This is a genomic window from Streptomyces galbus, assembly GCF_005280195.1.
Classification (GTDB): domain Bacteria; phylum Actinomycetota; class Actinomycetes; order Streptomycetales; family Streptomycetaceae; genus Streptomyces; species Streptomyces galbus.
Genome location: NZ_SZPR01000015.1, coordinates 1 through 54,382, shown reverse-complemented (window position 1 = coordinate 54,382; position 54,382 = coordinate 1). Strand labels below are relative to the sequence as shown.

Here is a 54,382-nt window from a genome sequence, read left to right as displayed (position 1 = left end):
TGGAACGGGAGTCTCGGCGGGCTAGAGCGTGAACAGACCCGCCGGCTGCAAGGCCGCCGTCGACGCCACGCCGATATGTCAGTACGAGGACGGGCTCACCGCTCGCAGTGCACGGTGGCGAGCGTTGGGCGTTCCGGCAACCGGACGGTCGCAGCCTTCACCGAGAAACGCCGACGCCGGTCGGGCTGAAGACGATCTTTCCGCTGCGGCCCGGCCGCCGTGCATGCCGGACCGCCTCCTCGTACTCCTCCAGGGGGTAGGCTGCCTCGATCGTCGTGGACAGCGTGCCGTCCGCGATCAGTTCGTCGATCTGCTTGTAGACGGTCTCGATTTCCTCGCGGGTCGCTGAGTCGAGCCAGTTGTTCAGCCAGAAGCCGTGTACGTGAAGGTTCTTGAAGATGTGGGGTACCGGCGGAACGGCGACCGGACTACCGCTCAGGAACGCGTAACTGACGACGTTGGCTTCCTTGGCCATGAACGGGACGAGATCGTTCACGGCCTGGCCGCCGACGCCGTCGAGGACGAGCGGGAGCTTGCTGTCGCCAAGTGCTTCGGCCACGTTGGCCGCGTAGTCCTCGTCACTGACGACGACGGCGTCGGACCCTGTCTCGCGCAGTGCCGCGGCGGCGTCGGCTCGGCGTACCACGTCGAGGACACGTAGCCCCTGCTTGTGGGCAAGAGCTCTGATGAAGTCAGCGAGGCCCGAGTTTGCCGCGGTCTGGGCGATCCAGGTGCCTTCCGGCAGATCGCGGCCGTAACGGAGCACGAGGACGGCGGTGGCCGCATTGATACCCACGGTGGCGAGTTGGTGAGGATCGCTGTCCAGGGAGACGCGCACCACGAGGCGCTCGTCGGCGACGACCTGCTCCTGCCAGGTTCCCGGCTGCTCGGCGGGAAGCACGAGGACACGTTCGCCCAGCGCGACGGAGGTCACCTCGGAGCCCACTTCAACGACCCGTCCCACACCCTCCGAGCCTGCCGGCGAAGGGAGTGCGGGGCGGAAGGGGTAGTGCCCCTCTATCAGTAGGAAGTCCGACGGGTTGAGGGGTGCCGCCTCGATGGCGACTCGGACTTGATTCGGGCCGAGGCTCTGCGGAGGGGTCTCGGCCAGATACAGCCCTGCCGGGCTGCCGTACTCGCTGAACTGTATCGAGATCAATGTCGTCTCCTTGCTGGTAAGCGGCAACACATCGCTCCGCGGCGTTCCGGGTGGTCCGTATGGGCTGGAGTTCGGTTTCGAGCAGCGCCAGGAGTGGTGAGTGGCGTGCGGCTGCGTGGAGACCCGGTGACTGCCCAGCCTCTTCCACCGATGTGGGCGCGTCTCGACTCATGCCTTGTTGAAGCGTCTCCCATGGGCAAACATACGTCAATGGCTTTGAGGTATGTCATTGAAGGTTACTTCCGTCAGGCTGCGGCGGCGCCGGCCCTTCGGCTGGCGGCCCACACAGCAACCGTCGATGCCTTCCGGGCGGTGCGGCGGAAGCCGACCGCACCGTCCCCAGGCGCTAGATGGCCGCCGTGACCGTCTTGAAGCGGGCGACGGTCTCGGTGATGGCCTTCTCCGCGGGAAGGCGTTCCATGCTGGAAGCCCCGAGGAAGCCGTCGATGCCGTCGACGCGGCTCAGGACGTACTGCCAATCCTGCGGAGTGGCGATGGGGCCGCCGTGTGCCAGCACGATGAGGTGACGGCTGCCTGCCGCCCGGCGGGCGGCGTCCGCGATCTCCTGAATCCGGAACACGGCATCATCGAGAGGGAGAACAGCAGAGGCACCGACCGTACCCGAGCTGGTGAGACCCATGTGGGCGACGAGGATGTCGACTTCGGCATCTTTGACCATAGCTTCGGCCTCAGGAACTGTGAAGGCGTAGGGGGCGGTGACCAGGCCGAGGGCGTTGGCGTCGCGCATCATGGCCACCTCCTTGTCGTAACCCATACCGGTGCTTTCGAGATTTTCTCGGATGATGCCATCGAAAGCACCGACGGTGGGAAAGTTCTGCACACCAACGTAGCCTGCGGCCTGTACCTGCTTGAGGAAGGTGGGCATGCCGCGGAACGGGTCGGTACCATTGACCCCGGCGAACACCGGGATGCGGGAGACAACGGGGATCACTTCGCCGGCCATTTCCAGCACGATCGCGTTGGCGTCACCGTAGGCGAGCAGCCCCGCGAGCGAGCCACGGCCTGCCATGCGGTAGCGACCGGAGTTGTAGACGACGAGGAAATCAGCGCCGCCGTTCTCCGCAGTCTTGGCGGACAGGCCGGTTCCGGCTCCGGCACCGATGAGTGGGCGCCCCGCCTTGGTCTCCGCCTTGAACTGCTGGAGTATTTGATTCTTCGACATGACTGCTCCTTGAGTACGCGGGTGGGCTGTTACGCCGCCAACATGGCGATCAGTCGGTCAGCCATAGCCGTGCCGAACTTCTCGTCATTGATGTCGGTGTCGATCTCGACAATCGGGACGTCCGAGTTCAGGTTTTGCTTGAGTGCGGCGAAGAGGGCCGCGTCCGCCTCCGCGTCGTGGAACGGGCCGCCGGGGACCGCCATCGCCGAGATGCCCCGCAGGGGGAGGAAAACTTCCACCGGCCCTGTGGAGGTGTTGAGGCGCTCGGCGATGCGCTTGCCGAGTTCAGCGGATTCCTCGACCGTGGTGCGCATCAGCGTCATGGTCGTCGCGTGCGAGTAGAGCCGGCGGTCACGGAATTCAGGGGCGATGGTGTTCGGGCTTCCGAGGTTGACCATGTCCAGGGCACCGACGGAAACCACCTGCGGTATACCAGCAGCCGCGGCGGCTGTGAGGCGGCCGGGGCCCGCGGACATCACACCGCCGACGAGATCGTCGGCCAGTTCCGTGGTCGTAAGGTCCAGTACTCCCTTCAGGTAGCCGGTCCGCAACAACGTTTCGAGGGATTCGCCTCCGGACCCTGTGGCGTGGAAGACGAGGACCTCATAGCCGTTCTCCTCCAGTCGCCTGCGCGCGGCTTGGACTCCCTGGGTGGTCACTCCGAACATCGTCGCGCCCACGAGCGGTCGGTCGGCGGTATCGGGTTCCGCGTCGACGCCTGCCATGCCGACGATCGCGCCGGCCGCGTTACGCAGGATCCTTCGGGTGATGGGGTTGAGGCCGGCGATGTCCAGTACCGCATACATGGTGGTGAGATCGGTGCCACGCACATGGGGGCGCATGTCACCCGCGGCAATGGTGGACACCACGAGCTTGGGCACGCCGACAGGCAGTTCATTCATGGCGATGCCGGCAAGAGTCGTTCCACTGCCTCCGCCGAGCGTGATCACGGCGTCGAGCCTGCCTTCAGCGTGGAGGTCCTGGAGCACCGCGCCGGCCCCCTGCCCCATGGCGGCCACCGCATGTGAGCGGTTGCCCGCCGCGGCAAGGGCTTCGGGTGAGGTTCCTGCCCTGGCGGCAACCTCGTGACGAGAGATCTCGACCCCCTCGGGAGGCTCGCCGACGATACCCGCGTCGACGACGATGACGTCGCCTCCGCGTCGCCGTATCTCCTCGGCGAGGAAGAAGTGTTCCTCCGTCTTGGTGTCCAGGGTCCCCAGCACGACGACTGCAGCCATCAATTCCTCCTTGGCCCAGGCGAGCCACATCGAGCAGCGCCACCCTCTACATTCTCAGTGCGACAGAGGCAAACATAGCACACCTCTGTCTAATAGAATCAGTCAGCGATGGGCAGTCATGGTTGGCCGGCTTGCCCCGTCACGTGCAGCCGACCTGGCTCATCCGGTCGACGGCGGCACCCCCACCGAAGAGGGTGTGCGCGCACTCGGCTGCCGCCCCGTGGAGAAGCCGAGCGAGGGAGCACTCGCCCCAGTGGACCTCTGATCGCCTGGAAGTAGAGGGTGAATCCCAGGCCGAGCGCTCGCCGTCGGACGAGACCCGTGAGACGACGGCCCTGTCCTTCACCAATGTCACGTCATCGGGGGCACAGGCCCCGGTCGTACGCCCAGGCACTGAGGACATTCAGGCCGCGCCACACGGAGCATGACCACGCATGCCTGGGCCACCGCCCCGACTGGCACACTCCACGGAAGCGCCCGTCAGATACAGACATGCCGCCTGGCTGCGACGAGAGGGCCTACTCACCGGCGCACTCTGGCGCGCCGCATCCAGCCCAGAGGACCGGGCAGCACGGATGCTCGCGCTCGTCCTCGACGGACTGCGCACCCAACCGCGGTGCTAGGCAGCGTCTTGTCGCTCACGCCTGGAGCCAGATGAGTGTGCTGGCCAGGGTGATGGCGGCGAGGTAGCGGTCGGGCTGTTTGTCGTAGCGGGTGGCGATGCCACGCCACTGCCTGCGGCGGTTAAAGCAGCGCTCGACGACGTTGCGGCGGGGGTAGACGGCCCGGTCGAAGCCGCACGTTCACGGCGCCGGCGTCGGCCCGCGAGCTGGTCGACGCGTTCGGGAATGATCGCCTTGATGCCGCGTCTGCCCAGGCAGGCGCAGAAGGAACGGGCCGAGTAGCCCCTGTCGGCCACCACCCGCTCCGGCCGAACACGGGGCCGTTCCGGCCCGGCACCCGCCACCCGCCACCCGCCACCCGCCACCCGCCACCCGCCACCCGGATCTTGACGATGACCGTCTCGGCCTGGATGCAGTCGATACGGGTGCCGGCCGTGACCGTGAAGGACAGCGGCCGATCCCGCCCGTCACCGGCCAGGTGCATCTTGCCCTTCAGCCCGCCGCGGGAGCGTCCGAACCCGCGTTCCTCGAGCCCCCTTTGGCGGCGGCGCGTTGCTGGGCCCGCACGATCAGATCGGCGCGTCGCCGGTCAGCGAAGGCACCGCGCACGAACGCAGGACCATGAGCGAGTCTTCCATGGCCGCCACCACGGCAAACGAAAACCGGTCGAGCTCAAGACAGAGTGCGACGTCATCAGGATGAACTCCTTGACGCACCCCCTCCGCCAACTCGGCGGCGGCGCGCGACTCGGCGGCGCGGCGGAGGAACTCATCTGCATCCGTCCTCGCCTCGGTGGCTCTCCGAGCGATGTATTGAGCGCACGCCAGATCTTCATCGGCTTGCCCACCCTCGCCAGTGACCACGAACGTGACACTGTCGCACTCACGTAGCCGCAAGAGCCGGGCCGTTGCCTCCGCCACCACGAAGCTGGCGCACAGCACCAGCGACGCCTCCTTGACCGCAAGGGCGCCGACCGTCCCCGCCGTGGTCTTCTGCACAACGGTCCGTCCACCGAGGTCAACAGTCTGCAGCAGGCCCGGCGAATTGAGGGCGTCGAACCCGGACGCGGGCGGACCATCTTTGAGCGCCACCCAATCCGGGTGGCGATCCTTGAGCGCCAGGGCTTCGTCCAGCGACTCAGCAAGAACGATCTTTTGCGCCCCCTGGGCAAAGGCCCAGGCAGCCACGGTGAAAGCACGCATGACGTCGACTACGACCGCCACGGATGGGGCTTCGACCAGCTCTTCGATGCTAAAGAAACGAGCTTTCATTCCGATCATGATTGCTCACGCCCTACCCGAAGCAACCAAAAGGTGACCTGCATCACATCGGCGGTGCTGGACTGCAACGCCTCCGGCGGATCCACCGGCCTGCAACGGGCGGGGCCGACCGCCGCCCTTCACACTCACGCCCGGCACCCGCAACGACTGCACCCAGGCCGAAGCAGTCATCGACAAGATCCGCGTCATCCGGCCCGGACCGGGACGCCCCCGCGTCCGGCCGGAGCGGGTGGTGACCGACAAGGGCTACTCGGCCCGCACCTTCCGCGCCTACCTGCGCAGACGCGGCATCAAGGCCACCATCCCCGAACGCATCGACTAACTCGCAGGCCGACGCAGAGGCCGCGAACGGCCCTGCGGCTCGACCGGACCGCCTACCGCCGCCGCAACGTCGTCGAACGCTGCTTTCACCGCCTCAAGCAATGGCGCGACATCGCCATCCGCTATGACAAACAGCCCGACCGCTACCTCGCCGCCATCACCCTGGCCAGCACATCCATCTGGCTACAGACATGCCCGACAAGACGCTGCCCAGGGGCCGAGGGAGTCGTACACGGCATACGCTGCACGGCCCAGGAAGCCGGTGCGGTGGCTTCGGGCGGGCTCCTGCTCCGCCTTCATGCCCTGCGATCACTCCACAGAGTGACCGCATGACCATGTCAACCGCTAGAGGTCAGGCTCAGGTGATCCAGCTATTGCCGGCGCAGGCGGAAGCTGTCACCCACTGGCTGGCCATGATGTTTCTGTCCATGCTTGCACCGTTGGTGAAGGTATTGTCGCCCAGGTAGTCCGCGTACAGCTCGCCGGGTGCGAGGCAGCCGTAGGAGCCGTCGCCGCCGGGAAGGAAGTAGAAGGCGACGACGTCCCTGCCGCCGAAGAAGCCCGCGTTCATGACGGACCTGGCCCGGTTGCTCGCGTTGGTGAACGCGCCGACGCCGTCGCCCCAGTTGAGGTCGTTTCCGGTGGTTCCGCCGAGGTAGGTGCCGGTGCAGTCGGTCCAGTCCCAGGCGTGCATGCTTCCGTTGCGTCCGGGCCATTTGGCGTTGCAGTTGTCGCCTTGCGTGGAGGCGTGTGCGGGAGAAGGCGAGGTGAGCAGGCTGCACAGAACGAGACCGGCGGTCGCGATGAGTGCGCGTATTCGAGGCATGTTGTACTCCTTGCTGGTGACTACGGTTCAGGTTCGAGGGGATGCGAGTGCGGCAGCGCGTTGCAGCGCCCGGTGCTGGAATGCACGGCTGAGGTTCAGGGCCCGCCGGTAGGCGGAGGGCAGTTCTTTGATGTAGTGGTTCTCGCGTTCCTTGCCGATCGCTCTGAGCGAGGTATTTCGTGCGCAGGTGGCGTCGGCCACCGCGAGGTCGCGTTCCGCCCGGAACGCCCGGGCTGCGCCCATCTGCAATGACTGCTGTGCAGCGGCCTGTCGGGCAGCCCCTGGATTCGTGAAGGGATGGCCAGCCCGGTCCATGCACTGCGACCAGGCACTCAGCGCTGTGGTGAACTTTGTGTCGGCCATGATCTTGGGGACGTAGAGGGCCTGGAGGCTGCCTGCCACCTTGTCGGCGCGGAACCAGCCGCGTACATCCCCATACAGTTGCTTTTCCGACTCGGCCACACACCCCCCTTCCCGCTTCTTGACCGTCCCACCGCGGGGAAGCTCAGCCGTGATGACAGGGGCGTCGAGGCCGCCATCCATAGCCGCGTCGTACTTTCTGCGCTGGGCCGCGGAAAGGCTCGCGTGGTAGGCGATGTTGGGGTTGTGACGCCGCTGACGATCGTCCTTCGCGGTGATCTGACTGCCATATCCGTGTTTACGCGCCCAATCGACGTCGTCCGACACGTATCCCGCCGTGCGGCTCTCCTCAAGACTCTCGCGCTGCGCTTGCCAGTACGCGAAGCCGTTACGGTTCATGCACCTACGCAACAGAACCTGCTGAGCGTCCGAGATCTGCAGCAACTGTGCATCACTCAAAGGGCGCTCGTTGCGGGTGGCCACAAACGGTGCTGCCGACGACGGTGGCTGGTTGCCGCTGCAGCCAGCCAAAAGGACAGCCGCCGCAGCCGCCGCGGTTGTTGCGGCCGGTATCTGCCGCGTTCGTGCCTGCCTGTGGTTCACGTCAGCGTCGCCTTCGTCTCGCCACCGGCTCTCACTCGTAGCAGTTGCGCAGATAGGACCAGGTGATAAAGCCGCTCACGCCGGTACGGGCGTCCGTGCCGTGGGCGTAGGTACTGGTGCTGCCGGCGAGCTCGACCCAGTTGTCACCGGAATAGGCGAGCCCCAGCACCGTGGAGGAGGTGTTCGGCTGAGAGTGGATGCGAACACCATCGCCGCTGACGAAGCAGACCAAAGCCGCAGAGGACGGTGCGGACACCGCAGCCGTGGCGCTTGCCGGGAGCGCCAGGGCGGCTGTGAACACAGCGACGGCGACCGCCGTCATGCGGGCACGCCCGGGCCTCTCGCGGGCCGGACCAATCATGTGTGTCCCCCTTGTGTCGGCTTGTTCTGCAGGCCACAGCCTGAAACTCCTCGACTGGGGCTGGTCGACACGAATGATGACCGTCGGGGAGCGCGCGATACCAGCGTTTCAAACATGCTCGAAACGTGTTTGAACGCCGGTACTGCCGCGCCCGGGCTGCCGGGACTGCGAGTTCCAGCAGCCGATATCGGCCAGTGGTCAGGGCTCCGAGACCTGGGCGCCGACTGCGAGTATTCCGCTCAGGGCGGTGCCCGGATACTTGGTCGCTAGTGCGCGTAGTTCGGGCACGGATCCCGGCTCCCGGCGAGTCCGACGGCCTTACCGTCTCCGAGCTGGTCACGAACGCGATAGTGCACGCGCAAGGGGCTGACGTCACACTGACGATGCGGCTCAAGGACGACTGCACGGCCCCCTCCCCGCCCGCCACGGCGCCCGCCGGCCCTTCACCGACCTCATCACCGACATGGAGAACGCCCTCGACCTGACCCAGCACACACCCGGCACCCTCCCCCGCCACGCCACCTACCTCCACCAGCGCACCGCCGGCCGCATCGGAAGCCTCGCCCGCCTCATCCGCCAAGCCGCCATCACCACCATCTGCGACGGCACCGAACGCATCACCAAAAAATCACTCGAAGAATCATCCAGCTCGACCAGCTCGCCGAAGAAGCAAGGCGCCCCCCAACTCGCCAACCGGCCAGAACGGCATGATGCCGACATGAAGACGACCACCCAGACGCCGGGCGACGAGTTCGCCGCCCTCTGCCGGCAGGCCTGGGACACCCTGATCCCCGCCCGCGCCGGCTACCTCGCCGACGTCTCACCCCACTACGACGACGTCCTCCACGACGTCGCGCAGCGCACCGAGCACACCGGCAGTCTCGGCAAGGCGGACATCGCAGCCCTCGTCGTCCGGAAACGGCTTTCCGCACAAACCCGCTGGGTGACAGCCCTCATGTCTCTGCCCGACACCCACGTACGAGTGGTCACCGAGCGGGCCGTCACCGCCGTCCGCGACACCACCCTCACCCGCAGCGAAGCCGCCCGCACCGGACGCGGCATCATCGCCGAACTGCCCGGCTTCCGCACCGGCGACGCCCTCGCCTCAGCCATCCTGACCGCAGCAGCACCCAAGTGCATGGCCGTCTACGACCGCCGCGTCCAACACGCCCTCGACACCCTCCGCCTCCCCCTCACCCCCACACTGGGACGCTACGGCCGCTACCTCCAACTCCTCGACGACCTCCTCCACCTACGGCCCAGCGCACGCTGATGACTGGACCGCACGCGACATCGACACTGCCCTGTACTGGACCGGCAGACCAGACCCGGCACCAAGTCGCTGACCAGTACAACTCGCACCGATCCTTTAGATGCCGGAAGCTCTCGGCACGGCAGGGGCCGCTCTGCTGGGTGGGTCGGTTCAGTACGGGCCGGGCTGGTCATCGGTGTCCGTGAGCAGGGGTGCTTATTGGTAGTGCCCGCGATAGGTGGCTCGGTTGATGATGTCGCGGGCCAGTTCATGGTGTTTAAGTAGGCAACTGCTCGGCGTTGCGGGAGGCGATGGACGGTGGGTAGGTGACCGCGGCCCGTCGCCAGGTGGCCTGAGTCGGATCTTCCACAGCCTGCGGAACGGCTTCAGAGTTCGATGACGACCTTGCCCAGATGGGCACCCGAGCCGAAGTACTCCAGCGCGTCGTTGAGGTCGTCGAGCCTGAAGGTCCGGTCGATGACCGGGCGCAGGGTCGCCTCATCAAGCGCTCGGACCATGTCACGCTGCTGGCGCTGTCCGCCCACGACCAAGCCGTGGACACGCACCTGCTTCATGTTCAGTTCGCCTGTCGGGATCTCCCCCAAGGTGCCGGTCAGCACACCGATGAGAGAGACCAGGCCACCGATCCGAGCTGCGCGGATGGACTGGGGAAGCGTCGCGGGCCCGCCGACTTCGAGAACGAGGTCGACACCGCCGTTCGTCAACCGCTGCACATGATCGCCCCACTGCGGCTCAGTCCGGTAGTTGACCAGATGGTCGGCTCCCAGTTGCCGGACGCGCTCCAGCTTCGCGTCCGACGACGATGTCACGATGGTGGTGGCTCCTGCCAGTTTGGCGAACTGCAAGGCGAAGACAGCGACTCCGCCCGTACCGAGAATGAGCACTTTGTCACCGGGCTTGATACCGCCGTCTGAGAAGAGCGCGCGCCAAGCGGTCAGGCCGGCAACGGTCAGTGTGGCGGCTTCGGCGTGCGTGTAACCCTTGGGCGCGCGCTCGAACTGGGTGGCGGGGGCGACCGCGATCTCCCGGGCATAGCCGGGCAGCCCCATGCCGGGGGTGGCGTGGAAGTTGTCGGTCGTCGGCCCCCCTTCCAGCCACTGAGGGAAGAAGCGCCCGAACACGGTGTCTCCTACGGCAAGATCGGTGACTCCCTCTCCCACCTCTTCCACGACACCGGCGCCGTCCGCAAGAGGGATGTGACCCGCAAGCGTGTTGGGGTTGCGGATGACCAGGACGTCGTTGTAGTTGATCGTGGTGGCGTGTATGCGCACGCGTACCTCCCCCGGCCCCGGCTTTCCGGGGTCCGGCAGCTCGACGATGCTGAAGGGGGCCGGGGTTCCCGGCTTGTTGATGGCAACAGCCTTCACTTAAGAGCTCCTATCGGAACGGAACATCAGAGATGTCTCGGCGTGGGGTGAATGGAGTCCGGCGATCCGGACGTATACAGCCACAACGACGCTCTGACGTGCGCCGGAGGCACTTGAATCACACCGTCCTCGCGGGACAATGATTCCGGCGTTCGCCGTCGCTGCGGGTGGATGGCATGGACCTTGCGGACCAGTAGGTAGTCAGCCGGCGAGGATGCGCCGAACTCCGTCCGCCAACGCCTCGGTCGGGTGGCCGATAAGGCGACTCAGCGAGCCGTCGGTGTGCGCCAGCGCTCCCTGGGAGATGTTCTCCTCGATGCCCGAGATCGCCTCGATCTCGCCTTGTCCGGCGCCTGCCGCAGCCAGACGTCCTCGACGTTCCGCGGGTTCGATGTCCCGGTACGTCACGGCGTAACCCGTGACGTCGGCGACGGTGGACGCGAGCTGGGCGTACGTCCATGAGACATCGCCGGCGAGTTCATACGTCTTGTTGCGGTGTCCGTCCTGTACCAGGGCAACCGCGGCGGCCTCGGCGTAGTCCTGGCGCGCGGCGGAGGCCAGTGCCCCGTCACCTGCATTGCCAACAATGAGACCCGTGCGTACGGCTTCGCGGATCGCGGGCGCGTAGTTCTCGTGGTACCAGTTGTTGCGCAGAAAGGTGTAATCGACACCGGACTGCTGGATGACCTGCTCGCTGCCGATGTGCTCGGGGGCGAAGACGAGGTCGCTGGTGTCCACTCGAGGGGCGCTCGTGTAGACGATATGGCTGACACCCGCGCCGACGGCGGCTTCGACAGCGGCTGTGTGCTGCGTGATCCTCCGTCCGAACTCGGTACCGGACACCAGCAGGAGTTGGTCCGCCCCGGCGAAGGCGCTGTCGAGGGAACCGGGATCGTTGTAGTCGGCGTATCGGACCTCGACGTCAAGGTCGGTGGCGGCTTCAGGTCGGCGAACCGCAGCAATGACGCGCTCCCTGGGAGCTATCTTCCGCACATGGGTGATGGCCTGCCTGGCCAGATGGCCGTTTCCGCCGGTGATGACGATCATGTTCTTCTCCTCGGACGAGCAGGAATCAAGAAGGTTGCGGGCTCCCCGGGTCAGGCCCCGGCTACTACCCTGAGCCACAGGTCGACATAAGTCAAACGCGTAAGCCTATGTTGGTTAACGTACACCCACCCTGAGAGACGACTGCGGCTCTGACGCGCCTCAGTGCCAACTGGACGCAACCAGTGAGATAGACAACCTACTTACGGCTATGTTTCCACCGGCTCATGACCTAGCGTGAGTTCATGACAATGGACGCAAATGCTCGACAAGGCGTGCGCCCTGCACCTGGCGGCTTGAGCTTCGTCCAGGCCTTCCTGAACACCGAAGGCGGCGGACGTTCGGACCTCCTTGCAGACGCGGCAACAGCCAACACCTGGTACGCCTTCGCATACGCGGCAGTCATCGGCGAACAGTCGGTCGTGGGTGCCGACACACCGACACCCGCGGTACTGTCCCATCACGACGCTCGTCGACTGTCGGTCTTGCGTTCCCGGATCAAGTCGGCCCGAAAGCACCCCAGCGGCGACCGCGGACCGCAATGCACCGAGGCCACCATCCCCGCAGCAACAGTGACGCTGCGACAGTCCGGCGAACTGGCCGTATCCGTAACGCCTTGCGGCACCGGATGCAGCCAGGTTGAGTCACTTCTGGCATTCGAGTGTCTCGTTGCCCAGCTCTCCGACGAGTGGCGCCGCTTGAAGGTTTGCCGTGACGCCGGATGCAGAGTGGCCTTCTACGACCGCTCTCGCAACAGCAGCCGCGTCTGGCATGACGTCCGCACCTGCGGCAACGCAGCCAATCTGCGAGCCTCTCGCGCCCGGCACCGTAAGGACACTGGCACGGCCCACTGCCAGTCGACCTGACTCGAGACGCCGGACGATCCGGCCACACCCCCACAGGGCAGGGCATACTGCGTAACCAGCTTGCGACAGACCCTAAAGCGTGTAGGCTCTTTCCCATACTCGCATCCGACTGGCCCACGTACCGTCCTGGGCACGACCAAGAGGAAGCCATCATGAAGCTCGAAGAGCGTTTCACCATCCAGATCAAGGTCGGCGAGGTAGCCGATGTCGGCGTGGGCCCCGCTGGTCTGCGTCGATTCGTCCAAGCCGCCTCCGGAACGATCAAGGGGGCAGGTCTGGACGCGGCGCTGCTGTCGGGCGGCGGCGACTGGCTCGTCGCCGGCCCCGACGGGCACGCCCGGGCAGACATCCGCTACACCGCTGTCACAGCAGACGGTGCGCACCTGTACATCCAGGGTAGCGGCTTGATCGAACTCAACGAGGCCACACAGGCGGCGATCGGCGCAGGCCAGCCGTCCGACTTCGGAGATCATTACTTGCGGATCGTCTTCTCCATCGAGACAGGTGACTCCCGGTACGCATGGCTGAACACCACGGTTTTCGTCAGCGAGGGCCGCTTCCGAGAGGGCGGCGCCATCGAGTACGTGGTCTCATCCGTCAACTAGTGCGAACTAACTTGAGGCAGTCTCCTACCACGATCGGGCATGTTCCGGTCACCAAGAGTGAAAGCGAGATGATCGTGAGCCGTTCCGATGTACTGGTGTCGGCCGACTGGGCCCAGGGGCACCTGTCAGCGGAAGGGGTGGTCCTCGTGGAAGTGGACGAGGACACTTCGGCCTACGAGGTAGGCCACATCCAGGGCGCAGTGAAGCTCAACTGGAAGACGGAACTGCAGGATGCCGTCAGACGCGACTTCGTCAGCCGAGAGCAATTCGAACAGCTTCTGTCCCGCAAGGGCATCAGCAACGACGACACGGTGGTGCTCTACGGCGGCAACAACAACTGGTTCGCGGCGTATGCCTACTGGTATTTCAAGCTGTACGGGCATGACCGGGTAGTGCTGCTCGACGGCGGGCGCAAGAAGTGGGAGCTGGACGGCCGTGAACTCACCAAGGACGTGCCCTACCGCCCTGCGACCACGTACACCGCCAGTGAGCAGGACCTTTCCATTCGTGCGTTCCGGGACGAAGTCCTGTCGTCCATCGGGCAGGTAAATTTTCTCGACATCCGTGCCCCCGAGGAGTTCGCCGGCCGGCTCCTCGCGCCAGCTCACCTTCCGCAGGAGCAGGCGCAGCGGCCGGGCCACATCCCCGGCGCAGTCAACGTGCCATGGTCGCGTACGACCAACGAAGACGGCACGTTCAAGTCTGACCAAGAGATCGCCCGCATCTACGAGGAAGCAGGCATAGATTTCGAACGCGACACCATCGCCTACTGTCGGATCGGTGAGCGCTCCAGCCATAGCTGGTTCGCCATCCATGAACTGCTCGGCTACAGCAACATCAAGAATTTCGACGGTTCATGGACCGAGTACGGCTCCATGGTCGGCGTTCCCATCGAGTTGGGTCCCTGAGCTCACCGTCGCCGCCCGCCATGGGCACACGCCGCCGACAGCGTCCTGGATCGGATCCCGGGCGGTGTCGGCGCCGTGACGCGTACAGTCCGGTGCTTACTGGTGCACCCTGGGCTATTTCGCCGCAAATCGTTTGACTGGCTGCAAGAGCGTCACGTACGAATCCATGACAGGCGGCCGCGATCTGATCAGTGATTCCGGATCTCAGCCGGATTCGACCCATTGGACCTTTTCCAGCGCTGGGCCGACGCCGCGCCCGGCCCCGACCGGGCGGCGTCCACAGACGGACACCCTCGACCCCATTGGAGACCCTTGCTGATCAACGCATCCGATGGCAACGACCGGCTGAGCGACGAGGAGGTCCGGCCATCGCGGCTGCCGAGACAGTCGTCGTCCACGGCATCGCAGTTCGCCGCGCGCAACCACCAGCGCAGAGCACTTGATGTCCGACCTGCCACATCATGGCGTCCCCGACGCAGCCCTGCGGCGTGCAACGCAAGCGAGCGCATCGCTCAACAGCGAGTCCGCCTGACTGTCCATGTGATGACACCATCAGTTGTGGAATGTCCTAGAGTAAAGCGCATGCAGCAGTCGACACCCCAGCCTTCAAGTCGCTTCGAGCGTCGCCGGATGCAGTCCCGGCAGGCCTTGATCTCGGCGGCCCGCCAGATTCTGGCCGAGACAGGCGACACCTCGGCCAGCATCCAACAGATCGCCGAGCGCGCAGATGTCGGCTTCGGCACTTTTTACAACCATTTCGACACCAAGGCGAACCTCTTCGACGTTGCCGTCGCCGACGCGCTCGAGGAGTATGGGCAGCTCCTCGACAAGATCACCGAGCACATCGATGACGTCGCGGAGAGATTTGCCACCTCCGTGCGCCTGACCCTGGCCATGGCGGCAACGCATCCGGAGATCACCCAGATCATCCGCTTGCGGGGAATGTCGCACATTTTCTCGCAAACTGGCCTCGGCCCCCGCGCCCTGCGAGATCTTGAGGTTGGCAGGCAGTCGCGGCGCTTCGTGATCGATGACGCTGAAATTGCGCTGAGTGCTGTGGGGGGTTCGATCATCGGACTCTTGCAACTCAGCGCCAGCAGCGACATCGACAGCTCAGCCGGCGAGCAGACGGCCGAGCTGGTGCTGCGCATGCTCGGGTTGCCTCTCGAGGAAGCCCATGACATCGCCAATCGCCCCCTCCCCCAGCTTTCCTGACCCTCGAAGACGACGAGACCAGACGTGAGGCCGGGCATGCCGCGAGCGCGCCGGGCCTCACCCATTTACGATCAAATGCGGGAACTAGGGTCCGTCTTCGAAGAGATCTCGCCCACAGCAGGAGTGACGCGAGACTGACCGCTGGTTCATAGGAAGGGGCGGTCTTGTCGTGTCTGGTGGCGATGCCCCGAAGCCTTCGCAGCATCAACGATCGCCCCCCGAATCACCGTTGCAGACGGCGAGCTTTGTAGGCCATTGTCCGGACGCGGTCTAACCCCAGCCTGATGCAGCTAGATTGGTGCCGGGATCGACGTAATGGTAGGCCGCCGGAACCCCCTGCTGCAGGGAGCCAGGGAGCGAATGATCCAAGTCCAGTTCACACTGCCCGAACCTGGTACTCCTTTGCTGCGCCAGTTCGTGCTCAACTGCCGTTCGAAGGTGCTCATCGACGGTCGATGGGTCCGAACTCTGCCTGCGCCTCGGCCTCGTGCTTGAGGTTGTTGACCCAGTTGTGGAGGGAGTTGTCGAGGGCGGACTGCAGGGCGGCCTGGTTGGCTTCGACGGGGGCGCCGGTCCAGGACTCCTTGGTGTGGACGAGGACGCCGTGGGTGGTGGGGGTGAACGTCCACACGTGGACGGCGGTGATGCCCTGGGCGGGGCCGCCCCAGGCCAGGCGCTTGCGGGGGTCGACCTGACGGACGGTAGAGGTGATGTCGAGGCCCTCGGTGGTCCAGCGGAAGACGGAGCCGGGGCGCAGGTGTCCGGGGGTGTCCTTGACGACAGAGACGACGTTGGGCTGCCAGGCGGGCCAGTTCTCGACGTCGGTCTGGATCTTCCAGATGGTGTGCAGGGGGGCGTGGATGAGGATGTTCTCGCGGGTGATGACGGGGGCGGTGGGGTTGATCTCCACGTCGCCGGTGTGGGCGATCAGGGCCTGGGTGGGGACGGCCGGCTTGTCGTTCTCGAGGGCGTAGGCGGTGCCGGTGGCGAGGAGGAGGGCGCCGGTGGTGGCGGCGAGGAATTTGGTGGCGGTCAGGATGCGCATGGTCAGGTCCTTACGCGTCGGTGGGTCGGTGGGGGGCTGCCTGCGGCGGGGCGGGTCCGCCCCGCCGCAGAGGTAGGTCAGTTGTGGGGCTCGCTGTCAGGGATCCAGGAGCCGTGGATTCCGCCGGTGACGCGGCGCGGGAGGTGGACGGTGGCGATCCGGTCGAATCCGGAGGCGTCCAGGACCAGGAGCTGGGAGGCGTCCTGCTTGAGGTCGGAGACGACGGTGAGGAGGTAGCCGTCGTCCTCGCGGGTGGCGCCGGCGGCTGGGACGAAGACGGCTTCGCTGGGCAGGCGGGCGTCGCCGATCTGGTGGACGCGGCGGGCGCCGGTGGTGCGGTCGTACTTGACGACGCCGTAGCCGCCGAAGCCTTCCTGGTCGGGGAAGGAGACCGCGTACTGGTAGCGGTGTTCGGCTCCGACGAAGTCTTCGTTGAGGGTCGGGAATTCGACGGCGAGGTCGTCGATGATCTGCTCGTCGACGCTGCCTGCGTCGAGGTCGATGACCCAGCGGCGGGTGTAGGAGCGGGTGTTGGGCTCGGTGCCGCGGCCGGGTGCGCCGACCCACCAGTTCCAGGAGAGCTGGAAGCCTTCCCGGTCGACGGTGGGGCCCTCCAGGACGATGCGGCCCTGTGCGTCCTCGTAGGCGTTGGCGGCGTGGAGCATGTTGCCCGGCTCGATGGAGAACCAGCGGATCTTCCCGGCGCCCTCTTCACCGCGGGGCATGACGCCGATCCGGGCCGGCTGGTCGTCGTTCCAGCCGTAGGGGATGCCGGAGTGCTCGTCGGGGTCGAAGGTGACGGTGCCCTCGACGAAGACCACGTGGTGGCGAGTGATCGCGAAGTCGTGCTTGAGGGAGGCGGTCGCGCCGGGGATCTCGGCGCTGTGCGTGATCTGCCCCGTGGCGTCGGCCACGTAGTAGATCAGGTAGGGCGGGAACGGGGAGGAGCCGAAGAAGCGCAGTTCCCCGGTGACCGGGTCGGTCTTCGGGTGCGCGGTCATGGCGCTGCGCAGCTTGCCGTCGAAGTCAAAGGCGCCGACGGTGTCCAGTTCGGGTGTGAGTTCGAAGGGGAAGTTCGCCTCGCACAGGGCGAGGAGGCGGCCGGCGTGCTCGATGACGTGGGTGCCGGCAGTGCTGGCGGTCAGGTCGATCCCGTGGTCGGTCATGTAGGGGGCGCCGTCGAGGGCGGGGGTGCGGACCCATCGATTGCGGTACCACTCGGCGCGGCCTTCGCGCAGCCGGATGCCGTGGACCATGCCGCTGCCCTTGAACCAGTGGCTGGGGGTGACGCCCGGCTTGGGGTTGTGGCTGTTGCGGATCAGGCGGCCGGTCAGCTCCGGCGGGAGGGTGCCCTCGACGGTCAGTCGTGTGGCGGTGATCTCGTCGACGGCGGGCGTGTAATGGCCGGTGAGGTACGGCTTGTCGGCGGTCATGGCAGGGATCTCGTTTCGTGGATGCGGCGGGGACAGGACTGGGAGAGAGGTTCAGTTGTTTTGCTCGGCGCGGGACTTGAGGCTGGCGAGCCAGGTGGTCAGGGACTGCTGCAGGGCCTGGCCGAGCTGTTCGGTGGCAGCGTCGACGGGGGCGCCGCTCCAGGACTCCTCGGTGTGGACGGTGACCTGGCTTCCGGTCTGCTCGAAGGTCCACACGTGGACGCCCTCGATGCCGTTGGCGGGGCCGCCCCGTACCAGACGCTGCCCGGGGACGATCTCGCGGAGGGTGGAGGTGATGTCCAGGCCGTGGGTCTTCCAGTGGAAGGAGTTGCCGGGCAGGAGGGGGCCGTCGAGCTCGGCCTGGTCGACGTCCGCGTTCCACTCGGCCCAGGTGTCGATGTCGGTGTGCAGGGCCCAGATGCGCTCCAGGGGCGCGTCGATGACGGTGGACAGGCGGACGATGACGGGGGCGGTCTCGTCGATGGTGAACATGGATGCGGTTCCTTTCGGTTGACGTGGTGACAGGTGTTTGGGCGTCGGTGGGTCAGTGGTGGGCCGCGGGCTGCGGGGCGGGCCGGTCGGACGCCGGGGTCACGGTGCGTCGGCGGGAGAGCCCGAGCGCGAGGGCAGCGGTGGCGGCCAGGACCGCGGAGCTGATGGCGAAAGCGGTCCGATACCCGGCGGTCAGGGCCTCCAAGTGCGGTTGGTGGGGGGCCGCGTGGGCGGTGGCGGTGCCGGCGAGGGTGGCCAGGACGGCCAGACCGATCGCGCCGCCGACCTGGCGGGTGGTGTTGACCAGGCCGCCGGCCAGTCCCGCGTCCTGGACGGGGGCACCCTCGACGGACAGGGCAGTCAGTTGGACGAAGGCGATGCTCAGCCCGAGGCCGATCAGGATGCTGGGGCCCAGGACGTCGACGGCGTAGCTGCCATGGGCGCTGATACGTGACAGCCACAGCAGTCCGGCGGCCTCGGTCAGCAGCGCGCCGGTGACCGAGGCTGTGGCGCCGATGCGGCGGGAGATCCGCGGCGCGAGGGTGGAGCCGAGCATATTGGCGAAGGCGAGAGGGAGTTGACCGAGTCCTGTGGCCAGCGGGCTGTCGCCGAGGACCTGCTGCTGGTAGAGCGGCAGGAAGAAGAACAGGGCGATCCACACCGAACCCAGCAGCGCCATCAGCACGTTCCCGGCGGCGACCCGCCCGGTCCGCAACACGCGCGGCGGCAGCAGCGGGTGCGGGTGGCGGCGCTCGACCAGGACGAACGCGGCAAACAGTGAGGCAGTGACGGCGAAGCTTCCCAGGACGGAAGGATCACTCCATCCTGTGCGGCGCGCGGTCGTCAGACCCCACACCAGCGCGGTGAGGGCGACGGTCACGGTGGCCGTGCCGAGGAGGTCGAAGCGTCCGCTCACCGGGGCAGGCGCCCTTGGCACGCTGGCGGCTGCGGCGGCCAGGACGAGGATGGTGCCGATCGCGACCGTGTAGAAGATCCACGGCCAGCCCCACGCTTGGGTGAGCACGCCGCCGAGGAGGACTCCGGCCGCACCGCCCGCACCGGACACCGCCCCCCAGACCCCGAGTGCCTTCCCGCGACCGGGGCCCGGAGGGAACACTTCCATCACCAGGGCCAGTGCCGCGGGGGCGATCGCCGCCGCCCCCAGCCCCTGCACCGCCCGCGCCGCGATCAGCACCGGGGACGAGGCGGCGAGCCCCGCGGCCAGCGACGACGCGGCGAAGACCCCAAGGCCCAGCAGCAGGATCCGCCGCCGGCCCAGCAGGTCCGCCGCCCGGCCGCCGGCCAGCAGCAGGGCCCCGAAAGCCAGGCCGTAGGCATTGACCACCCAGGTGGTGGCGCTGTCCGACAGGCCCACGCCCGACCGGATCTGCGGCAGGGCCACGTTCACGATCGAGGTGCCCAGCATGACGGTGAACTGCGCCCCTGCCAGGGCCGCGAGAGCGGCTCCAGGGCTGCGGGTGGTGCCGGTCGTTTCCACGGGAACACTCCTTGTGTGGTTAACCACTCACATCTGCTGTCCAAGAAAGGCGGGGCTGGGTGCCCCGCCGAGGGTCCGGCCGCGTGGTCGCGCTCGGCTCAGTAGTGTCTGATGCCGGCCGACAGCGTCCTGGCCCAGGGGGTGTCCACCCCTTCGGCCCCCATGGAGACGATGAGATGGCACAGCATGCCCCGCGCGAAGAACTCCTGGACCTGCTGTTCCGTGCCGCTGGAAGCGCCGCGCACGTACTCCACCAGCCGGGCGTAGCCCTGCCGCACGGCCTCGCGCACGGCCGGTTCCGACACCGCCGCCGCTTGGGCGTGGAGCTGGATCAGCATCAGGTCGTTGTCGCTGATCAGCCGGGCGTACGCCTCACCCATGGCCGCGAGGACCACCTCCGAGGAGCTGCCCGTGGCCTCGGCCGCGGCCCGCTCCAGAGCGGCCCGCACCTGCACGAAGCAGTGCTCGACCACGGCCGTGAACAGCAGTTCCTTGCTCGGGAACAGCCGGTACACGTACGCCTGCGAGATGCCCGCCGCCTTGGCCACCTCGGTGGTGGTGGTGCCCCAGTAACCGCGGGCGGCGAAAGCGCCGATCGCGGTGCGCAGCACCGTTTCGCGACGCTCCTCGGCGGTGGACAACTGACGGGGTCGTTCGCTCTTCATGTGAGTACTCAACCACTCACACTTTGGCGAGTCAACCCGTCGCAGCGTCCTCAGGCGGTGCGGCTCGCGGTCCGGGGGTGCGTGCCGTGGGCTGACGGGGTGGAAGTGTCGGGGGCTTGCAACCGGTGGGGTTCATGCCTCGTAGCGTGGCCCCATCAGCCGTCCCGTAGGGAAGGCCCAGGCGCCGCGCCACGGCCTCCCGCGTGGGGGCGCCCGAGGCGTCCCGGGGCGCTACGGCTAGGTGGGCGGGACCGGGACGACGGCGCACCTCGTCCCCGGCACGGCCACGACCGCGATCCTGCTGACGCAGGTGGCCATGGTGAGTCCGACACCGTCGCCGATCATGCGGAGTTTCTGGGAGGCGCGGTTGCGGCTGCGTGAGGCAGGTCACACCGGGCGGGGAAGAACGACGGGTGGTTCATAGTTCAACTGAGTGCGGGTGCGGAGGGGACAGTGTCCCCGGGCCTCACCTATAGCCCGTGGGGACGATCGTTCGGCTGAAGCCCCACGGAGCCCCTCGCCGAGAGGCGACCGCCCTCCGCCCCGCCTCCGGACCGCCCCGGTCGGCCCTCCCCCGAGCCGACCGGGGCTTTCCTCTGCCCTCCTCCCGCCCGGCACCGCGCCGCCCCGCATGGGCCGAGCCCTGCTGGGCACTGGGCGGGGGTCAGGGGCGGTCTCGGGTGACGGAGGGAGCCAGGTGCTGATCACCGTGGGGCACAGCAGCGCCGACCAGGAGACGCTGGCGGAACTGCTTCGGACGGCGGGAGTCGAGGCCGTGGTCGACGTGCGGACCGCGCCCGGCAGCCGGCGGTACCCGCACCTGGCACGTCAGCGGATGGCCGAGTGGATGCCGCAGGAGCACCTCGCCTACCGGTGGGAGCCCCGCCTCGGCGGGTTCCGCAAGCCGCCGCCCGACTCCCCCGACACGGTGTGGCGCAACGAGTCCTTCCGCGGCTACGCCGCCCACACCCGCACCCCGGAGTTCCTCGATGCGATGGCCGAGCTGATGCGGCAGGCCGGCCAGGAGCGCACCGCGGTGATGTGCCGGGAGGCGGTGTGGTGGCGCTGCCACCGCCGCCTGATCGCCGACGTCGCCGTCCTGGCCCACGACGCCCAGGTGCAGCACCTGATGCACGACGGCCGCTTCATGACGCACACCCCGACGCCGGGTGTCCGGCGGCGCGAGGACGGGCTGCTGGTCTACGACGTGGAGGACGCCGCCGGGTGAGCCGAGCGGCCGCCCGTCCGGCTCACCCGGCGGCCCCGGTCAGGAGGCGGGCCCGGCCTCCCGGCCCTGTCCCACCACCGTGAGCAGGTCGTCCTTGTCGGCCAGGGCGTCCAGCGAGAGCGTGCGGTAGCCGACCTCCTCGAACAGCACGGTGATGCGGTCCCCCTCCTCGCTCAGCACCGTCCCCGGGCCCCACTCGCCGTGCCGGACCTCCGCCCCGATCGGGTAGGCGCCCACGTCCGGGTGCGCCGGGCGCTCGTCGGCCGGGGCGGGGCCCTCGCCGGCCTCCTGCGCCACACAGATGTCGCAGGAGCCGCAGGGCGCCTCGTACTCCTCGCCGAAGTAGCCCAGCAGGAACCGGCGCCGGCAGCCGGTGGTCTCCGCGTACGCCCTCGCCATGTCGACCCGGGAACGCTCCATGCGCCGGTGGGCCTCGGCGCGGTCGGTCGCCCGGCCCACCGCGTCGGACGGGTCGGCACCGGGGGCCGGCCGGACGGTGCCCTCGGCGTCCGTGGCGAGGGCACCGGCCTCCTCCAGGAGGTTCACGGTGGCGGTGACCCGCCCGCGCGTCATCCGGGTCTCCCGGCGCAGGTCCTCCAGCCGGGCGGGCTCGTCGCCGTGGGCGTGGACCGCGTCGACGACCTTGCGCACGGTGTCGGGGCTGGGCCGGCCGCCGCTGAAGAACGCCTGCATGCCGGTGTCCTCCGGGCGGTAGTGCAGGACGGCGAGGGCGGGCTTCCCGTCCCGGCCGCAGCGTCCGACCTCCTGGTAGTACGCGTCCAGGGAGCCCGGCAGGGCGGCGTGCAGCACGAAGCGCACGTCCTCCTTGTCGATCCCCATGCCGAAGGCCGAGGTGGCCACCACCACGTCGGTCTCCCCCGCCAGGAACGCCTCGTGGACGCGCCGTCGTTCGGACGCGCGCAGACCCGCGTGGTACGCCTCCGCGGCGAGTCCCAGCGCGGCCAGCTCCCCGGCGTAGAACTCGCTGTCCTTGCGGGTCGCCGCGTAGACGATGCCGGGCTTCGCCTCGGCGGCGGCGCGCTCGACGACGAGCCGGCGCCGCTCGGCGTCCTCCAGGTGGCGGTGCACCTCCAGCGCGATGTTGGGCCGGTCGAAGCCGGTGACCAGGAGGCGCGGGTCGCGCATGCCGAGCCGCTCGACGATGTCCTGCCGCACCGGGGGCGCCGCGGTCGCCGTGAGCGCGAGGACCGGCGGGCTGCCGAGACGCCGCGCGGCCTGGGCCAGCCGGAGGTAGTCGGGGCGGAAGTCGTGCCCCCAGGAGGAGACGCACTGTGCCTCGTCCACCACGAACAGCGCGGGGTCCGCCTCGGCGAGCCGGTCCACCACCTCGTCCTTGGCGAGCTGCTCGGGCGACAGGTACAGGAAGTGCACCTCGCCCTCGCGCACCGCCGTCCAGGCGGCGTCCTCCTCGGCCGCGGTCAGGTCGGAGTTGACGGCGACGGCCCCGGGCCCCCGGTCACCGCCGGGCAGGCCCGCGATCTGGTCCCGCTGGAGGGCCAGCAGCGGGGAGACGACCACCACCGGGCCGGACAGCAGCAGGGCGGGGACCTGGTACACGGCGGACTTGCCGGACCCGGTCGGCATGACGACCAGGGCGTCGCGGCCCTCCAGCACCCACTCCATGGCCGTGAGCTGCTCGGGCCGCAGCTCGTCCCAGCCGAACACCTCGGCGGCGGTCTCCTGCAGCCGCCGGGCGCGCTCGCCGTCCCGCACCCCCTGCTCCGGCACCCGCGCCGACCGCTCGCCCTTCCCGCTCCCGCCGGACCGTTCCCCGTCCGGCGCCACTGCGGACCTCTCCCCGTCCGCTCTCCGCACCCCGCCGCTCATCGCACACTCCTCCAGTCATCGCACGGGACCGACCTGGCGCGCGGTCCCGCACGGCTGTCCTGGGTACCCGCCCTCGGTGCGCGCACGCACGTGTGCCGGTGCGGGTGCGGGTGCCGACGACGCGACGTGCGCTGTGTCCGGGTCTCCCCGGAACGCGCGCCGGCCCGGCGCCGCGCGTGCGGTGCCGGGCCGGTCTGCAGCAGGGAAGGACCGTCAGCCCTGGCGGGCCTTGAAACGCGGGTCCTTCTTGTTGATCACGAACGTCACTCCCCGTCGGCGCACCACCTGGGCACCGGGCTTGTTCTTCAGGGAGCGCAGCGACTTGCGCACCTTCATGGCGGCCTCCTCGGGTCGATCGGGCGGGTCCACCGGCGGCGGACCCGGGCTGTGGCCCCCGTCCGGGAGCTCGGAGGTCAGCGCTCCTCGCGGAAGAGGACGTGCTCGCCGAGCACCGGGTCGAACTTGCGCAGGACCAGCCGGTCCGGGTCGTTCGACCGGTTCTTGCGGGTCACGTAGGTGACCCCGGTCCCGGCCGACGACTTCAGCTTGACGACGGGCCGCGCGGTGCTGCGTGCCATGAGGTGCTCCTTCCGTCACCATCCGAGTCGGGTGACTCGAACATGTCAGACGTGCCGTACAACAACAGCACCCGGGGCGGCATTCCCGCGGCTCAGAGCGGCCTCCGGTCGGGACGGCCGCGTGGGGACGCGCCCCTCACGCACGGCCGACACGCCGTCTTGCACAGGGCGCGGCCCCCGTCCAGTCACCGCGGCGACCTTCACCCCATCGGGGCATCCTCGTCCCACCCCGCCCGTGCACGATCACGGTGCCCGTACCGTTGCCGCCTCATCCCTCGACACCGGGGTGGTCGGCCGCCAAGCTCGTCACCCCCGTGTCGTGACCGGGGAGACGACGGACCAGCAGGGGGGAGCGACGTGGCCGGCGTGAGCCTTCCAGAACACCGGTACAGCGGCACGGAGGCCACGCGCCTGTTGTGCGTCGGTGTCTACCAGGACGCCGGCTTCCGCCGACAGGTGCTCAAGGAGCTGATCGAGCACCGGGAGCGCCCCGTCGCCCCGGCCAACGGCGTGGACGTCCTGCCCGTGCTGTCGCACGCGCTGCGGGTGAGCCGGCTGGAGGCGCGGGCGGCCCTGCTGATGCTCGGCGCCTGGGTGGGGTTCTACCTGTCCGACGTGATGATGTTCTGGGACAGCCTCGCCGACCGCTGGGGCGACGGCGCCGACATCCACTACAGCGACGTGCAGACCGCGTTGTTCCAGGGCGACGACCGCCTCACCGACGGGCTCCCGCTGCCCTGGTCGCTGTTGTACGCGCTCGTCGCCCTCGCCCTGTGGTTCGCGCGCGCCGCCGGGGAGCGCGGCGGGAGCGCGGCCCGTTCCGCGGGCCTGCCGGACCCCGTCGCCAAGGCCGCCGACGGCGCCGGTTCCCTCATCTCCTTCGGGGCCTGGGGCCTCACGCTCTTCTACTGGTGCTGGTACCTCAACGCCCTCCTGCACGGGCACGCCCAGACGCCGTACCCGCTGCTCTTCCCCCTCGCCATGGCGCTCATCGCCTGGTGGTACCAGACCGCGCAGCACACGCACCTGTGCCGCTGGCTGACCCGCTGGACCTTCCCCGCCGCCACCCAGCCCGACCTGCCCGCCCGCCCGCTGTTCAAGAGGCTGTGCGAGGACGTGCGGCGCGAGCAGGAAGCCGCCCTCACCCTGTACGACGAGGAGAGCCCGTTCCTCGGCCTGGGCGAGCAGGGCGCGTCCTGGTCGTTCGCGATGGAACTGCGCAGGCGCCCCCGGACGCCCGGCGCCACCGGTCCCGGGGACGGGGACACCGGCACCGGCACCGGCACCGGCACCGGCACCGACAGTGGCAGTGGCAGTGGTAGTGGTAGTGGCGAGGGTGTGCTGCCGCGCCAGGCCGCGGGCTGCCTCAGCGCGGAGAGCGCGCTCGCCATGATCGAGCCCCAGTTGACGGCGCTGCGCGAGTCCGCGGCGCGCACGGGCAAGGACCGGCTGCGCGACCTGGAGATCGACCGTGTCGTCTACCTCCGCGGCGGCGTGGCCCGCGCCGAGGAGGTCGAGGTCGGCGGCGTCGGCGACCCGTCGAACGCCCTCACCCAGGGCGACGGACAGCACCGCGGCCGGACCGTCTACGACCCCGCCCAGGTCGCCGCGCACCTGCGGGAGGGCGTCGACGAGGGCGGCGAGGGCCGACGGGTGTTCCTGCGCATCCGGGTCGGGGCCTGGCACGAACAGCTCGTGGTCACCGTCCTCGTGCGCGTGCACACCCAGGGCCGCATGCTCGTCCTCGAAGTGGTGCCGTACGTCCTCGGCCCGATCCGCAAGGAGTTCCGCGCCGTGGACGCCTTCGTGGACAAGCTGCCCGAGACCTGGGTCCGCGCGGCCCTGCGCGCCCTGCGCGCCGCCCCGGTGATCGGCGTCGAGAGCGGCCTGGGCGGTTTCGCCACCCTGCGCAGTACCCTCACCGCGCGCCGGTCCGACCGCGACCGGCTGCCGGACGTGCCCAGGGTGTCCCTGCGCGCCCTGGCCTGCACGGGCCGGCTGTCGGCGTTCCAGGAGATGGACAGCACCCGCTACGTGAAGACGATCCAGGAGCGCATCGTCAACGGCCTCCGGGAGGCCCTCAAGGCGCACGGCTACCGGACCGAGGAGTTCGAGCAGCACGTGTACCAGCTCAGCGGCGGCAGCGTCTTCATCCAGGACATGTCCGGCGGCGCGGTCGCCACGGGCAGCCACGGCAGCGCCGCCCACCACGCAGCGGGCCCGCAGCCGCCGAAGAATCCGGCCGCCGACGCCAGTACGACGTCATGAGCGCCGTGGACGCCATGACGCTGACGAGTGCTACGAGACAGGGGACGTACCGCATGCCGAGCAACGGACAGAGCACTCCGGACCAGCAGCAGCCGGACGAGGACGCCGGCAGCGGCACCGGGGGCGGCAGCGTGAGCATCGGCTCGATGAGCGGCGGCTCGGTCGCCACCGGCAGCCACGGCACCGCCACGTCGTACAACACGACGGGCGCGGGCCCGGACCCGCGCCACGCCGAACTGCTGGAGGCCGTCCGCCAGTTGCGCGAGGACCTGCGGGCGGCGGCGGAGCGCAGCGCCGAGGACGCGGCACTCGACCGGGAACTCGCCGACGCCGAGGCCGAGATCACCGGCACCGGCAGCGCCAGTGCGGGCCGGCTCGCCCGGCTGCTGGGAAGTGTCCGAGGCTGGCTGGGCTCCCAGGGCGCCGCCGTGGGCGCGGTCGCCTCGGCCACGGCCGTCGTCCAGGGCGTCGCCCAACTCCTCGGCTGACGTGCGGACTTCACCCATGGCGGAGACGACGGCGGCGTTACGGCACGGAGGACGGCGACGATGAGAGTGTTCGACACCGAGCGGCAGGAGTGGGCCGGCTCGCGCAGCGAGCGCCTCTTCGACGCCGAGCGGAACCTCGACCTGCCGCGCCAGCGGACGGTCCTGCGGCACACCGCGGTCGTCCTCGCCCTGTGCGGGGTGTCCTTCGGCGTGTGGGCACTGGGCTGGAAGGACGAACCCGAGCCGTACCGGCCCCCGGCGCAGGAGGGGCCGGCCGAGCCGGGCGTGGCCGCCGAGGAGACCCCGGCCACCGGGGACACCTCGGGGACCGGGACGTCCGACGGCGCCACGCCGGCGGTCTCGGCGTCCCCGACGCCGCCTGCGGGCTACGAGGTGCTCGACGACTCCGAGGGCTTCCGCATCGCCCTGCCCTCGGGGTGGACCCGCGACAGCCAGTCGTCGCAGTACGGCATCGACGTCGTCGACTACCGCGGCCCGGACGGCGTCCGCCGGGTGCAGGTGTTCCAGCTCATGGAGACCTCCCCGCACGCCTCGGTGGTGGAGGCCCAGAAGGCGCAGAGCAAGCTGGACGGCTACCGGAAGATCCACGTCCAGTACGTCGCCGACCCCTCCGGCGGCGAGGCCGCCGAGCACGAGTACACCGCCGGCGAGCTGAGCGGCGAGGTGGGCACCGGCGCACCCTTCCACGTCATCGACTACCGCTTCGAGGCTCAGGACGGCGCGAGGTACGCCCTGATCGCCTACGGTGCCGAGGACGACGGGCGCGAGGACGAGCGGGAGCTGCTGGACACGGCACGCGCGTGGTTCTGCCCGCCGTCGACCCAGTGCGAGGCACCACAGGCGTCCTGACGGTCGCGTGGCCGTCGGTGGGGCCCCGGTCAACTCCCCTTGCGGCGCGGTTGTTCGGCCAGGCGACGGGCCTGCGCGGTGGCCTCCCGGGCGCTGCGGCGGGCCTCCTTCACCGCGTGTTCGGCCTCGCGCGCCTGGTCGCGGGCGTCCCGGGCGGCGTCCCGGGCCCGGTTCCGCTCGCCCTCGGCCTCCCCCAGCGCGCGGGTCAGCTCGGCGATCCGCTCCTCGGCGTCCCGGGCCCGCTCCTCGGCCCGACGCTGTTCGTCCTGGACGGCGGTCAGCCGCTCCTCCCGTTCGGTCAGCTCGCGTTCGGCGTCGGCGGCCTGCTGCCGGGCCTGTTCGAGTCGCTCCTGTTGTGCGCGGCGCCGGGCACGCGCGGCCTCCAGATCGGCCGTCCGCGCCGAGGACTTGGTCGCCGACCGGGCCCCGGGCGGGGCGGCCGGCTCCTTGCGGCGGGACGCCGGGCGCGCGATCGACGACACCCGCGAGGACAGGGCCGGGAAGCCGACCGGGGCGCTCAGCGGCCTGGCCAGCCGGCCCTCGGCCCACTCGTGACCGGCATCCGGGTCCGCCAGGACCGCCTGCAGGGTCTCCTGCACCTCGCGCTGGGCCTCCTCGCTGATGGGCTGCCCCGCCTGCCGGGCCAGGTCGGCGGCCTGCCGGGCCAGCGCGGAGGTCACCTTGCGCTGCTGCGCCGACAGCTCGCGGAGCTGGTCGCCGTCGAGGTCCTCGGTGGCCTGCCGCAGGGCCTGTCCGAGCTGGAGCAGGCGCCGGGTCTCCTCGGGCTGGTCGCGCACGAGCAGGTTGCTGGCCCAGGCCGACAAGGTGGGGCGGCGCAGCCGGTGGATCCGGTCCGCGAGCTCCCGGTCGCCCGCGGAGCGGGCGCTCTTCGCCCGCACCTCCCGCGCGGAGGTGAAGTCACCCGGCGACAAGCCGTACAGCTCGTCGGCGACAGCGTCCAGATCCATCCGCGCTCCTGGCCACCCGTGGCTCCGCAGGTCCACCGAGGGACCCGTACGTCCGGAATGCCCAGTGTGGGGCACCGCGGGCGTCCGGGCGAGCGAATGGGTCGATCGAGGTCGCCCTTTGATCCCTTTTCGCGCCAGGTTCGGCTACGTGGGGAACGGGTATCGTATGGCCGCGCGTGTGGCTGACACGGGGGGACGGCTGCAGATGTCTGCCGATTGGGACAACGTTCGCTCCAGGTGGGAAAGCATTCGCCAGGCCGTGGACGGCGCATATCCCGCACCCGGTGACGGGTCGTCCCTCGGGAAGGGACGCGTCGGCCTCGCCAAGAACCCGGTGGCCATCACCGGGGAGGCGGGCGCCGGAAAAACCGTGCTGTACAACGCCCTGGCTCAGGCAATCAAAACCGGAGACGGAGACAGCACTCGCAGTCCCGACAGCGAGAAGCATCGAACGGTTTTCCGTTCCGGATCCCGGCGGGCACAGGCGTCGGTGGTCGTCATTCCGGGGCAGGCTTCCCAGGAACGAGAACTCGCTCTGTCCGCCACCATGGGCGGCACGGCCTCGCCACAGGGCATCATCCACGTCGTGTGCTGGGGGCACAACAGGACGTGGGCGGCCAGCGGGCGGCGAGCCATCGAACAGACGCTGCGTGCCCAGAACCCGGACTTCGACGAGGAGTCGGTACGCGCGTGGCACCTCCGCAAAGAGGTCGAGGACTTCCGTGATCTCTGCGAGAGGATCACCGAGCAGCGCGCCGCCAAGCGTCTTCGCTGGATGCTGATCGCCGTCACGAAGTGCGATCTGTACTGGGACCGTATCGACCTGGCACGCGACCACTACATACCGGGCGGGGCCGTACCCGAGTCGGAATTCTGCACTTTGCTGCGTGATCTCGCGGACGAAACGTCCATCCGGCTGGCGGTGCTTCCCATGAGCTCCCGGCTTATCCGCCACCAGTTCCTGCCTCGGCTACGGCCACGACTCTTCCAGCTTGATGATGAACAACTCGGCATCCTGCGCAGTCACTTCAACAGCGCGCTCGGCGGATTGCTCGCTGAGAGGGGAAGCGAGGAATGACGGCCATTGATGACGGTGAAGCCTTCGAGCAGGTGCTCGCGGAGTCCGAGTCTCGCCTGGTCGTCATCCGCGCGTCGCGCCACCGTCTACGGGTGGCGCGACGCGCGCAGGCAGGGGGCGGCGTCCTGGCGCTCTTGGCAGTCTCCTCGGCACTGCTCGCCTCAGATCGATCCGGGAGCGAGAGGGGTATATGGATCGTGGCCTCACTTCTCGTCGCTGCCGCTTGTCTGGCGAGCGTTCTCGTGGTCCAGGCCACAGTCATCCTTCGGGTCCGCCGACAGGCAGCCGTGGAGGAGCGGGTCATGCTGAGCGATGTCAATCGGCTACGCGAACTCTTCATCCATATCGCCCGGCGCGAGGAGTGGGACAGGGAGCGGACCCACGCGGCCAGGCAACGCCTCTCCCGGTTCCCCATCGAAGGCGAGATGTGCCGATGATTCAGCGATTGGTCAAACTGTCCGGGGTCGCTGCGGCCGTCGCCTGCGTCCTCACTCCTGTCGGCTACGTGTTGGCCACTCGGGAACACAGCAGATTTCGGAACGCGTTCCAGGACCACTGGGAGATCATCGCCGCCGGCCTCGTGCTGGTCGTGCTCGGGCTTTTGGAGATGAGCCGCGGAATCGCGCTCTGCTTCAGCGTGCTGGGTGCGTTCGAGGAGAACAACCTGAACCGGGGCGCGGCCAGCCTCTTGGTCGGCTGCGCGATCAGCGCCTTGGGCGCGGCAGTCCTCTACAGCTTGCTGTTCGGCTGAGGGCTTCCCCAGTCGGGCGTCAGCAGATGCTGAGACCGGGGAAGGGCTCGTACAGGTAGCCGGTGTCGTCCGAACTGTAGAAGCCGACCACGTCGCCCAGGTAGTTGTGGCAGTAGCGGGCGGTGCACGTGGTGCCGCCGAACGACTTCTGGCCCGCGTCTCCCCAGCAGCCGCTCGCCGCCGACGCGCTCGCCGACGTCAGGGCGACCGCGCCGGTCGCCAGCACCGCCGCGGCGCTCAGCGAGGCAAGGATGCGCTTCGTCGTGGTCCTGCCGGTACTGCCGCCCCCATTGGTGGACAGGACCGTCGTCGGACCGGCCACGGGGACCGGCCATGCTTTCGAACCTGGTCGAAGCGAACCTTCGCGACGATCTCTAGACCGCCGCCACCGGGAACAGCATGCAGCTGCTGGTCGCGTGGGCCAGCAGGCGGTCCGTGGTGTCGAACAGCTCCGCCTGCGCCAGGGCTGTACGGCGCCCTTGGTTGAGCACCGTGCCGACGGCGCGGACCTTGCCGGTGTCGACGGTGATGGGGCGCAGGAACTTCAGGGTGAGGTCGAGCGAGGTGTAGCCGGTGCCCGCCGGGAGGACCGACTGCACGGCGCAGCCCGCCGCGGAGTCCAGCAGGGTGGCGTAGACGCCGCCGTGCACGCTGCCGATGGGGTTGTAGTGCTCCTCGCCCGGCTCCATCGCGAACACCGCGCGGCCCGGTTCGACCTCCTCCAGGGTGAAGCCGAGGGTCGCGCTGATGGGCGGTGCGGGCAGGCGCCCCGCCAGGACGTCCCGCAGGAAGTCCAGTCCGGTGCCCCGGCCGACCGCGGACGCGGAGACCTGCGGGTCCTCCCACTGAATGGTGCGTGACCTCGCCATGGGGTCTCCTCCGAAACCGGCCGAGTGCTAACTCCGACTACTGACTTCGCTATCCGAAGCTAGCCAGTGGCACCTCTGGCTGTCAACACCGAAGCCAGCCTACGATGGGGTCCATGACCTGGCTGGAGACCAGCACCGAGAACTGCACGGTGCAGCGCACGCTCGACCTCATCGGGGAGAAGTGGTCGATGCTGGTGCTGCGGGACGCGATGAACGGCGTGCGCCGCTTCGACGACTTCCGCCGTCACATGGGTCTGTCGGAGGCGGTCCTCGCCGACCGGCTGCGCAAGCTGGTCGCGGCCGGGATCCTGCGGACCGTCCCGTACCGCGAGCCCGGCAGCCGCACCCGCCACGAGTACCGGCTCACCCGCAAGGGCTGGGACCTGTGGCCCGTCATGATCGCCCTGAAGCAGTGGGGCGACCGGTACACCGCGGACCCCGAGGGAGCACCCCTGGACGTCCTGCACCGCGACTGCGGCGAGCCGGCCGAGGCGGTCGTCGTCTGCTCCGGCGGCCACGGGGCGCTCACCCCGCGCGAGGCGTACACCCGGGCCGGGGCGTCGGCGCACGCGGCCCGCTGAACGTTTCCCCCTCCCCCGGCGTCACAGCGGTAACCGACCCGAGGGAGTGGTCCCCCATGACCGCCGGACGTTCCCGCACGCACACCCGCACCCGCATCCGCGCCCGCCGGACGTCAGCCGCCGGACTGCTGCTCGTCCTCGCCGCCGCCACGGCGGCCTGCGAGTCCACGCGGGCCACCACGACCACCGCGAACGCGAAGGCCCCCCGCACCGAGACCTCTTGGCGCGAGGCGGCCTCGTACTCCTACACGCTCAGGGCCGAGTCCCAGGTGCTCGCCGGGGAGTTCCGCGTGCGGGTGGAGCACGGCAGGGTGACAAAGGTGACCGGTCTCGACGAGGACAGCCGGCGGCAGGCGCGGGAGGTGTTCCCGCAGGTCCCCACGATCGCGCACCTGTTGGACCGCCTCGACCGGGCCGTCGCGGAGCACGCCGCCACCGCCGAGGCGCGGTACGCCCCCGACGGACGCCCCCTGCACATCTCCCTCGACTGGGACGCGAACGCCGTCGACGACGAGGCCGATTACGGGATCGACGCCTACCGGCCGGCGTCCGGGTAGGCGTCGGGGCGTCACCGGGTCACCCGGTCAACGGGTCACCGTCCACTTCTGGTTGGCGGCGCCGGTGCAGGTCCAGATCTGCAGCCGGGTGCCGTTGGCGGAGCTGCCGCCCGTGGCGTCCAGGCACTTGTTCGCCTGGGGGTTGACGATGTCGCGGGCCGCCGGGGTCGCCCACTGCTGTGCGGGGGTGCCGTTGCAGTCCCACAGTTGTACGGCGGTGCCGTCCGCCGTGCCGCCGGAGGCCACGTCCAGGCACTTGCCGAGGGCGCGGATCGTGCCGTCGCTGCCGACCGTCCACCGCTGGGCGGCGGTGCCGTTGCAGTCGTAGAGCTGTACGGGGGTGCCGTTCGCCGGGTTGGCGCCGGCGACGTCCACGCACTTGCCGCCGACGCCCGTGATGGGTCCGCCGGTGCCGGGCTGGGCGGAGTCGGTGCTGACGCGGACGTAGTCGACGACGAGCTGCTGCGGGAAGGTGGTGCTGCCGTCGGGGTCACCGGGCCAGTAACCGCCGACCGCGAGGTTCAGGATGATGAAGAACGGCTTGTCGAAGACCCACTGGCGGCCCCCCAGGTCGGCCGGCGTGCGCCGCTGGTAGACGGTGCCGTCGACGGACCAGGAGATCGAGTTGGGGCTCCAGTCCACGGCGAAGGTGTGGAAGGCGTCGGCGAACGCCTGGCCGCCGGGCAGGCTGTACCCGGCACCGATGCCGCCGGAGCCCGAGTAGCCGGGACCGTGGATGGTGCCGTGCACGGTGGACGGTTCGAAGCCGACGTTCTCCATCACGTCGATCTCGCCGGAGGCGGGCCAGCCGGCCGTGCCGATGTCGTTGCCGAGCATCCAGAACGCGGGCCACATGCCCTGGCCCCGCGGGATCTTCATCCGGGTCTCGACGTGGCCGTAGGTGGTGGTGAACCGGCCGGCCGTGTTGAGCCGGGCGGAGGTGTACTCGCACCGGCCGTACCAGCACTGGTAATTGCCGGGGTTCTCCCGGCGGGCGGTGATGACCAGGTGGCCCTGTCCGTCGAGGGCGGCGTTGCGGTTGCCCGCGGTGTAGTACTGCCGCTCGTGGTTGTTGACGTTGTCGCCGGTCTCCGTCTGCCACTTCCCGGCGTCCACGGCCGAGCCGGCCGGCCCGTCGAACTCGTCGGCGAACGTGACGGCGGCCGCGGCGGCCGCAGCGGCGGGGCGAGCGGGGCCGCCGGACCCCGCCGGGGGCGCGCCCTGGGCGAGCCCGGACGACAGCGAGGCGAAGGCGGCGAGCGACACGAGCGACGTCAGCAGACGTCGGCGCAGGCGTGGGGGATGCATGACTCTCCCTCGTTCGTGCCTGAGGTCCGGCGGGCCGCGTCGGTCGCACGCCTGCACGTACATATCGTGTTCATGACATGCACGGCCGCGCACACCAGGTGCGCCCGTCGCCCCGTCAGGAGGTGGGGATGGGGTGGGAGTTCCTCGCCGGAAGGAGTTAATTCACTACGTGATTTAAGAGATGAGCAATACGGGTGTCAAGAGTCTGGTACGGACCTGCTGTACGCCGGTCCGTACCGGACCCCCGAGGTCAGGCGGCCACGGGCAGGGCGGCCGCTATCAGGTGGCGCTCACGACGGCTGATCAGCGGGAAGATGATCTTCAGGCCCTGCTGGTCGTACGGGGACGACACCACGAAGGACGAGTTGAGCAGGCGCTCCTTGATGGCCGTGCGCACGAGTCCCGCCCGCGGGATCGTCATCAGGTGCTCCTCCGGGCGGGCGAAGTGGGGGTTGGCCCGGAACACGAAGAAGCGGCGGTCGGTCATGGCCAGGTACATGGGCGTCGGCGTGGGGACCACCGCCATGGCGCCCCCGCTCAGCAGGGCCGAGGCCGCCGCGAACGCCGCCGTCCTGCGCACCGAGACGGAGCTGAGGCCCACGATGGTCGTCACCTCCACCCGCTCCCCGGGCTCCAGCAGGGGGTCGAGGGCGGCCAGAAACAGCCGACGGCGCTTCGCGTTCACTTGGGGTGCTCCTGAGAGATCGTGCCTGACCGGCGAGAGGTTCCTCCCGGTCGTCGGCACACCCTCCCACAGGCCCCCAGGGCCCCCACCAGGGGGGTTCCACCGGTGGCGGGCCGGGGTCGTCAGTAGCGCTGGGCCTGCGCCAGGCGGGGGGTCAGCTTGGGCTCGGCGGGCTCGTGGCTGAAGACGATCGGCTGCTCGCGCTTGCCCGGGGCGAGGTCCTCCGCGCCGGTGTAACGCGTCTCCACGACCTTGTGCTGCGCGTCCTCGAAGTCGATCCGCACGGCGTACGACGCCTTGCTGTCCGTGGAGTTGGTGATCCGGACCAGCACCGCGAGCACACCGCCGGTGTCCGCCCGCGCCAGACCGCTCATGGTGACGTCGGACATCGCGTTCCCCTGGCCCTGGACGCCCTGCAGCGCCTTCTTCGCCGCCGTGGCCCTGCGCTCGAACTCGGCCGACACGGACGCCTCGAACTCCGAGGCGCGTGCCGCCACCGAGGAGGCGGCCGCCGAGGCGGAGGCGCGCGCCGACGCGATCCGGGACGCGGCGGAGGAGGCGATCGCGGAGGGCAGTTCGCCGCTGAACGAGGCGGAGTCGCGGGCACTGGGGGCGACCGTGGCCGTGGACTTCGAGGAGCCGCCGCTGTCGTCGCTGCAGCCGGTGAGGGCGCCGGTGGCCAGCAAGGAGCAGGCCAGGGCCAGGAGGGGCAGGGGGCGCGGGCGCGCGCCGCGCGAGCGGATCCGGCGGTGGGACGGCATGGGCTTCCTCGCTGTGGGGGACCGTGGGGCTCGTCGCGGCCCCGCGGGTGGCACGGGGACCGTGGGCCCATCGTCGGTCGGGGCGCGCCGGGCGGCGAGCCGGGGCGGCGAGCCGGGTGGTCGTCGCCGGGTGCGGGTGGCCCGTTCGGGTGGGGCGTCCGGGTGGGGCGTCCGGGTGGGGCGTGGCCTCCTGCTGCGCCCGTCCCCCGTCAGCCCTCGGCGGGGTGCGCCTGCCAGGGAGCGGCCGCCGTGCCCGCCATCCACCCGCGCAGGGCGTCGTCGCCGACGCACAGGATGCCGCACTGCTCCGCGTACTCCAGGGCGGGCAGGGTGAAGTCGCTGGTCGTGACGACGACGGCCAGGTCCGCCTCGTGGACGGTGAAGCAGGTGCCGCCGAAGCGCTGGAGGTCCTGGGAGCCGACCTTGTTCCCGTCGCAGTACCGCTTGCACTGGATGACGAGCCGGCGTCCGTCGGGCGTCCACGCCACCACGTCCGCGCCCAGGTCCCCGGCGCCGCCCACGACCTCGACCCCCGTGCAGCCGTCGCGCGTGCACAGGGCGGCTATCTCCTCCTCGAACTCATAGGGGTCCTCCGCCGGGCAGGGCTCCGCCACCTCCGCCTCCGGTTCCGCCGCCCCGAACACCGGGTCCACGACCGGGCACGTCTCCGTCATGACGCCCCCGCCCGCGCCCACCAGGACGGGCGCCGGGGTCGGGGCGTCCAGCGCGTCCACGGCGGTGCGCGCCGCCTGCTCCAGCGTCTCGGTGGCCTGCCGGGCGAGCCGGGACGCGGAGAGCGTGCGCCGGCGGCGGACCCAGCGCAGCACCACGGCGACGCCCACGCCCGCCAGCGCGAGGATCCACGCGGGCCGCTGCTCGAACGCGCTCGCCATCGCCCGCGCGACGGCACCGGCCAGCACGACGAGCAGGGCGAGCAGCACGAAGAAGGCGGCCGTGACGCGCAGGTCGAAGCGCCGCTCGCGCTGCGGTCCCGTGGGACGGACGGGCAGGGTCATCGTGGTCGTGCCTCCCGGGAGCCGCGGACATGTGCGTCATCCCGTCTGCCCAAGATCGAATACTTCAACGCCCGCGGTGAACGGGCCGTTTGGGGGCAGTCGGTCGAGCAGGGGCCCGCCGCGGGCGGGGCGCGAACGGAAGGAGCGCGAGCGCGATGGGAACCGCGGTCCACGTCCCGCAGACCCGGGACATGATCGGGGAGGAACTCTCCGGTGACGAGGCGCTGACCGCCCTGCGGCACTACGGCGGGGTGCGCCTGCTGGTGGACTCGTTCAGCCGGTTCCGCTACGCCGACGGCTTCACGAACGCCCGGGCGCTCGGCTTCCAGATCGTGCTCGGCCTGGTGCCCTTCACGCTGGCCCTGGTCGGCCTCGCGACGTCCGTGCACACCGAGTGGGTGGGGCGGGTGATCGAGCGGAGCCTGGGCGCGATCGTGCCCGGCGCGGGCGCCGACATCCTGGACGACGCGTTCGCCGAGACCCGCGACAGCGCCCACGGCGGCGTCTGGAGCACGCTGGCGCTCTGGCTGGGCTTCGGCTTCGCGATGCTGAATCTCGCCTCCGCGATGGGCCAGGTGGAGCGGGGCGCCAACCGCATCTACGGCATCGAGCGTGACCGCCCCTTCCCGCGCAAGTACGCCCGCGCCCTGGTCCTCGCGGTCGCGGCGGGCCTGCCCATGGTGCTCGGGTTCGTGGTGCTGGTCGCCGGGGACGCGGTCGGTGACGCGGTGGCGGCCAGCTCGGGCGGGGGTGACTCCGGGCCGCGCTGGTGGCGGGTCCTGGAGATCCCGGTGGGGCTGGTCCTCGCCTGGCTGGCCTCCGCCGTCATCTTCCGGTGGTCGCCGCGCCGCCGGCAGCCCGGCTACACCTGGCTCGCCTTCGGCAGCGCCGTGCACCTGGTGCTGTGGGTGGGGGCGACGCTGCTGCTGGCCCTGTACGTCGGCCGCAGCTCCGCGTTCGGCGCGGTGTACGGTCCGCTCACCGCATTCATCGCCCTGCTGCTGTGGGCCAACGTCACCGGCATCGCGCTGTTCCTGGGCGTGGCCTTCGCCGCGCAACTGGAGGCGGCCCGGGCCGGGATCAAGGAGGCCGTACGCCCCGACCCCGGACCCGGGGACTGACCCGGCCGGTCAGGAGCGGCGCGGCCGGGCGAGCCCGGTGCGGGTGCGCCGGCCGAGTTCGAGGGCCACCGGCGCCGCCGTCAGGACCGAGGAGTACGTGCCGACGGCGAGGCCGACGAGCAGCGCCAGCGCGAAGTCCGCCAGCGACGGCCCGCCGAGCACGGCGAGCGCGGTGAGGATGAAGGCGGCGCCCGTCCCGGTGTTCACGGTGCGCGGGAGGGTCTGCAGGACCGCCCGGTTCACCGTGTCGGCAGGCGGCTCCTGGGGCGCCGCGCGCACGAGTTCCCTGACCCGGTCGAACAGGACGACGGAGTCGTTGACCGAGTAGCCGATGACGGTGAGCAGGGCCGCGAGGAACACGCCGTCGACGGGTTTGCCCAGCCAGGCGAACACGCCGATGAGGATCACCGCGTCGTGGGCGAGCGCGACCACCGCGGCGCTGCCGAGCACCCAGCGGAAGCGCGCGGCGAGGTAGAGCAGTTGCGCGGCGAGGGCGACGGCGAGCGCGGTCAGGGCACCCCGGCGCAGTTCGGCGCCGAGGCTCGGGCCGATCAGCTCGTCGCGCACCTGGTCCGCCCCGCCGTCGAGGCCGCGCACGGCGCGCGTGACCTCGGCCTCCTCCTCCCGGGTCAGCGGATCGGTGCGCACGGTCAGGCCGCTGTCGCCGGATGCCTGCACGACGGCGCGCGGGAGCCCGGCGTCGGCGAGGGCGGAGCGCACCCGGTCCGGGTCGACGGGCGCGGTGGTGACGTACTCGAGGAGCCGGCCGCCGGTGAACTCCACGCCGAACTGCACGCCCCGCAGCGCGATCCCGGACCCGGCGAGCACCAGCGCGGCGGCGGACACGGCCAGCCAGCGGCGCGGCCGGCCCATCAGCCGGGGGTTGCGGCGGGTGAGGCGCTCGCGCACCGCGCCCGTGGTCGCGATGCCGGTGATCCCGGGGCGCCGGTGCACGGCGGTGCGGCCCGCGGCGAACTCGGCGAGGACCCGCGTGACGACGAGCGCGCTGAACATGGACGCCAGCACGCCGATGCCGAGGGTGACGCCGAACCCGCGCACCGGTCCGGACGCGAGGAAGAACAGCAGGCCGGCCGCGATCAGAGTGGTGATGTTGGAGTCGGCGATCGCGCTGAAGGCGTTGCGGAACCCGGCCGACAGGGCCGAGCGGGTACTGGGGCGCCCGCGGGCCGCGTACTCCTCCCGGGCCCGTTCGAAGACCAGCACGTTGGCGTCGACGGCCATGCCGATCGCCAGGACGAACCCGGCGAGTCCGGGCAGGGTGAGGGTGGCGCCGAGGGCGGCCAGGGCGGCGTAGGAGACCAGGCCGTGGCACAGGAGCGCCACGGCGGCGAGGACGCCCGTCAGCCGGTAGACGACCATGATGAACAGCGCGGTCAGGGCCGTGCCGACGGCCGCCGCCCACGCGCTCGCGGTGATGGCCGCCGCGCCCAGGGTCGGGCCGACGGTGCGCTGCTCCACCGTCTCCACGGGCACCGGCAGGGCGCCGCCGTTGATCAGCAGGGACAGTTCGCGGGCCTCCGCCGGGCCGAAGGAGCCGGTGATGCGCGTGGCGCCGTCCCGGATGCCGGTGCCGCAGCCGACGGACGGGTCGACCTGCGGGGAGGAGATGACCTGGTCGTCCAGGACGATCGCCACCCGCCGCTGGTGCGCGCCCGCCGGGTGACAGGCGGCCTCGCCGGTCAGGCGGGCCCAGCCGGCGCGGCCGGCGCCCGCGAAGTCGACGGTGACGTGCCAGCCGGCGCCGCCTTGCTGGTCGAAGCGCGCGGCGGCCTCCTTGACGTGCTCACCGGTCAGCACGGCGGGTCCGAGCCGCAGGGCGGTGCCGGACTCGTCGGGCAGGACCCGTTCCCGGGCCCCGGGCGTCTCGTCCGCGGTGTCCCGGGCGGCGCCGAGCACCGGGTGCAGGGTGAGCTGCGCGGTGCGGCCCAGGACGTCGGCGGCCCGCTCCGGGTCCTGCACCCCGGGAAGTTCGACGATGATCCGCCGCTCCCCGGAACGCACCAGGCCGGCCTCGGCGACGCCGAGCGCGTCGATCCGACCGCGCAGCACCTCCAGCGTGCGGTCGGTGGCCTCGCGGTCGGCGTCGGTGGCGGCGGTGGAGCGGGTCTCCAGCACCATCTGGGTCCCGCCGCGCAGGTCCAGTCCGAGCCGGACGGGCACGGCGACGGCGACGTACACCGAGAGGGCGAGCACGGCGAGGGCCAGCAGGGCCCTCAGCCGTGCGGAACGGGATCGGAACCGGGAACGCGAACGGGACCGGGAACGGTGGGACGGTTGCAAGGGGGATCTCCGGCAGGAAGGTGCGGACGGGGAAGGTCGGATGCCGGAGGGTGCGGGGGTGCTCGATCGCGGTCGCGGGGGTGGTGGGGTCGCCGGGGTGGACGGTGCTCGGTGGCCGGTGGTGTGCACGGAGCAGGGCCGGGCGCGACGACGGCCGGGTCCGCGGCGCCGTCGGCCAGGGCCGGACGCGGTGGGGCGGGGTGGTCGCGCTGTGCTGGGTGACGGGTCGCCACGGAGGCGGCGCGGGCGGCGTCCTGGCCGTCGTGCGCCTCGGCGTGGGAGTGGTGGAGAAGGGCGGCAGTCGTCGGTCCGGCCGTCGCTGTCGCCGGTGCCGGGGCGGTCGGTGCGGTGGTGCCGAGGATCGTGAGCAGCGCGCAGACGACGGTCCCCAGGAGCCCCCGCACGCGTGCGCGCGCCCGCGTCCCGGTCACGGCGGCGGTCAGGGTTCGATCAGGCCGGCGCGGATGGCGTACCGGGTGAGCTCCAGGCGGTCCCGCAGGCCGAGTTTGTGCAGCAGGTTCGCGCGGTGGCGCTGGACGGTCTTGACGCTGATGAACAGCAGCTCGGCGATCTCCTTGGAGGAGTGCCCCTCGGCCACCAGCTTGAGGACCTCCTCCTCGCGGGGCGTGAGGATCCGGTCCGGGGTCTCCTCGCCGTGGTGGGACCGGTTCAGGTAGGTGCGGATCAGCGCGGTGACCGCGCCGGGGTAGAGGAACGGCTCGTCGCGCATGGCGGCGCGGCAGGCGGCGACCAGGTCCCGGTCGGCGACGGACTTGAGGACGTAGCCGCAGGCGCCGGCCTTCAACGCCTGGAAGAAGTACTGCTCGTTGTCGTGCATGGTGAGCATCAGGATCCGCAGGCCGGGCCGGACGGCCGCGAGTTCGCGCGCCGCCTGGAGTCCGGTCAGGCGGGGCATGGCGATGTCGAGGACGGCCAGGTCGAGGTCGTGGGTGCGGGCCGTCTCGACGGCCTCGGCGCCGTCCCCGGCCTCGGCGGTCACATGGAGGTCGGGTTCCTGGTCGAGGATGAGCCGCACGCCGCGGCGGACAAGGGCGTGGTCGTCGGCGAGCAGGATGCGGATGCCGTTCGTCCCGGCGTGCGACGCCGGGTGCGCGGGGGCGGTGGTGGTCGTGTCGTGCATGGTCAGGGGTGCCTTCCGGAGACGGGTGCGGTGAGCCGCACCTGGGTGCCGGTGCGCGGTGCCGGGGAGATGTCGAGGCGGCCGCCGGCGAGCAGCGCGCGCTCGCGCATGCCGCGGATGCCGGCGCCCTCGCGCGGGACGGTGATGCCGCGCCCGTCGTCGACGACGGTGAGGACGACGCTGCCGTCGTCGTGGCGCAGGCCGACGGTGACCCGTTCGGCGTCGGCGTGGCGGGCCGCGTTGGTCAGCGACTCCTGGGCGACGCGGTAGAGCACCAGTTCCGTCTCCGGGGCGAGCGCGGGCAGGTCGGTGGCGAACCGGCGGGCGACCCGCAGGCCGGTGTGGGTGGCGAAGTCCTCGGTGAGCGAGGTGAGCGCGCTGACCAGGCCCAGGTCGTCCAGCACCCCGGGCCGCAGTCGGCGCACCAGGCGGCGCACCTCGTCCAGGCTCTCCCGGGTGATCTCCTGCACCTCGTACAGCTGCCGGCGCAGGCCCTCGGGTGCCTCGTCCGCCGCGCGCTTGAGGCCCAGCAGGATCGCGGTCATGGTCTGGCCGACCTCGTCGTGCAGCTCCTGGGCGATACGGCGCCGTTCGGCCTCCTGGGCGAGCAGGGCGCGGGCGCTGCTGGTGGCCCGTTCGTGCTCCAGCCGTTCGAGCATGGCGTTGAAGGTGCGGATCAGCTCGGCGACCTCACGGCCCCCGGACGCGGGCAGCCGCTGGCCGGGGCGCAGCAGGTCCACCGTGGTCATCAGCCGGGTGAGCCGGTCGAGCGGGGCGAGGCCCAGGCGCAGCAGCACGGCGTTGGCGACCAGCATGACGGCCAGGCCGCCGAGCAGGATGACCGCCTCGGTGAGCAGGACGGGCACCGACACGGTGACCGGAGCCCACAGCAGCAGCGCCGTGGCCGTGCCCAGCACGACGGCGTTGAGCACGAAGATCCGCCAGAACAAGGACACCGGCTGTGCGCCTCCTCTTCCCGGGTGTCGGTAACGGCTCCCGGTCGGCCGCGCGCCGTCCGGCCGGCCGCGCTCGAAGTCGGTGTCCGTGGTGCGTGGTGCGTGGGTGAGCCTGTGGCCAGCCTCTCCCGGCGCGGGGGTGGCGTCGATGGGGTCCGGACCCCATTTCCGGGACGCGCGTCCCCCATGGGTGCCCGGCCCGGTCACAAATGGGGCCCGCGCCCGATGGGCCCGCGCGGCGGGTCCGGCGAGGGTGGAGACACGGCGCCTCCCCGTCACCGGAGGGGGTACCGCACGTGCCGTGTCCGACGAGAAGAGGACCGATCATGACGCTCGATGCCACCCGCGCCGAGCCCCACCCGCACCACCACGCCCGGCAGCGTCTCGCACACGCCCGCAGTGCCCGACTGGCGCAGTTGCAGGCCCTCGACGAGGCGGGACCGAGCGCCGACGACCACCTCCTGGCGGCGCAGCGGGCCGCGATGGGGCAGGTCCTGGAGGAGATCGACGAGGCGTTCGCCCGGATCGACGACGGCACGTACGGGACGTGCACGGGCTGCGCCAAGCCGATCCCCGCGGAGCGGCTGGAGATCCTGCCGTACACCCGCCACTGCGTCGCCTGCCGCGGTCTCACCGGCTGACCGCACCCGCCGCCGCAGCCGCCGCCGCAGCCGCAGCCGCAGCCGCGACCACCGTGCCCGGCTCCCCGCCCAGCCCCTCCCCGACCAGCCGCCCTGCCCAGCCGCCCTGCCCACGAAGGGGTGAAGTGGTGATCCGCCACACCGTCGACCCACGTCCGACGCACCTGTCGCCCGAGGACCTCGCCGCGCTGCGCGAGGACCTGCACGAGCAGCTCCGGTTCCGCCGGGAGCAACTGCGCCGACTGGCCCGGCCCGTCGTCCCGCGCGCCGGGGCGGCACACGGGCCGCAGACCGCCGCGCAGATCGAGGTGCGGGCCGAACTCGCCGCCTCGGCCCGCATGGTCCTCGCCGACGTCGAGGCGGCCCTGCGGCGCCTGGCCGAGGGCTCCTACGGCGTCTGCCACCTGTGCCGGCGCCCCGTCGACCGGGAGCGTCTGGCGATCGTGCCGCAGGCCCGCTACTGCGCCCGCTGCCAGCAGGTGAAGGAGGCCGCCCGATGACCGGTGACGCGCTCCTCCCCCACCCGGCGGAACGGCACCGGCCGTGGTCCGCGTGCCGCCGCTGCTGCGGCGTGGCCCTGGACCTGGGCAGTGCCCGCACGCGTGCGTGGGTCTCCGGCCGGGGTGTCGTGGTGGACGTGCCCACGGTGACCTTCCTGGAGGACGGCGCGCGGTACCCGGTGCGGCGGGGGGCCGTCGTCGACGTCGCCGGGTGCGCGGAGGTGCTGCGGCGTGCGCTCGGTCACCGGCTGCCCCGCGGCGCCCGGCCGCTGGTCGTCGTCGCGGCGCCCGCGCTGGACGCCGTGGCCTTCCGGACGCGGGCGCGGGCCGTGGCCGGGGTGCTGGGGCCGCGGGCCGTGCTCACGGTGCCGGGCGCCCGGGCCGTCGCCCTGGCCGCCGGGGCCGATCTGTCCCGGCCGCTGCTGGTGGTCGACGTCGGCGCGCATTTCACGGAAGTGGTGCTGCTGTCCGAGGGTGCCGTCACCGACGCCCGCCGGGTGGCCCTGGGCACCGGCGACCTCGGCGACACGGTCACGGCGCAGCAGATCGCCGGGGCGGTGGCCACGATGCTGACGGCGATGCTGCGCCAGGACCGCGGCTCACTGTGCGCCGAGGCGGTGGGGCGCGGGCTCCTGCTGGCCGGCGGGGGCGCCCTGCGCCCCGAGGTCACGTACCGGCTCACCGGACGGCTGCCCGCGCCGGTCCGGGTCGTTCCGGCGCCGCACACCGCGGCGGTCCGGGGCGCGGCGAAGCTGCTGGCGGCGGCGCGCACCCACCCGTCGGCCGCGGGGGCGGGGCGTTAGGGGGACGGATGTCCGGCGGCACGGTCCTGTTCTGGCGGCTGCGGCGCAATCCCCTGCGCCGCCGCGCCGACCTGGTGCAGGCGTGGCTCGGCCTCGGCCTGTTCCTGGCGGCGCTGGCGGCGACGCCCGTCGCCCTGTTCTGGTCCGGCGACACCGCCCACCGCCACTACGCCCGCATCGCGCAGCAGCAGGCGGCCACCCGGCAGCCCATCACCGCCGTCCTGCTGGAGGACGCCCGCAGGCACCCGGAGCCGGGGTCCGCCGAGGAGAGGAGGACCCGCTACCCGGTGCAGGTCGGCTTCACCGGTCCCGGGGGCACGGCGCGCACCGCCACGGCCGACGTCCGCCCCGGACTGCCCGCGGGCAGCACGGTGCGGGTCTGGGCCGGCGCCGACGGGCGACTCACCGGCCCGCCGCTGGACGCCGGCCAGGTCCGCAGCCGGGCGATGGGCTGGGCGGTGATCGGCGCCCTCGCCGTCCAGGGGGCCGCGGCGGCCGCGTACGGCGTGGCGGCGGGTGTGCTGCGTCGCCGCACCCTCGCCGCGTGGGACGCCGCCTGGGCGGAGACGGCGCCCCGCTGGACCACGTCGTCCTGAGCGGGGCGGCTCACTCGGGCCAGGCGGAGTCCTGGATGACGTCGACGAAGTCGGTCCGGCGGAACCCCGGGACGAAGTGCTCCAGGACGTCGGCGTTCACCGTGCCGAACGTGGTGTCCGGGCGGTGCTTGAACCCGTCGGTGAACGCCTGGAGGATCTGCCGCTTGAAGTCGGGACGGGGGTGGGCCGCGGTGACCTCGTCGATCTGGGCCCGCGTGATCCGGTCCAGGTGCAGGCCGAGCACGTCGGTCTCCACGCCCGCGGTGGTGGCGGCGATCTCGGGGGCCAGCTTGTAGGGCACCTCCGGGGTGGTGTGCAGGGCGACGGCCGTCCACACCGTGTCGGCGTCTCCCTCGGAACACCCGTGGGCCAGCAGGAACGCGCGGGCCTGGTCGGCGCCGTCCATCTCGAAGCGCTGGTCGTCGCTGCGGTACGGGGGCACCAGACCGGTGTCGTGGAACAGCGCGGCGACGTAGAGCAGTTCGGGGTCCGGTGCGAGGCCCAGCGCCTGCGCCTGGAGGCTGCCGAACAGGTACACGCGGCGGGAGTGGTGGAAGATCAGGGGTGGGGTCGTCTCGCGGACCAGTTCGGTCGCGGCCTGCGCCAGCGCGCTGTCCGGAACGGCCACACCGGCGATCTTTTCGCTCATGACGCTCTCCTCGAGGGGTGCTGAACGGCTGCCTTCGGTCTCTCCACCCTCCCCTCACCGGCCGTCCCCGTGCCGCGCTCCTACGGCCGGGAAGCCCACCGAAACGGCCATGGCCGGCGGGCGGTGCGCGACCGCCCGCCCCGGGCCGTGAGCAGCGGGACGCCGGTCATGGCGGCGGGGCGGGTGTGCGGGAGCCCGTGCCGGTGGTCGCGAAGCGGTGCTGGTACTTGGTCGGGGAGATGCCCAGGTGGCGGGCGAAGGCCCGGCGCAGGCTCTCGTAGCTGGGGAAGCCCGCCCGGGCCGCGGCCTCGGTGGCGTTGTGGCCGGAGTCCAGCAGGGCCTTGGCGATGTCGAAGCGGAGCAGTTCAACGTACTTCATGGGCGTGGTGCCGAGTTCCGTGCGGAACATGCGGGTCAGGTGCCGTGGGCTGACCCGGACGGCCGCGGCGAGCGAGTCCAGGCTGTGCTCCCCCGTCGGATCCGCCCGGACGGCGTCCTGGACGAGCCGCAGGACCGGGGTGCGCGGCGGCGGTCCCTGCAGCGAGGGCGAGAACTGGGACTGGCCGCCGGGCCGTTGCATGTAGACCACCAGGGACCGGGCGACGCGGCGGGTGAGGTCCGGCCCGTGGTCCTCCTCCAGCAGGGCCAGCGCGAGGTCGATGCCCGCGGTGACGCCGGCGGAGGTGTAGGTGGTGCCGTCCCTGACGAAGATCGCGTCCGGTTCGACCCGGGCCCGGGAATGGCGGCGGGCCAGCAGTGCCGTGTGCTGCCAGTGCGTCGTGGCCCGCCGGCCGTCGAGCAGGCCCGCGGCCCCGAGCAGGAAGGCGCCGGTGCAGACGGCCGCGACCCGGCCGGCCCGGGAGGCGAGCTCGGCGGTGGCCGTGGTCAGACCGGGCTCGACGGGCGCTTCGGGCAGCCGGTCGCCCCCCACCACCAGGAGGGTGTCGAAGGCGGGCGCGTCGGCCACGTCGGCGTCGACGGGGACACGCATGCCGATCGACGAGGACACCGGTTTCCCGCCGGGCGAGACGACCGTCAGACGGTAGTCGGCGCCGTACCGGTTGGCCTCGCTGAACACCTCGGCGGGCCCGGTGAGGTCCAGCATCTTCATGCCGTCGAACGCCAGTACGCCGACGCTGTGTGCCCTGGCCGTCATGTGCTCACCCCGGTTGTGGTCCGCGCGCTGTCTCAGCTCACATCTTCCTCCCTGCGCATTACTGTCTCGGCATGACCGACACCTCCCTGCGCTCCGTCACGGTCGAGCGCACCAGCACCGGCCACTTCGTCGCGACGAACGCCCGCGGCGGCACGATCGCCTTCGGGACCGCCTCCGGCCCGGACGCGGAGACCGAGTTCACCCCGGTCGAGCTGCTGCTCGCCGCCCTCGGGGGCTGCACGGCGGTCGACGTGGACGCCGCGACCAGCCGGCACGCCGAGCCGGACGCGTTCCGCGTGACGGTGACCGGCCACAAGATCACCGACGAGCAGGGCAACCGGCTCACCGACCTGCGGGTCTCCTTCCGCGTGGCGTTCCCGGACGGCGAGGGCGCGGAGCGGGCCCGGGCGATCCTGCCGAGGGCGGTGAAGAGCTCCCACGACCGGCTCTGCACGGTCAGCCGCACGGTGGAGACGGGCACCCCGGTCGCCGCGGAGATCGAGGAAGCCTGATCCCCTGACGCCCGGGGACTGGACCGGTCCCGTCCCCCGGGCCGAGGGTGGACGCCATGAGCGATCACCGCGGCGCCCCCGCCGACCAGGCCGGCCCTCCCGCCGCCGGCACCCCCGAAGCCGCCGAGGTGCGCCGCTTCTGGACCCGGCTCGGACTGCCCGGCCTGGTCGACGTGCACACGCACTTCATGCCCGACCGCGTCCTGCGCAAGGTCTGGGCCTACTTCGACGCGCTCGGCCCGCTCACCGGCGGCATCGAGTGGCCGATCACCTACCGGGCGGAGGAGGAGCAGCGGGCGGCGCTGCTGCGGGACTTCGGCGTCCGCGCCTTCACGGCGATGCTCTACCCGCACAAGCCCGGCATGGCCCGCTGGCTGAACGACTGGGCCGTCGACTTCGCCCGCCGCACCCCCGGCTGCCTGCACACCGCCACCCTGTTCCCGGAGCCGGACGTCCGGGCGTACGTCGGGGAGGCCGTCGCGGCGGGTGCCCGGGTGTTCAAGGCCCACGTGCAGGTGGGCGCGTACGACCCGGCCGACGCACTCCTCGACGACGCCTGGGGCCTGCTCGCCGAGGCCGGGACACCGGTGGTGATCCACTGCGGCTCCGGCCCGGCCCCCGGCAAGCACACCGGCCCCGGACCGATCGCCCGCGTCCTGGCCCGCCACCCGCGGTTGCGCCTGATCGTGGCGCACATGGGGATGCCCGAGTACGAGGACTTCCTCGGCCTCGCCGAGCGGTACGAGCAGGTACGGCTGGACACGACGATGGCCTTCACCGACTTCGCCGAGCGGATGGCCCCGTTCCCCCACCGCGCCCTGCCCCGGCTCAGGGACCTCGCCGACCGCGTCCTGCTGGGCACGGACTTCCCGAACATCCCCTACCCGTACCTCCACCAGCTCGAGGCACTGGAACGCCTGGACCTGGGAGACACCTGGCTCCGCGCGGTGTGCCACGACAACGGGGCGCGGCTGTTCGGCGTCTGAGGCGTCGGCGGGGACCGGGAACGGGGGGAACGCCCGGCGTAGCGTGACCGGACGACGAGTGCGCAGGCCGCGTACCGCCTGCGCTGCCCACTGGGGGGACCGCGTGGAGAAGGACCGTCCGGCCCGGCTGCCGGGCGACACTGTCTCCTGCTCTGGGCGGCCTGTCCGCCGCAGCAGCGCGTCGCGGCCCTGGCCCACGCACCGGCCCACCTCTCGCCTCGCCACGTCCGCCACGGCGCCCTGATCGGCACCGCGCTGGGCTCGCTGGCCGTCGGCTCGGGCAGTGTGCGCACCAGCCCGCAAGCGCGGCTTCCGTGGAATTTACCCGCCCAGGCCTGGCAGGCTCACCACCTCACGGATGCGGAACGGCGCTTCAACGCCCGCGGCCGGCGCAGTGACCTGGCCTCCTGGGCGCTGCTGTGGATCCCCCGCGCGGTCGCGTCCACGACGACTCGCCTGCTGCTCCGGCTCACCCGGTCGGCGACGCGGCGGGCGGAGGCGGAAGCGGAACTCGCGGCGGCCCGTGCGGCGTCCCCGGACGCCGCCGTCGCGGTGCTCGACCGGCACCTGGCGCGCGCGACGCTCCTGGAGTTGCACCGCTTGGTCGTCTAGGCGCGGACCTTCGCCGGCCGACGGGCGGCCCCAGCGCGGCAGCAGGACCTGTGGGCGGAGCTCGCCCGGTACGCGGCCCGCGTGCGGCCCGGCCAGGACACGAGCCGCCGTCGCCCCCGTCGCCCCGGAGCGGGCGACCAGCTCGCTGCTCATCCCGGACATGCCGCGGAGGTCACGCTCGACGCGCCGCGCCGCCTGCGCATCGAAGCGGAACCGCGTGACCCTCAGCGGGAGGTGGCCCTCATGGTGCTGCGTGACGGCATCCCTGTGCCCGCCTCCTTCGGGGCGTGAGCCGGGGACGCACTGCGATCAGGTTCTCCGGCCCGCTCAGGGGGTGCGTAGCGCTAGGAGGGCCACGTCGTCGTCGTTGTGGGGGGCGCGCACCCGGCGCAGCAGGTGGTCGGTGAAGGCCGGCAGGGGACGGTGGATCAGGGCCGCGGCGTGCTTGCGGAGCAGTTGCATGCCGGTGTCCAGGGTGCGGCCCGTCGCCTCGATGAGGCCGTCGGTGTAGAGGATGAGGGTCGAGCCGGGCGGGAGGGCCACCGAGGCGTCGGGGCGGCCCCTGCCCACGCCGGTGCCCAGCAGGATGCCGTGGCCGTCGGTCAGGTACGTGGTCACGCCGTCGCGGCTGACCAGCAGGGGCGGCGGGTGGCCGGCGTTCGTCCAGGACAGCCGCCAGGTGCCGTCGTCCGCCTGCTGGAGACGGCCGTAGATCAGGGTGACCATCGAGACGTCGGTGATGTGCTGGACCGCCGCGTCCAGGCGCTCCACGATGCGGCTCGGCGGCTCCTGCTGCGACCAGGCGTACGCGCGGAGCATGTTGCGTACCTGCGCCATGCCGGCCGCGGCCTCCAGGTCGTGGCCGACGACGTCGCCGATGGCCAGGGCGGTGGACCCGTCGGCCAGCGGGAAGGCGTCGTACCAGTCGCCGCCGACCTGTGAGGCGTCGGGTGCGGGCAGGTAGCGGACCGTCATCTGCAGGTCCGGGACGCCCGGCATCTGGGGCAGCAGGTGGTTCTGCATGGTCTCGGCGACCTTGCGCTGGCGCTGGTAGAGGCGCGCGTTGTCCAGGGCGAGACCGGCACGCCGGGCGATGTCCTCCAGCAGCGGCAGGTCGTCGCTGGTGAACTCCACCGGGTTCTCGGACCGGCCCAGGGTGAGGGCGCCCAGCACTTCGCGGGTGCTGCGGATCGGGGCGATCGCCGCGGAGTGCATGCCCGTGTGGTCGAACAGGCGGCGCTGCTCGACGGCGATGCCGGAGTCGGGTTCCCCTTGGTAGGTCCCGGGCGCGGCCAGGGTGGAGGCCGCCCCGCGCAGCGCACGGGACAGCGGCATCGGGGACTCCGCGGGCACCGGCGGCATGGGGCCCTTCAGCTCTTCCAGCTCGACCAGGGTGTCGCCCTCGGCGTGGACCACGGTGTGCCGCCACACCTCGTCGCGCTCGGTGATCAGGTCGACGACGACCCAGTCCGCCAGCCGGGGAACGACCAGCTCGACGAGTCTGCGCAGGGCCTCGTCCACGTCGAGGGTGGAGGTCAGCCGGCCGGTGGTCTCGGCCAGCAGCGCCAGCCGCTCCAGTTCCGACAGCGCTATGGTCCGCGGCCCCTCCGGTCCGGTGTCGCCGGCCGACGCGTCGGCGGAGTGGAAGAGGACGAGCGTGGTCGACCCGTCGCCTCCGGCGTCGTACGGCGTGATCATCCAGGACACCGTCAGCACGGTGCCGTCGCCGCCCAGGAAGTAGGAGTGCCGGGCCTGGGCCGCCCGGCCGGCGTGGAACGCCTGGCGCATCGCGCACTGGCTGCGCGGCAGCGGGTGGCCGTGGGCGTCGCAGTGGAGCAGGTCGTGGGCGTCGTGGCCGAGCAGGTCCGCCGCGGACCGGCCGAGGAACTCCTCCGCGGCCGCGTTGACCGCCAGGATGCAGCCCAGCTCGTCGACCACGTAGGCACCCGACCGGATCGCGTCCAGGGCTCGGGTGAGGTCGGCGGGCTGCACGGAGCCGCCAGACGGCGGGGCGGTCTCGGTTCCCTCCGGGCCTGACATGGCTCGGCCTCCTCCTGTCTCCGGCCGGCGCGTCCGGCCCGCTGCCGGGAGGATCGCCGTGCCGTTCTTCGCTCGTCGTCCGGTCGCTGCGCGCGATCGAACGCTGACGGGTTCCCCGAAAGCGCCCGCGCAACGCGTGGGGCCACGGTGACCCTGGTGACGGCCACCGCGCGGGGAACCCGGTCAGGCGAGCGGGTGTCCCGCGCCGTCCGTGTGGCCGGCCTGGCTGGAGAACCTGGTCAGAAAGACGTCGTAGCGGCCGTCGGGACGGTGGGTGACGGTCGCGCCATCCTGCCAGACGCCGTTCTCGGGCCACCACTGGGAGTCCGCGGGGTCCCCCTGGTTCTGGTGGACGTTGTGCATGCCGACGTCGCCGCGGGGGCGGTTGTCGAACGGCTCACCGAAGACCAGGACGCGCTGACCGAGGACGAGGATGCCCTCCAGCGCGGTCGCCGCGTCGAGGTTGCTGCCCGCGTGCCACGGCCGGGAGCCGAACAGGTCGAGCAGGTCCGACAGCCAGGACGGCGGGCGCCGCTCGAACAGGACGCCGGAGCGGTCCACCAGCGCCGGGTGGCGCAGGTAGTCAAGGGCGCCCGAGTCGGGCCCGCGGTCCAGTTCGTGGTAGCCCGGGGGCAGGGACACGGCCGGTTCGAGGGCGGCTGCCTCCAGGGTGAACGTCTTGAAGCGCACGCCCACGTTGGACTGGTGGCTGTCGACGTCGACGGCGCAGTGGTAGCGGCCGTCGGGCGCGTCCACCTCCAGCTTGACGTGGAACCAGCGGCCCTGGTCGTCCGGCTCGTCGCGACGGTGTCCGTGCAGGGTCCCCGACAGCACGCCGTAGTGGTCGAAAGGCATGGCGCCAGTGAACCACCGCGGCCACGCGGCGTCTCGCCGTCGTCACGGACGGTACGGAAGAGCACGGCCACGGTCGGCCCCGCTGAACGGGGGCCGTGACGAATCGGCCGCCTGCGGAGGGGCACTCGGACGGCCACGACCGAAGGGAGCCGACATGACCAGCTCGCAGGACGACCTGTCATCTCCGCTGGAGAAGGAGACGGGCGAGAAGGACGTCCACCCGGAGGAGGAGGAAGCCCGGCGCGGCCAGGAGGCCGGGGCGGACTCCGCCGAGGCCGGAGGGACGGAGACGGACGGCACCGAGGCCGAGGGCGTCTGACCGTCTAGGACGTGACGGCCGCGGACGCGGAACGGGGTGCCACCGCACGGTCGGACCGGCGGTGGCACCCCGTTCACATCAGCGGCGGGTGCGCAGCTTGCCCAGGAGCTGCTGGGCCTGGGCGCGACGGCGCGGGTCGGCGGCGGTACGGCGTACCTGGTCGATCGTGCGGCGCCCCTGCGGGCTCTTCGCGAAGCGCTTGATCCTCTCGAGCACTGCGGACACGCGTCACTCCTTCCCCTCTGGGACGCCCGGCTTCGCACCGGGCTCCTCGGGGTGCGGGTACCCGGGGACGGCCGGTCCAGCCCTGCCGAGCGGCCGGGCCGCTGCCGCCGCTCTCTCACGCCACGGCGACCGCTCCGTCGGCCACGGTCAGGCGCGCCCGGCCGCCGTGGGGGCAGTGCACGATCCGGTCGCCGAGGCCCAGCCGCTCCGCCTCGGCCAGGAAGTCCGACAGCGGCGACCGCATCACCGTGTAGTCGTGGTAGTGCACGGGCAGCACGGCCCGGGGGGCCAGCCGGCGGGACAGCTCGGCGCCCTGCGCCCCGTCCATGGTGACGACGAACCCGCCCGGCAGCGTGGTGCCGCCCAGGTGCAGCACGGCCAGGTCGGCCGCCGGGAAGCGCCGGGCTATCTCGTCGAGGCCGTCGTACACCAGCGTGTCGCCCGACACGTACAGCCGCAGCCGCGGCGGCCGGCCCACCGGGCCGAACTCCAGCATGCTGCCCATCACCGGCGGCAGCAGCCCGCGCAGGACCCGGTGCCCGGCGTGCCGACCGGGCAGGGCCGTGACGCGGGCCTGGACACCGCCGCGCTCCAGGGTCAGACCCCGCCAGGTCCGCAGGCCGGCCGTGCGCGCGAAGCCCTGGAACACCTTGAGGCGGCGCGCGGCGTGCGGTGTCGTCACGATCGGGGTCGTGCGGTCGAGGTGGCGGCGCGCCTGCCGGTCCCAGTGGTCGCCGTGCAGGTGGGACAGCACGATCCCGTCGAGGTGGGGCAGGTCCTGCGGCGCGAGGGCCGGTTCGGTCAGGCGCCGGCTCACCAGGCCGTAACCGAGGTGGGCGTACTGGCCGCGGTGCAGGAAGTTCGGGTCGGTGAGCAGGGTCAACGGACCGTAGCGCAGCAGGACGGTCGCGTTGCCGATGAAGTGGAGGTCGAGCGCGTGGTCCGTGGGGCCGACCGGGGTTGCTGACATGGTCACCCGCCCTTCGCCTGTCGCAGGGTCGCGGGGCGCGGGCCGCGGTGCGCGGGAGCGGGCGCCCCTGGTGCGGCCGGGGGTACCCGGAGCGGGGCGGGTCAGTCCTGCCGGGGACGGTCCTACGGCGCGCCGGGGCCGCCCGGTACTCCACTCGGGTGAGCGGCTCAGCCGATCGGCCGCGTGTCGAACGCTGCGGGAGTCGGCCGTCGTTGCACATCGCGAAGATGGCCAGTGACCGACGCCATGGCACCGGCATACCGCGAGCACCGAAAGACACACGACCTGTGAGCATTCTCAACGACCCGCACGGGCCGGCCCCCGCCACCTACGAGAGCGAGCTGCCGGTCAAGGCCCGCAAGCCCGGCAGCGTGGTGGTGAAGTGGCTGACCACCACCGACCACAAGACCATCGGCACGCTGTACCTCACCACGTCGTTCGGGTTCTTCCTGCTGGGTGGCGTGCTGGCGCTGGTCATGCGCGCCGAACTGGCGCGCCCGGGCATCCAGCTCATCTCCAACGAGCAGTACAACCAGGCGTTCACGATGCACGGCACGATCATGCTGCTGATGTTCGCGACACCGCTGTTCGCCGGCTTCACCAACTGGATCATGCCGCTGCAGATCGGCGCGCCCGACGTGGCGTTCCCGCGGCTGAACATGTTCGCCTACTGGCTGTACCTGTTCGGCTCGCTCATCGCGGTCGGCGGCTTCCTCACCCCGAACGGCGCGGCCGACTTCGGCTGGTTCGCCTACACGCCCCTGTCGGACGCCACCCGCACGGTGGGGGTCGGGGGCGACCTGTGGGTGATGGGCCTGGCCTTCTCGGGCTTCGGGACGATCCTCGGCGCGGTCAACTTCATCACCACGATCATCTGCATGCGCGCCCCCGGCATGACGATGTTCCGCATGCCGATCTTCACCTGGAACGTGCTGCTGACCGGTGTCCTGGTCCTGCTGGCCTTCCCGGTCCTGGCGGCCGCGCTGTTCGCCCTGATGGCGGACCGCAAGTTCGGGGCGCACATCTACGACGCGGCGAACGGCGGGCCCATTCTCTGGCAGCACCTCTTCTGGTTCTTCGGGCATCCGGAGGTGTACATCATCGCCCTGCCCTTCTTCGGCATCATCACCGAGATCCTCCCGGTGTTCTCCCGCAAGCCGATCTTCGGCTACATGGGCCTGGTCGCCGCCACCATCGCGATCGCCGGGCTGTCCGTCACCGTGTGGGCGCACCACATGTTCCCCACCCAGGCGGTGCTGCTGCCGTTCTTCTCCTTCATGACGTTCCTCATCGCCGTGCCCACCGGGGTGAAATTCTTCAACTGGATCGGCACGATGTGGAAGGGCTCGCTGTCCTTCGAGACGCCGATGCTCTGGGCGGCCGGCTTCCTCGTGACCTTCCTCTTCGGCGGGCTGACCGGCATCATCCTGGCGTCCCCGCCGATGGACTTCCATGTCACCGACAGCTATTTCGTGGTGGCGCACTTCCACTACGTCGTCTTCGGCACCGTCGTCTTCGCGATGTTCGCGGGGTTCCACTTCTGGTGGCCGAAGTTCACCGGCAAGATGCTCGACGAGCGCCTCGGCAAGATCACCTTCTGGACGCTGTTCGTCGGCTTCCACGGCACCTTCCTGGTCCAGCACTGGCTGGGCGCCGAGGGCATGCCGCGGCGGTACGCCGACTACCTGGCGGCCGACGGCTTCACCGCCCTGAACACGATCTCGACGATCAGCTCGTTCGTCCTCGGCCTGTCGATGTTCCCCTTCCTCTACAACGTGTG

The 54,382-nt window shown here is 71.0% G+C and carries 57 protein-coding genes and 3 pseudogenes; 27 read left to right on the top strand and 33 right to left on the bottom strand.

Translation table 11 applies throughout. From position 1 onward, the window contains the following. Positions 1-157: 157 nt before the first annotated feature. The 4 genes from E4U92_RS18575 to E4U92_RS18550 all read right to left on the bottom strand — a co-directional run bounded on the left by E4U92_RS18575 (position 158) and on the right by E4U92_RS18550 (position 5,474). A complete protein-coding gene (locus E4U92_RS18575) occupies positions 158-1,159 on the bottom strand; it encodes a zinc-dependent alcohol dehydrogenase family protein (protein ID WP_137301559.1) in 1,002 nt (333 codons plus the stop codon). A 346-nt stretch (positions 1,160-1,505) separates the two neighbouring features. After that, a complete protein-coding gene (locus tag E4U92_RS18570; RefSeq protein ID WP_137301558.1) occupies positions 1,506-2,342 on the bottom strand; it encodes a phosphoenolpyruvate hydrolase family protein in 837 nt (278 codons plus the stop codon). 29 nt (positions 2,343-2,371) lie between these two features. After that, positions 2,372-3,580, bottom strand: coding sequence for a Tm-1-like ATP-binding domain-containing protein (locus E4U92_RS18565; protein WP_137301557.1), 1,209 nt, complete (start codon positions 3,578-3,580; stop codon positions 2,372-2,374). 1,192 nt (positions 3,581-4,772) lie between these two features. Then, positions 4,773-5,474 (bottom strand): 2-phosphosulfolactate phosphatase, encoded by a 702-nt coding sequence (locus tag E4U92_RS18550; protein ID WP_308433312.1) that lies wholly within the window; start codon positions 5,472-5,474, stop codon positions 4,773-4,775. Positions 5,475-5,571: 97 nt separating this feature from the next. Between E4U92_RS18550 and E4U92_RS18545 the strand changes: the two are divergent. Next, a pseudogene (locus E4U92_RS18545) lies at positions 5,572-5,990 on the top strand (IS5 family transposase); the annotation flags it as partial. 172 nt (positions 5,991-6,162) lie between these two features. Here E4U92_RS18545 and E4U92_RS18540 read toward each other — a convergent pair. From E4U92_RS18540 to E4U92_RS18530, 3 genes are read right to left on the bottom strand one after another with little or no spacing between them, the layout of a single operon-like run. Then, on the bottom strand, positions 6,163-6,630 hold the full coding sequence (locus E4U92_RS18540) for a hypothetical protein (RefSeq protein WP_137301554.1): 468 nt from the start codon (positions 6,628-6,630) through the stop codon (positions 6,163-6,165). 27 nt (positions 6,631-6,657) lie between these two features. Further along, positions 6,658-7,593: a hypothetical protein gene (locus E4U92_RS18535; RefSeq protein ID WP_137301553.1), complete on the bottom strand. Its 936-nt coding sequence runs from the start codon at positions 7,591-7,593 to the stop codon at positions 6,658-6,660. Positions 7,594-7,624: 31 nt separating this feature from the next. Continuing rightward, the gene (locus E4U92_RS18530; protein ID WP_137301552.1) at positions 7,625-7,915 is read right to left on the bottom strand and encodes a hypothetical protein; all 291 of its coding nucleotides are present in this window, start codon (positions 7,913-7,915) and stop codon (positions 7,625-7,627) included. 445 nt (positions 7,916-8,360) lie between these two features. On the opposite strand from E4U92_RS18530, the pseudogene E4U92_RS18525 reads away from it, so the two are divergent. Together E4U92_RS18525 and E4U92_RS18520 are read left to right on the top strand one after the other, a co-directional pair. After that, positions 8,361-8,665: pseudogene (locus E4U92_RS18525) on the top strand (TniB family NTP-binding protein); the annotation flags it as partial. 7 nt (positions 8,666-8,672) lie between these two features. Continuing rightward, positions 8,673-9,227 carry a hypothetical protein gene (locus E4U92_RS18520; protein WP_229862940.1) on the top strand — a complete coding sequence of 185 codons (555 nt, stop codon included), beginning with the start codon at positions 8,673-8,675 and terminating at the stop codon, positions 9,225-9,227. A gap of 365 nt (positions 9,228-9,592) precedes the next feature. Here E4U92_RS18520 and E4U92_RS18515 read toward each other — a convergent pair whose 3' ends face one another. Beyond that, positions 9,593-10,594: a zinc-dependent alcohol dehydrogenase family protein gene (locus E4U92_RS18515; protein ID WP_137301551.1), complete on the bottom strand. Its 1,002-nt coding sequence runs from the start codon at positions 10,592-10,594 to the stop codon at positions 9,593-9,595. A 201-nt stretch (positions 10,595-10,795) separates the two neighbouring features. Beyond that, complete coding sequence (locus E4U92_RS18510; RefSeq protein WP_137301550.1) at positions 10,796-11,641, bottom strand: NAD(P)H-binding protein; 846 nt, start codon at positions 11,639-11,641, stop codon at positions 10,796-10,798. A 242-nt stretch (positions 11,642-11,883) separates the two neighbouring features. Here E4U92_RS18510 and E4U92_RS18505 point away from each other — a divergent pair, with 242 nt between their 5' ends. The 4 genes from E4U92_RS18505 (at position 11,884) to E4U92_RS18490 (ending at position 15,232) form a co-directional block, all read left to right on the top strand. Beyond that, positions 11,884-12,504: a CGNR zinc finger domain-containing protein gene (locus E4U92_RS18505; protein WP_137301549.1), complete on the top strand. Its 621-nt coding sequence runs from the start codon at positions 11,884-11,886 to the stop codon at positions 12,502-12,504. A gap of 152 nt (positions 12,505-12,656) precedes the next feature. Beyond that, positions 12,657-13,109, top strand: coding sequence for a DUF3237 domain-containing protein (locus tag E4U92_RS18500; RefSeq protein WP_137301548.1), 453 nt, complete (start codon positions 12,657-12,659; stop codon positions 13,107-13,109). A 74-nt stretch (positions 13,110-13,183) separates the two neighbouring features. Then, the gene (locus E4U92_RS18495) at positions 13,184-14,017 is read left to right on the top strand and encodes a sulfurtransferase (protein WP_137301547.1); all 834 of its coding nucleotides are present in this window, start codon (positions 13,184-13,186) and stop codon (positions 14,015-14,017) included. 582 nt (positions 14,018-14,599) lie between these two features. After that, a complete protein-coding gene (locus E4U92_RS18490; RefSeq protein WP_137301546.1) occupies positions 14,600-15,232 on the top strand; it encodes a TetR/AcrR family transcriptional regulator in 633 nt (210 codons plus the stop codon). Between the two features lie 442 nt (positions 15,233-15,674). On the opposite strand, the gene E4U92_RS18485 is transcribed toward E4U92_RS18490, so the two are convergent. From E4U92_RS18485 to E4U92_RS18465, 5 genes are all read right to left on the bottom strand, one after another. Beyond that, positions 15,675-16,277 (bottom strand): SRPBCC family protein, encoded by a 603-nt coding sequence (locus E4U92_RS18485; RefSeq protein WP_137301545.1) that lies wholly within the window; start codon positions 16,275-16,277, stop codon positions 15,675-15,677. A gap of 77 nt (positions 16,278-16,354) precedes the next feature. After that, positions 16,355-17,710 (bottom strand): carotenoid oxygenase family protein, encoded by a 1,356-nt coding sequence (locus E4U92_RS18480; protein WP_137301544.1) that lies wholly within the window; start codon positions 17,708-17,710, stop codon positions 16,355-16,357. A 51-nt stretch (positions 17,711-17,761) separates the two neighbouring features. Then, entirely contained in the window at positions 17,762-18,202 is a 441-nt protein-coding gene (locus E4U92_RS18475) for an SRPBCC family protein (RefSeq protein WP_137301543.1), read from the bottom strand. Between the two features lie 52 nt (positions 18,203-18,254). Then, the gene (locus tag E4U92_RS18470; RefSeq protein ID WP_229862938.1) at positions 18,255-19,700 is read right to left on the bottom strand and encodes an MFS transporter; all 1,446 of its coding nucleotides are present in this window, start codon (positions 19,698-19,700) and stop codon (positions 18,255-18,257) included. Between the two features lie 98 nt (positions 19,701-19,798). After that, positions 19,799-20,365, bottom strand: a complete 567-nt coding sequence (locus E4U92_RS18465) for a TetR/AcrR family transcriptional regulator (protein WP_137301542.1) — start codon at positions 20,363-20,365, stop codon at positions 19,799-19,801. 220 nt (positions 20,366-20,585) lie between these two features. Between E4U92_RS18465 and E4U92_RS36670 the strand changes: the two are divergent. Both E4U92_RS36670 and E4U92_RS18455 read left to right on the top strand, forming a co-directional pair. Beyond that, positions 20,586-20,789 (top strand): annotated as a pseudogene (locus E4U92_RS36670) (hypothetical protein); the annotation flags it as partial. A gap of 273 nt (positions 20,790-21,062) precedes the next feature. Further along, positions 21,063-21,593 carry a DUF488 domain-containing protein gene (locus tag E4U92_RS18455; protein WP_308433310.1) on the top strand — a complete coding sequence of 177 codons (531 nt, stop codon included), beginning with the start codon at positions 21,063-21,065 and terminating at the stop codon, positions 21,591-21,593. Positions 21,594-21,632: 39 nt separating this feature from the next. Here E4U92_RS18455 and E4U92_RS18450 read toward each other — a convergent pair whose 3' ends face one another. The 3 genes from E4U92_RS18450 to rpmG all read right to left on the bottom strand — a co-directional run bounded on the left by E4U92_RS18450 (position 21,633) and on the right by rpmG (position 24,019). Then, on the bottom strand, positions 21,633-23,441 hold the full coding sequence (locus E4U92_RS18450; protein ID WP_137301540.1) for a RecQ family ATP-dependent DNA helicase: 1,809 nt from the start codon (positions 23,439-23,441) through the stop codon (positions 21,633-21,635). A 213-nt stretch (positions 23,442-23,654) separates the two neighbouring features. Beyond that, positions 23,655-23,777, bottom strand: a complete 123-nt coding sequence (gene ykgO / locus E4U92_RS18445) for a type B 50S ribosomal protein L36 (protein WP_067228404.1) — start codon at positions 23,775-23,777, stop codon at positions 23,655-23,657. Between the two features lie 77 nt (positions 23,778-23,854). Beyond that, a complete protein-coding gene (gene rpmG, locus E4U92_RS18440; RefSeq protein WP_067228403.1) occupies positions 23,855-24,019 on the bottom strand; it encodes a 50S ribosomal protein L33 in 165 nt (54 codons plus the stop codon). A gap of 366 nt (positions 24,020-24,385) precedes the next feature. On the opposite strand from rpmG, the gene E4U92_RS18435 reads away from it, so the two are divergent. From E4U92_RS18435 to E4U92_RS18425, 3 genes are read left to right on the top strand one after another with little or no spacing between them, the layout of a single operon-like run. After that, positions 24,386-26,287, top strand: coding sequence for a hypothetical protein (locus tag E4U92_RS18435; RefSeq protein WP_137301539.1), 1,902 nt, complete (start codon positions 24,386-24,388; stop codon positions 26,285-26,287). Positions 26,288-26,340: 53 nt separating this feature from the next. Beyond that, positions 26,341-26,775: a hypothetical protein gene (locus E4U92_RS18430; RefSeq protein ID WP_137301538.1), complete on the top strand. Its 435-nt coding sequence runs from the start codon at positions 26,341-26,343 to the stop codon at positions 26,773-26,775. A gap of 60 nt (positions 26,776-26,835) precedes the next feature. Beyond that, complete coding sequence (locus E4U92_RS18425; RefSeq protein ID WP_137301537.1) at positions 26,836-27,645, top strand: hypothetical protein; 810 nt, start codon at positions 26,836-26,838, stop codon at positions 27,643-27,645. Positions 27,646-27,674: 29 nt separating this feature from the next. Here the strand turns inward: E4U92_RS18425 and E4U92_RS18420 are convergent, their stop codons facing one another. Beyond that, on the bottom strand, positions 27,675-28,613 hold the full coding sequence (locus tag E4U92_RS18420) for a hypothetical protein (RefSeq protein ID WP_137301536.1): 939 nt from the start codon (positions 28,611-28,613) through the stop codon (positions 27,675-27,677). A 166-nt stretch (positions 28,614-28,779) separates the two neighbouring features. Between E4U92_RS18420 and E4U92_RS18415 the strand changes: the two genes are divergently transcribed. Genes E4U92_RS18415 through E4U92_RS18405 form a run of 3 tightly spaced genes read left to right on the top strand, consistent with a single transcriptional unit; the run spans position 28,780 to position 30,442 of the window. Continuing rightward, positions 28,780-29,691: a hypothetical protein gene (locus E4U92_RS18415; protein ID WP_229862929.1), complete on the top strand. Its 912-nt coding sequence runs from the start codon at positions 28,780-28,782 to the stop codon at positions 29,689-29,691. Beyond that, positions 29,688-30,128 (top strand): hypothetical protein, encoded by a 441-nt coding sequence (locus E4U92_RS18410; RefSeq protein ID WP_137301535.1) that lies wholly within the window; start codon positions 29,688-29,690, stop codon positions 30,126-30,128. Before E4U92_RS18415 ends, E4U92_RS18410 begins: the two co-directional genes overlap by 4 nt. Further along, entirely contained in the window at positions 30,125-30,442 is a 318-nt protein-coding gene (locus tag E4U92_RS18405) for a hypothetical protein (protein WP_137301534.1), read from the top strand. Before E4U92_RS18410 ends, E4U92_RS18405 begins: the two co-directional genes overlap by 4 nt. A 19-nt stretch (positions 30,443-30,461) precedes the next feature. On the opposite strand, the gene E4U92_RS18400 is transcribed toward E4U92_RS18405, so the two are convergent. Together E4U92_RS18400 and E4U92_RS18395 are read right to left on the bottom strand one after the other, a co-directional pair. Further along, entirely contained in the window at positions 30,462-30,764 is a 303-nt protein-coding gene (locus E4U92_RS18400) for a hypothetical protein (protein ID WP_229862927.1), read from the bottom strand. Between the two features lie 52 nt (positions 30,765-30,816). Further along, on the bottom strand, positions 30,817-31,311 hold the full coding sequence (locus E4U92_RS18395; RefSeq protein WP_137301533.1) for a PaaI family thioesterase: 495 nt from the start codon (positions 31,309-31,311) through the stop codon (positions 30,817-30,819). Positions 31,312-31,424: 113 nt separating this feature from the next. Here E4U92_RS18395 and E4U92_RS18390 point away from each other — a divergent pair, with 113 nt between their 5' ends. Further along, the gene (locus E4U92_RS18390; RefSeq protein WP_137301532.1) at positions 31,425-31,892 is read left to right on the top strand and encodes a winged helix-turn-helix transcriptional regulator; all 468 of its coding nucleotides are present in this window, start codon (positions 31,425-31,427) and stop codon (positions 31,890-31,892) included. A gap of 56 nt (positions 31,893-31,948) precedes the next feature. Continuing rightward, positions 31,949-32,449, top strand: coding sequence for a DUF6174 domain-containing protein (locus tag E4U92_RS18385; protein ID WP_137301531.1), 501 nt, complete (start codon positions 31,949-31,951; stop codon positions 32,447-32,449). A gap of 27 nt (positions 32,450-32,476) precedes the next feature. On the opposite strand, the gene E4U92_RS18380 is transcribed toward E4U92_RS18385, so the two are convergent. The 4 genes from E4U92_RS18380 to E4U92_RS18365 all read right to left on the bottom strand — a co-directional run bounded on the left by E4U92_RS18380 (position 32,477) and on the right by E4U92_RS18365 (position 36,219). Continuing rightward, positions 32,477-33,757, bottom strand: coding sequence for a glycoside hydrolase family 16 protein (locus tag E4U92_RS18380; RefSeq protein ID WP_137301530.1), 1,281 nt, complete (start codon positions 33,755-33,757; stop codon positions 32,477-32,479). Positions 33,758-34,007: 250 nt separating this feature from the next. Beyond that, a complete protein-coding gene (locus tag E4U92_RS18375) occupies positions 34,008-34,442 on the bottom strand; it encodes a hypothetical protein (protein ID WP_067228373.1) in 435 nt (144 codons plus the stop codon). Between the two features lie 122 nt (positions 34,443-34,564). Continuing rightward, complete coding sequence (locus tag E4U92_RS18370; protein WP_137301529.1) at positions 34,565-35,203, bottom strand: hypothetical protein; 639 nt, start codon at positions 35,201-35,203, stop codon at positions 34,565-34,567. Positions 35,204-35,412: 209 nt separating this feature from the next. Next, complete coding sequence (locus tag E4U92_RS18365) at positions 35,413-36,219, bottom strand: restriction endonuclease (RefSeq protein ID WP_137301528.1); 807 nt, start codon at positions 36,217-36,219, stop codon at positions 35,413-35,415. A gap of 155 nt (positions 36,220-36,374) precedes the next feature. On the opposite strand from E4U92_RS18365, the gene E4U92_RS18360 reads away from it, so the two are divergent. Then, positions 36,375-37,340 (top strand): YihY/virulence factor BrkB family protein, encoded by a 966-nt coding sequence (locus E4U92_RS18360; RefSeq protein WP_137301527.1) that lies wholly within the window; start codon positions 36,375-36,377, stop codon positions 37,338-37,340. Positions 37,341-37,349: 9 nt separating this feature from the next. Here the strand turns inward: E4U92_RS18360 and secD are convergent, their stop codons facing one another. From secD to E4U92_RS18345, 3 genes are all read right to left on the bottom strand, one after another. Beyond that, entirely contained in the window at positions 37,350-39,578 is a 2,229-nt protein-coding gene (gene secD, locus E4U92_RS18355) for a protein translocase subunit SecD (protein WP_229862987.1), read from the bottom strand. A 502-nt stretch (positions 39,579-40,080) separates the two neighbouring features. After that, entirely contained in the window at positions 40,081-40,782 is a 702-nt protein-coding gene (locus E4U92_RS18350; RefSeq protein WP_137301525.1) for a response regulator, read from the bottom strand. A gap of 2 nt (positions 40,783-40,784) precedes the next feature. Next, positions 40,785-41,738, bottom strand: coding sequence for a HAMP domain-containing sensor histidine kinase (locus E4U92_RS18345; RefSeq protein ID WP_137301524.1), 954 nt, complete (start codon positions 41,736-41,738; stop codon positions 40,785-40,787). 326 nt (positions 41,739-42,064) lie between these two features. Between E4U92_RS18345 and E4U92_RS18340 the strand changes: the two genes are divergently transcribed. The 4 genes from E4U92_RS18340 to E4U92_RS18325 all read left to right on the top strand — a co-directional run bounded on the left by E4U92_RS18340 (position 42,065) and on the right by E4U92_RS18325 (position 44,278). Then, a complete protein-coding gene (locus E4U92_RS18340; RefSeq protein WP_137301523.1) occupies positions 42,065-42,379 on the top strand; it encodes a TraR/DksA family transcriptional regulator in 315 nt (104 codons plus the stop codon). A 128-nt stretch (positions 42,380-42,507) separates the two neighbouring features. Continuing rightward, a complete protein-coding gene (locus tag E4U92_RS18335; RefSeq protein ID WP_229862925.1) occupies positions 42,508-42,879 on the top strand; it encodes a TraR/DksA family transcriptional regulator in 372 nt (123 codons plus the stop codon). Next, positions 42,876-43,682 carry a rod shape-determining protein gene (locus E4U92_RS18330; protein ID WP_137301522.1) on the top strand — a complete coding sequence of 269 codons (807 nt, stop codon included), beginning with the start codon at positions 42,876-42,878 and terminating at the stop codon, positions 43,680-43,682. The genes E4U92_RS18335 and E4U92_RS18330 overlap by 4 nt, the downstream gene beginning before the upstream one ends. Positions 43,683-43,690: 8 nt before the next feature. Next, positions 43,691-44,278: an Rv1733c family protein gene (locus tag E4U92_RS18325; RefSeq protein ID WP_137301521.1), complete on the top strand. Its 588-nt coding sequence runs from the start codon at positions 43,691-43,693 to the stop codon at positions 44,276-44,278. Between the two features lie 10 nt (positions 44,279-44,288). Here the strand turns inward: E4U92_RS18325 and E4U92_RS18320 are convergent, their stop codons facing one another. Next, complete coding sequence (locus E4U92_RS18320; RefSeq protein WP_137301520.1) at positions 44,289-44,927, bottom strand: HD domain-containing protein; 639 nt, start codon at positions 44,925-44,927, stop codon at positions 44,289-44,291. Positions 44,928-45,093: 166 nt separating this feature from the next. Next, on the bottom strand, positions 45,094-46,083 hold the full coding sequence (locus tag E4U92_RS18315) for a GlxA family transcriptional regulator (RefSeq protein WP_137301519.1): 990 nt from the start codon (positions 46,081-46,083) through the stop codon (positions 45,094-45,096). 71 nt (positions 46,084-46,154) lie between these two features. On the opposite strand from E4U92_RS18315, the gene E4U92_RS18310 reads away from it, so the two are divergent. The 3 genes from E4U92_RS18310 to E4U92_RS18300 all read left to right on the top strand — a co-directional run bounded on the left by E4U92_RS18310 (position 46,155) and on the right by E4U92_RS18300 (position 48,193). After that, the gene (locus tag E4U92_RS18310; RefSeq protein ID WP_137301518.1) at positions 46,155-46,595 is read left to right on the top strand and encodes an OsmC family protein; all 441 of its coding nucleotides are present in this window, start codon (positions 46,155-46,157) and stop codon (positions 46,593-46,595) included. A 56-nt stretch (positions 46,596-46,651) separates the two neighbouring features. Then, positions 46,652-47,581 (top strand): amidohydrolase family protein, encoded by a 930-nt coding sequence (locus tag E4U92_RS18305; protein WP_137301517.1) that lies wholly within the window; start codon positions 46,652-46,654, stop codon positions 47,579-47,581. A 285-nt stretch (positions 47,582-47,866) separates the two neighbouring features. Continuing rightward, entirely contained in the window at positions 47,867-48,193 is a 327-nt protein-coding gene (locus E4U92_RS18300; RefSeq protein ID WP_137301516.1) for a hypothetical protein, read from the top strand. 327 nt (positions 48,194-48,520) lie between these two features. Here the strand turns inward: E4U92_RS18300 and E4U92_RS18295 are convergent, their stop codons facing one another. Both E4U92_RS18295 and E4U92_RS18290 read right to left on the bottom strand, forming a co-directional pair. Further along, entirely contained in the window at positions 48,521-50,233 is a 1,713-nt protein-coding gene (locus E4U92_RS18295; protein WP_137301515.1) for a SpoIIE family protein phosphatase, read from the bottom strand. A 183-nt stretch (positions 50,234-50,416) separates the two neighbouring features. Beyond that, positions 50,417-51,088, bottom strand: coding sequence for a DUF2278 family protein (locus E4U92_RS18290; RefSeq protein ID WP_137301514.1), 672 nt, complete (start codon positions 51,086-51,088; stop codon positions 50,417-50,419). Between the two features lie 154 nt (positions 51,089-51,242). Between E4U92_RS18290 and E4U92_RS35950 the strand changes: the two genes are divergently transcribed. Then, positions 51,243-51,407, top strand: a complete 165-nt coding sequence (locus E4U92_RS35950; protein ID WP_168725148.1) for a hypothetical protein — start codon at positions 51,243-51,245, stop codon at positions 51,405-51,407. A gap of 78 nt (positions 51,408-51,485) precedes the next feature. Here E4U92_RS35950 and E4U92_RS35945 read toward each other — a convergent pair whose 3' ends face one another. Further along, positions 51,486-51,632: a hypothetical protein gene (locus E4U92_RS35945; RefSeq protein ID WP_168218056.1), complete on the bottom strand. Its 147-nt coding sequence runs from the start codon at positions 51,630-51,632 to the stop codon at positions 51,486-51,488. 115 nt (positions 51,633-51,747) lie between these two features. Further along, positions 51,748-52,602 (bottom strand): MBL fold metallo-hydrolase, encoded by an 855-nt coding sequence (locus tag E4U92_RS18285; RefSeq protein ID WP_137301513.1) that lies wholly within the window; start codon positions 52,600-52,602, stop codon positions 51,748-51,750. A 287-nt stretch (positions 52,603-52,889) separates the two neighbouring features. On the opposite strand from E4U92_RS18285, the gene ctaD reads away from it, so the two are divergent. Then, the coding region (ctaD, locus tag E4U92_RS18280; protein ID WP_137301512.1) for an aa3-type cytochrome oxidase subunit I at positions 52,890-54,382 on the top strand (1,493 nt) is incomplete at its 3' end.

What these genes read in the sequence shown, in the direction of transcription:
- E4U92_RS18570 (WP_137301558.1), bottom strand. Translation starts at nt 2,342, where the DNA reads ATGTCGAAGAATCAAATACTCCAGCAGTTCAAGGCGGAGACCAAGGCG.
- E4U92_RS18565 (WP_137301557.1), bottom strand. Translation starts at nt 3,580, where the DNA reads ATGGCTGCAGTCGTCGTGCTGGGGACCCTGGACACCAAGACGGAGGAA.
- E4U92_RS18550 (WP_308433312.1), bottom strand. Translation starts at nt 5,474, where the DNA reads ATGAAAGCTCGTTTCTTTAGCATCGAAGAGCTGGTCGAAGCCCCATCC.
- E4U92_RS18540 (WP_137301554.1), bottom strand. Translation starts at nt 6,630, where the DNA reads ATGCCTCGAATACGCGCACTCATCGCGACCGCCGGTCTCGTTCTGTGC.
- E4U92_RS18530 (WP_137301552.1), bottom strand. Translation starts at nt 7,915, where the DNA reads ATGACGGCGGTCGCCGTCGCTGTGTTCACAGCCGCCCTGGCGCTCCCG.
- E4U92_RS18520 (WP_229862940.1), top strand. Translation starts at nt 8,673, where the DNA reads ATGAAGACGACCACCCAGACGCCGGGCGACGAGTTCGCCGCCCTCTGC.
- E4U92_RS18510 (WP_137301550.1), bottom strand. Translation starts at nt 11,641, where the DNA reads ATGATCGTCATCACCGGCGGAAACGGCCATCTGGCCAGGCAGGCCATC.
- E4U92_RS18505 (WP_137301549.1), top strand. Translation starts at nt 11,884, where the DNA reads ATGACAATGGACGCAAATGCTCGACAAGGCGTGCGCCCTGCACCTGGC.
- E4U92_RS18500 (WP_137301548.1), top strand. Translation starts at nt 12,657, where the DNA reads ATGAAGCTCGAAGAGCGTTTCACCATCCAGATCAAGGTCGGCGAGGTA.
- E4U92_RS18490 (WP_137301546.1), top strand. Translation starts at nt 14,600, where the DNA reads ATGCAGCAGTCGACACCCCAGCCTTCAAGTCGCTTCGAGCGTCGCCGG.
- E4U92_RS18485 (WP_137301545.1), bottom strand. Translation starts at nt 16,277, where the DNA reads ATGCGCATCCTGACCGCCACCAAATTCCTCGCCGCCACCACCGGCGCC.
- E4U92_RS18480 (WP_137301544.1), bottom strand. Translation starts at nt 17,710, where the DNA reads ATGACCGCCGACAAGCCGTACCTCACCGGCCATTACACGCCCGCCGTC.
- E4U92_RS18475 (WP_137301543.1), bottom strand. Translation starts at nt 18,202, where the DNA reads ATGTTCACCATCGACGAGACCGCCCCCGTCATCGTCCGCCTGTCCACC.
- E4U92_RS18465 (WP_137301542.1), bottom strand. Translation starts at nt 20,365, where the DNA reads ATGAAGAGCGAACGACCCCGTCAGTTGTCCACCGCCGAGGAGCGTCGC.
- E4U92_RS18450 (WP_137301540.1), bottom strand. Translation starts at nt 23,441, where the DNA reads ATGAGCGGCGGGGTGCGGAGAGCGGACGGGGAGAGGTCCGCAGTGGCG.
- ykgO (WP_067228404.1), bottom strand. Translation starts at nt 23,777, where the DNA reads ATGAAGGTGCGCAAGTCGCTGCGCTCCCTGAAGAACAAGCCCGGTGCC.
- rpmG (WP_067228403.1), bottom strand. Translation starts at nt 24,019, where the DNA reads ATGGCACGCAGCACCGCGCGGCCCGTCGTCAAGCTGAAGTCGTCGGCC.
- E4U92_RS18430 (WP_137301538.1), top strand. Translation starts at nt 26,341, where the DNA reads ATGCCGAGCAACGGACAGAGCACTCCGGACCAGCAGCAGCCGGACGAG.
- E4U92_RS18425 (WP_137301537.1), top strand. Translation starts at nt 26,836, where the DNA reads ATGAGAGTGTTCGACACCGAGCGGCAGGAGTGGGCCGGCTCGCGCAGC.
- E4U92_RS18420 (WP_137301536.1), bottom strand. Translation starts at nt 28,613, where the DNA reads ATGGATCTGGACGCTGTCGCCGACGAGCTGTACGGCTTGTCGCCGGGT.
- E4U92_RS18415 (WP_229862929.1), top strand. Translation starts at nt 28,780, where the DNA reads ATGGCCGCGCGTGTGGCTGACACGGGGGGACGGCTGCAGATGTCTGCC.
- E4U92_RS18410 (WP_137301535.1), top strand. Translation starts at nt 29,688, where the DNA reads ATGACGGCCATTGATGACGGTGAAGCCTTCGAGCAGGTGCTCGCGGAG.
- E4U92_RS18405 (WP_137301534.1), top strand. Translation starts at nt 30,125, where the DNA reads ATGATTCAGCGATTGGTCAAACTGTCCGGGGTCGCTGCGGCCGTCGCC.
- E4U92_RS18395 (WP_137301533.1), bottom strand. Translation starts at nt 31,311, where the DNA reads ATGGCGAGGTCACGCACCATTCAGTGGGAGGACCCGCAGGTCTCCGCG.
- E4U92_RS18390 (WP_137301532.1), top strand. Translation starts at nt 31,425, where the DNA reads ATGACCTGGCTGGAGACCAGCACCGAGAACTGCACGGTGCAGCGCACG.
- E4U92_RS18385 (WP_137301531.1), top strand. Translation starts at nt 31,949, where the DNA reads ATGACCGCCGGACGTTCCCGCACGCACACCCGCACCCGCATCCGCGCC.
- E4U92_RS18380 (WP_137301530.1), bottom strand. Translation starts at nt 33,757, where the DNA reads ATGCATCCCCCACGCCTGCGCCGACGTCTGCTGACGTCGCTCGTGTCG.
- E4U92_RS18370 (WP_137301529.1), bottom strand. Translation starts at nt 35,203, where the DNA reads ATGCCGTCCCACCGCCGGATCCGCTCGCGCGGCGCGCGCCCGCGCCCC.
- E4U92_RS18365 (WP_137301528.1), bottom strand. Translation starts at nt 36,219, where the DNA reads ATGACCCTGCCCGTCCGTCCCACGGGACCGCAGCGCGAGCGGCGCTTC.
- E4U92_RS18360 (WP_137301527.1), top strand. Translation starts at nt 36,375, where the DNA reads ATGGGAACCGCGGTCCACGTCCCGCAGACCCGGGACATGATCGGGGAG.
- E4U92_RS18350 (WP_137301525.1), bottom strand. Translation starts at nt 40,782, where the DNA reads ATGCACGACACGACCACCACCGCCCCCGCGCACCCGGCGTCGCACGCC.
- E4U92_RS18340 (WP_137301523.1), top strand. Translation starts at nt 42,065, where the DNA reads ATGACGCTCGATGCCACCCGCGCCGAGCCCCACCCGCACCACCACGCC.
- E4U92_RS18330 (WP_137301522.1), top strand. Translation starts at nt 42,876, where the DNA reads ATGACCGGTGACGCGCTCCTCCCCCACCCGGCGGAACGGCACCGGCCG.
- E4U92_RS18325 (WP_137301521.1), top strand. Translation starts at nt 43,691, where the DNA reads ATGTCCGGCGGCACGGTCCTGTTCTGGCGGCTGCGGCGCAATCCCCTG.
- E4U92_RS18320 (WP_137301520.1), bottom strand. Translation starts at nt 44,927, where the DNA reads ATGAGCGAAAAGATCGCCGGTGTGGCCGTTCCGGACAGCGCGCTGGCG.
- E4U92_RS18315 (WP_137301519.1), bottom strand. Translation starts at nt 46,083, where the DNA reads ATGACGGCCAGGGCACACAGCGTCGGCGTACTGGCGTTCGACGGCATG.
- E4U92_RS18310 (WP_137301518.1), top strand. Translation starts at nt 46,155, where the DNA reads ATGACCGACACCTCCCTGCGCTCCGTCACGGTCGAGCGCACCAGCACC.
- E4U92_RS18305 (WP_137301517.1), top strand. Translation starts at nt 46,652, where the DNA reads ATGAGCGATCACCGCGGCGCCCCCGCCGACCAGGCCGGCCCTCCCGCC.
- E4U92_RS18295 (WP_137301515.1), bottom strand. Translation starts at nt 50,233, where the DNA reads ATGTCAGGCCCGGAGGGAACCGAGACCGCCCCGCCGTCTGGCGGCTCC.
- E4U92_RS18290 (WP_137301514.1), bottom strand. Translation starts at nt 51,088, where the DNA reads ATGCCTTTCGACCACTACGGCGTGCTGTCGGGGACCCTGCACGGACAC.
- E4U92_RS35950 (WP_168725148.1), top strand. Translation starts at nt 51,243, where the DNA reads ATGACCAGCTCGCAGGACGACCTGTCATCTCCGCTGGAGAAGGAGACG.
- E4U92_RS18285 (WP_137301513.1), bottom strand. Translation starts at nt 52,602, where the DNA reads ATGTCAGCAACCCCGGTCGGCCCCACGGACCACGCGCTCGACCTCCAC.